The following is a 57,671-nucleotide window of genomic DNA, read 5'->3' as shown; positions in this document are numbered from 1 at the left end:
GCCACCCTCGAACTGCAGGGGCTCTTCAGGAAACACGGCTATGATGACACCATCCTCTTCGGCCATGCTCTGGCGGGCAACCTCCATTTTGTCTTCAAACAAAGCTTCAACCTTTCCGATGAGGTAGCGCGGTACCGGCGCTTCATGGACGAGGTCTGCCACATGGTTGTGGAACGCTATGATGGCGCCCTCAAGGCCGAGCATGGCACCGGACGCAATATGGCGCCTTACGTCGGACTCGAATGGGGCGAGGAGGCGCTGGCCATCATGCATGGGATCAAGGAGGTGTTCGATCCATCGGGTATCTTGAATCCCGGTGTGATCCTCAACAGCGATCCCGAGGCCCATGTCAAAAACCTCAAACCCCTGCCCGCAGCGCACCCGCTCATCGACAAATGCATCGAATGCGGCTTTTGCGAGCCCCATTGCGTTGCTAACCAGCTCACCCTCTCCGCCCGGCAGCGGATTGTCGTCTACCGCGAGATCGCCCGGCTCACCAGTTCGGGAGCCGAGCCGCACCGGCTCGCACAACTGCGCGATGGCTACGGCTATTTTGGCAACCAGACCTGTGCCACCGACGGACTTTGCGCCCTCGCTTGCCCAGTCGAGATCGATACCGGCAAGTTGATCAAGGAACTGCGCCATCAGAAGGCCTCGCGTCTGGCCAACCGGACGGCGGCCGCCCTCGCCGGCCACATGACGATGGTCACCGCCTTGGGGCGAGGGGGGCTCGCTTTGGTCCATGGAGTGCACCGGTTTTTCGGCACGCTCCTGTTGGGCACCACGGCGCGCCTGTTGCGTCGGCTCTCCGGTGGTCGGCTGCCGCTCTGGACCCCGGCCATGCCCACGAACAGCCGGCCCCTTTCCATCACCTCGCCGCTGCCGCGGGAAGCCGCGGACGCGGCCCATCCCCGGGTGGTCTACTTTCCTGCCTGTATCACCCGCACTATGGGATTGGCGGCCGGTGACGGAGAGGAGACCGATTTGCCGCATCTGACGGTGACGTTGCTGCAAAAGGCCGGCTTTGAGGTGATCTTTCCCGAAAACCTCAACGCCCTTTGCTGCGGTATGGCTTTCGCCAGCAAAGGCTACAAGGAAGCGGGCGACGCCAAAGCGGCAGAGCTGGACGAGGCCCTATGGCGCGCCAGCGCCGAGGGCCAATACCCCGTGCTGGCGGACATGAGCCCCTGCCTCTACCGGATGAAGGAAACCCTTAATCCACGGCTGACCTTGTATGAACCCATCGCCTTCACCCTGGAGCACCTGGCGCCGCGCCTCGAGTTTCATCCTCTTCCCGAAACGATCATGGTCCACGCTGTTTGCAGCGCCAAAAAGATGGGACTGGAAGCGCCGCTTTTGGAGCTGGCGCGCCTGTGCGCTGCGGAAGTCGTGGCAACCGACTGCAACTGCTGCGGGTTTGCCGGCGACCGCGGCTTCACCTTCCCGGAGCTGAACGAACATGGTTTGCGCCACTTGCGCAGTCAGGTGCCTGCCGGTTGCGACGAGGGCTTCTCGACCAGTCGCACCTGCGAAATCGGCCTCACGACCCATAGTGGCATCCCCTTCAAATCGATTCTCTATCTGGTAGATCGCGTCACAACGCCGCGGCGGTATCCGGCAGGGAGCGGATCATGAAACCGGCGCCGCTCCTGATCGCTGTTCTCCTCGCCTTCTCCACCGGGGCGGAGGCGAAGCAAGCCCATTATCCCGTCAACCGCCCGCCTCTCCGGGAAAAACCCTACCTGGAACTCCCGCTGGGCGCCATCCATCCCATGGGCTGGCTGCAAGAGCAACTCGAAATTATGCGGGATGGCATGACGGGCCACCTTGATGTGCTCTACAGCAGCGTGGTCGGGCCGCGCAATGGCTGGTTGGGCGGGGATGGCGATGGCTGGGAGCGCGGTCCGTACTGGATCGATGGATTGCTCCCGCTCGCCTGGATCCTCGGAGATTCCAGCCTGATGGCGAAAGCCCGGCTCTGGATCGAATGGTCGCTCCGGAATCAGCAGCCGGACGGCTATTTCGGCCCGCTGCCGCTGCAGGATCCGGCGCCTGAACCGGGGCTGCAGAAGGGAGACCGCGAGGACTGGTGGCCCAAGATGGTGATGCTCAAGGTGCTGATGCAGTATTACGACGCCACTGGCGACGCCCGTGTCCTGACCTTGATGGACCGTTATTTTCGCTTCCAACTGGCTCAACTGCCCAAGACGCCCCTTGATCACTGGACCATCTGGGCCAATCGACGCGGCGGCGACAACCTGCAGGCGGTCTACTGGCTCTACAACCGCACGGGCGCGGCCTATCTGCTGCACTTGGCCGACCTCCTCGCTGCGCAGACCTTCCCATGGACCCAGGTTTTTCTCAACGACCAGCCCGCCGATTTTTATACCGCTTTTCCCGGTGGAAGCCCCTGGATTTACGATCAGATCCGCTATCCCTGGAAAACGGCCGAGATCGCGGCGCTCTCGCTGCGCGGCTTGCGCGGTTTTCACTGCGTCAATCTCGCCCAGGGCATCAAGCAGCCCGTGATCTATTACCAGCAGCATCCGGAGCAAACCTATCTGGAAGCGGTGCATCGCGCCTTTGCGGACATCCGGGCCTTCCATGGTCAGGTGCAAGGGATGTACGGCGCGGATGAGCCGATGCACGGCAATGCCCCCACCCAGGGCATCGAACTGTGTGCGATCGTCGAAATGATGTATTCCCTCGAGTGCATGCTGCCGATAACCGCTGACCCTGCCTTCGCTGATCATCTGGAACGCCTGGCCTACAATGCCCTGCCCGCACAAATCACAGATGATTTCAGCGCCCGGCAGTATTTCCAGTGTGCCAATCAGGTGATGGCCACCCGCGCCCGTCATAACTTTTATGAGGATGCCCATCATGGCGGCACGGACCTCTGCTTCGGCCTTCTGACTGGCTATCCTTGTTGCACCTGTAACCTCCATCAAGGATGGCCGAAACTGGTGCAGAATTTGTGGTATGCCACGATCGACGGCGGCGCGGCTGCACTCGTCTACGGGCCCAGTCGCGTTGAGCTGAGCGTGGGGGCGGGGGAGAAAGCCCGGATCAGCGAAGAGACAACCTATCCCTTCAGCGATTGCATTCGTTTCCGGTTCGTTTTAGACAAACAAGCCAGGTTTCCCTTTGTGCTGCGGGTTCCCGGCTGGTGCGATTCGGCGCGAATCGAGATCAACGGGCGTCAAGAGGCGGCGCCGCAACCCGGTACGATTCTGCGCCTGGTGCGGAAATGGCATTCCGGGGATGTCGTGGAGTTGCACCTGCCGATGGTGGTGAAGATCAGCCGGTGGGCCGACGGTGCTGTAGGGATTGAGCGCGGGCCGTTGGTCTATGGACTGCGGATCGGCGAGGTCTGGAAACGGGTTGAAAATCGGGATAAATGGGGCGACTACTGGGAGGTTTATCCGCGCGATCCCTGGAATTGGGGACTGCTGGAGGCCGCGGTGCTCAACCCGGCGGTGGGATTTGCTGTTGTGGAGCGGGAAAGCACCGGTTTGCAGCCTTGGTCGCTGGAGACCGCGCCTGTCGAACTGCACACCCGAGGTAAGCGAATTCCTGAGTGGCAGCTCTATGGGGAGATGGCTGGTCCGATGCCCTGGAGCCCGCAACTTCATCTCCAGCATGCACCGGCCGAGCCGCTGGTATTAATTCCTTATGGCTGCACGACGCTGCGGGTCAGCGAGTTCCCGGTGGTGCGTTGAAAGGGGGCGGGCTCCCGCCCCGCCTGGCTTCCACCCGCCCCGTCTCGCCCCCGCGCACTCTTCCATCGCCTCTCGCACCCTCCCGCATCTTTCGCGCCCATCCGCCGCGGGCGCGATGCCTGCGGCAGCCGCTCTTCGCCGAAATCGATTTCGGTCTCGTTATTTGCGACGCAACACCTAAAATAAATAATTACAATATTGACTCTCTACGGCTGCCCGCTTATCCACACCCTTTTCCGAAATTATCGATACTTTTCGAAAAAAAACTTGACACAAGTTGGAAAAATTGCTATTTTGAAAGGAGAAATCGAAATCGATTTCGACTTAATCAACCGTTCCCCACCGCTGTACCCTCGCCGCTCAGAAGGTAATGATCACGCTCAAAGACATTGCAGAAGCCGCTCACTGTTCGGCTGCAACCGTCTCCAAGGCCCTCAACGGCCGCCCCGATGTCGCAGAGGCCACCCGTCAGCGCGTTCTCGCCATCGCCAAAGAACACAATTTCCACCCCAACGCCCTCGGCAAAGCCCTCAAGAAAAAAATTACTGAAAACGTCGGCGTGATCTTTTGCCGCGAGCAGCTGCCGCTTTCCCTGAATCCCTTCTATTCGCGCGTGCTTGAAGGCATCGAGGCCGAACTGGCCGTCAGCAATTACAGCCTCGTCCTGCATCTGCTCCCGGAAAGCCAGACCGCCGCCATCCCCAAGATGATCCGCGAACACCAGGTCGACGGTCTCATCCTCATCGGGGTTCTGCAGCAGAATTTTATCGATCAGCTCGCCTCTCTGGCTATCCCCACCGTGCTGGTCGATCCCAAAATCACCAGTAATACCTTTTGCCAGGTGCTGATCGATAACGAACACGGCGCGTTCCAGGCGGTCCAGTTCCTCATCGACCATGGCCACCGCCGCATCGGCTTTATCTCCGGAGATCTCGAACGCCTCAGCTTCCGGCAGCGCTTCGAGGGCTATTGCAAGGCCCTGGAATTCGCCCGTTTTCCCCTCTGCGAAGAGCTGGTTCGCACCGGCGGACTGGAAAAGGGCTATGATCATGTCAGCGCCCTGCTGGATCTCCCCGAGCCGCCGACCGCCATCTTCGCTGCTAATGATATTAATGCGATTTATGGTTACAAAGCCATAACCGATCACGATCTTCGCGTCCCGGACGATCTCTCGATTATCGGCTTTGACGATATTGAACTGGGCAAGATGATCTCGCCGCCGCTCACCACCGTCCGCGTCTATAAGGAACAGATGGGCTCGATCGCTGTGCGGACGCTCCTCAAGGTCTTGAACCATGAAATCAACGAGCCGGTAACCACCCTGGTGCCTACCCGGCTCATCGAACGGGAATCCGTGGCCATCAGCTTGACGGCGTGATGGGTACGCCGGCCTCGCGATGACCGCACAAGTTCCATGGCTGCACATACTGCACAAGCGGAAGGAGGTGAACTGATCGCACGTTGAGCTGTGATGCAATGGAGCCGTACCTTTTTTTCAGAATGCCGCATTTTTCCTAATCGTATCAGGAGGCAAGCATGAAACTTTTTTCGAAAGTGATGGTTGTGGTCTCCACGATTCTGCTGCTGGGCAGCATGGCTTTCTCTCAGGTCCAGTTCGATTTTGAGAGCACCAGCGCCGGCACGCAGAATTGGGGTATCTGGTGGGGCAATGCCGCCAATTCGTTGAGCCGAGCGGCCGATCCCACCGGCCGTTCGACCGGTGTTCTCAAACTCTCCTGCACGGCTGCGACTGGTGATGGCAAGGCCGCGATCGGTATCGATCCCCTGCCTCTCGGCTGGACTTCGGCCCTGCAGCAGGGCGCCAAATTCTTCACCGTGGACGTCTATCTCCCCGCCGATTTCCCAGATTCAGCGCAAGTCAAACTCTGGGCGCAGATCGCCGAAGGCTCCTGGCAATGGACCGATTACAAGTGGTCGATCGCAGGTGAAGGGATGCATTGCAAGGCCGGCCAGTGGGTCACCCTGCACTACCCCGTCCTCGGGATGATGGAAGCCTATCCCAATTTCCAGCCCTGGCTGAAGATCAAGGGCGGCATTGAGGTTTATTTCCCGAGCGACAAGAGTTCCAGCCCGACCTGGAGCGGCGATATCCTCATCGATAATTTTGCCATCGAGGGCGTCGAGCCCATCGTCGTTGCCGATTTCAGGACCAGCCAGGCTAATTTCGGCAAATACTGGGGTGATGCCTTGACGGCTGTTTCAATTGAATTCGATCCCAATGATGCCACCAATGAGGTTTTCGTACTCGACTGCGATGCCTCCAAAGGCGACACCAAGGCCGCCATCGGCACCGATCCGGTCAACCTGCTCTGGACCTCCGCGCAAGCAGAAGGCGCATACTTCGCCAGCTTCAGGGTCTATGTTCCGGCCGATTTCCCGACCAATGCGGTCATCAAGGTCTGGATGCAGATTGCTGAGGGTTCCTGGCAGTGGACCGATTACAAGTTCTCCGTCGCCGGCGAAGGCGTGCATATCAAGGCCGGGCAGTGGAACACCATCTACTACCCCGTCAAGCATGCCATGGAGACCTGGCCCAATTTCCAGCCCTGGCTGAAAGTCAAGGGCGGCCTTGAGATCTACTTCGGCGCCGGCCAGACCTGGAAGGGCAAGGTCCTGATGGATGACTACACCCTTCACACCCTCGAAGTGGGCGATAAATGGGTGGTTGGCAACTGGGACAAGCCTTCGGCCGGTCTCCAGGGTTTCGCCAATAATGGCTGGGGCGCGAGCCTGATCAGTATCGCCCAGGCCGCTGATCCCTCCGGCCGGACCCCCGGCGTGCTGGCGACCAACTGGGACTTTGGCAAAGCCCTTGCCGGCAGCAAGAAGGGCTCCTTCGACAACACCAACATCAACCTCGGCTGGACCAGCAAGAGCGACACCGGCGCCACCGCCATCACCATGGACGTGTGGGTACCTGCCGACGCTCCGCTCGGCGCCCAGATCTCGATCTTCGCCATGGACCATGCCAAGTGGACCTGGACGGAGAAATCCTTCTTCCTGAATGACAGCACCTTCAAGCCGGGCATGTGGAACACCATGACCTATAATGTGCTGGAACACGTCGCCTCCGGCGAAATCGATCCCACCACCGTCCTCACCGTCGGCTGCCAGATTTACTACAATGTCGATAACAACTGGGCGGGAACGGTTTATTTTGACAACTTTACCCTCGTCGGCATCAAAGCCCCCGAAGGCAAGGTGGTTTCGCCGGCCATCACCGGCACCATCGAAACCTTCAGCGGCCCCGGCGTGACCTACAATTACTTCAACGTCGCCTGGGTGGATAATGAGATCGGCACCGAGACTTACAATGTCTACATGAGCAAGTCGCCGATCACCAACGTCGCGGCGCCCGGTGTGGTCCTGATTGGCAATGCGATCCCGCATGCGACCCAGTATTATGCCTATCGCCCGTGGTCCAAGACCAGCGAACCGGTGACCCTCTATTTCGCCGTCACTGCGGTGGCTTCCGACGGCACCGAGATGGATCTCACCGACAAATCCGTTGCCGGCCCGCTGACCTGCAATACCAGCGTCACCGCCAAGGCCTATTACGTCGCCGACTTCGCCAGCAAGTTCTCGCTGGACGGGCTGGACAACGAATTCACGGACTACAAACAGTACGGGCTCAGGGCTGAGCGCCATAATGGTACCGATACCACGGGCTGGACCCCGACCTCCACGGACATGAGCTGGAATGCCACCTTTGTCATCGATGACGACTATCTCTACATCTCCGCCGATGTCACCGACGACGACCTCAACGCTAACGGCAGTGAGCCGGTGGTCTCCGGCAGCCAGGCGTGGATGGGCGATGCCCTGGAGTTCTATCTGGGCTTCTACAATGCCCTGCTGGAGCCGCCTCACAAGTTCAAGGATGTGGATTTGGCCGGCACCGGTGACTGGCGTATCGGCTTTACAGCCTGGGGAACGACCCAGAAGAGCGGATCCTCCGACTTTGAGTTCCCGGGCGTCGAGCGGACGGTCTACCAAAAGTTCACCGGCGACGGCTACATCATAGAGGTCCGCATTGCTCTCGATTCGTTGGCCAAAGGCCATGATCTCAAGGTGGTTGACGGCATGATGATGCCGTTACGCATCGACGGCACGGATCTCGATCCCTCCAAGGGCGATACCGGGCGTACCCTGTGGACCGGCTGGGGCAATCAGGGTAACTCCCAGGACTGGATGCGTCCAGCAACCTTCGGTTTCCTTCAGGTCATCGGCGGCCCGACCGCAGTCGAGACCGAACCGGTGCAGCCGCTGGTGTTCGAGTTGAAGAATAACTATCCCAATCCCTTCAACCCTGTCACCACCATCTCCTATCAGGTAGCGAAGACCTCCCCGGTGCGGATCGCCGTGTATGATCTGCTCGGCAAGGAAGTGGCGACTCTGGTCGACGGCCAGATCACCGCCGGTTCTCACACCATCACCTGGAACGGACAGAACCACGCCGGTCAGGCGGTCAGTAGCGGTGTCTATTTCTGCCGCATGATCACTCCGGAGTATTCGCACATTCTCAAGATGACTCTGCTCAAATAACGGCATCAGGCAATGGGGCGGCCCCCGGGCCGCCCCATTCTGTTTAAGGAGGGGTGGTTTCCACTGGTGCTGTGGCAGATCGCAAGTAAAACAGGGCGCTGCCGGGATACAGCCCGGCCGGAAGCGGCTGCTGTAGCCCGGCAGATCTCTAGATCCGCGATATGCATGCCAACCGTATCACGCTACAACAAGCTGGAGGTATTATGGTGCAACGCTTTGCCATCCCCTTGCTCGTCGTCTTCCTCTGCGCTGCGTTTCTGGCGGCGCCCGTGATGGCGGGGGAGACCGGCAAGATCGCCGGCCGGGTGACCGATGCCGCGTCCGGACAGCCCCTCATCGGCGCCAATGTGATGATCATCGAGCGTCTCGAATCCGGCCGCCCCATTTCACTCAGCGGCTCTGCAATCCAGGGGGCCGTCACCGATCCCAATGGCGAGTACTATATCATCAACATCAAACCGGGGATCTATACGGTCAAATTTGTCTATATCGGTTACCAGTCGGTCAACCGGACGCAGGTCACGGTCAGCGTCGATCTCACCACCAAAGTGGACTGCCGTCTCTCAACCACGGTTCTTGAAAGCGGCGAATCGATTGACATCGTCGCCGACCGGGTCCAGGTGCAGAAGGATCTAACCTCCTCACAGGTCTCCTTTGGTGCGGACAAGATCGATCAGCTCCCGGTGCGCAGCGTCGCCGAGCTGGTCAATCTACAGGCCGGCGTCGTCACCGACGACAGCGGCAACCTCCATATCCGCGGCGGCCGTACCAGTGAAATCACCTACATGGTCGACGGGGTCAAGGTCGTCGACCCCCTCAGCCGTTCGGCGGGCATCAGCATCGATGACCAGGCGATCCAGGAACTAAAGACCATCACAGGCACCTTTAACGCAGAGTACGGCCAGGCCCTTTCCGGTGTGGTCAATATCGTCACCAAGCAGGGAAGCGACCAGTTTCACGTCAACGCCACCGGCTACTTCGGCGATCACCTCAGCTTTGATGACGGCACCTATTACGTCATGAGCAACGCCGCCTGGGCCAACGCTGCAGCCCGTGCCTTGACCCGCGGCGGCAATTTCATCATCTACGATTTCGGCAAAATCAATCCCTTCACCTCCAGCGCCCAGGCGACCAAACCCTGGCTGACCCGGAAGGCCTACCTGAACCGCTATGACCCGACCACGAACACCGATTTTCAGGTCAATATCTCCGGTCCCATCCCCCTGACCCAGAAACGGCTGACCTATTTCGTCTCGGGACGCTATCAGAACAGCCCGAGTTTTATCCAGGGCGTGCGTTATTTCATGCCGTGGGGATTCCGCTCGCCGGCCGGCGACACGGTGCACACCTTCGCCAAAGCGGATAACGCAATGGTGCCTTTGGGCTGGTACAAGGGCTACTCTTCGCAGGCCAAATTCTTTCTGGATGCCTCCACCAAACTCAAACTCTCCTACGGTCTTTATTATAACTATGACCGCAGCTATGGCGTGGGCTGGGACTACAAGTATGTGCCGGATGCCGGCAAACACTACAATACCCGCAGTCAGACCCATATTTTTTCGGCCAAATACATCGCTTCCAAGAGCACCTTCCTCGATTTCAAGGCCAACTATTACAACAAGCGCCACAAGAACTTTCTCTATGAAGATCCCTACGACTACCGTTATATGCCTACCGAGTCGGCGATGATCGAGCAGTATGTTTACGGTCGCAGTGTGGAGGATGACATCTCGGTCATCACTCGCACCAACGATTTCACCTACTATGGCAATTCGACCGATATCGGCAAGAACGATGTCTCCTATTACAACTTCAGCCTCGATCTGACCAGCCAGCTCAACAAGCGCCATCTCGTTAAGATGGGGGCGGCGACCACCCTCAACGATCTGCGCAACGACTGGTACCAGCTGCAATTCTCGGATGTCACCTTCCGGCCGATTGTGCCGGCCGAGAGCTCGCCTTACCATGTCAGATACGGCGCAAAACCCCGGGAGATGTCGGCCTATATTCAGGACAAGATCGAATTCAACGAGCTGATTATTAATATCGGCTTGCGGTATGACTATTTTGATCCGGATGGCCGGGTGCTCGCCGATCCCATGGATCCACAGATCTATGCCCCGTTCAAGATGGACCACATCTACAGCAACTATGCGCCGGGCACGCCCGACAGCGCTCTGGTCAAGTATACAGTCGCGGAACGGGAGAAATTTTGGTGGAAGAAGGCCAGTGCCAAGTCACAGCTCTCACCCCGCTTCGGGCTCTCGTTCCCGATCACGGACAAGGGGGTGATTCATTTCAGTTACGGCTGGTTCTTCCAGAATCCGCAGATGAGCTATCTGTATGACAATCCCAATTTTTGGATCACCGGGGCCGGCGCCAGCAATCTCGTCGGCAATGCCGACCTCAATGCGGAGCGCACGGTCATGTACGAGCTCGGCCTGCAGCAGCAGCTTTCGGATAACCTCTACCTCCATCTCACCGGTTTTTACCGGGATATCCGCGACTGGCTGGGCACCGGCGAGCCGATCGATACCTACCAGGGGATGACCTACTATAACTATGTCAACAAGGACCATGCCGCTGCCAAGGGCGTGACCCTCTCCGGCAGCTACCGCCTCAGCAAGCTTGCCCTCAACGTCGATTATACCTACATGACGGCTAAGGGCACCTCCTCCAATCCCCAGGACGCCTATTATGATGCCCTGGCCAAGGTGGCGCCGCGCATTCAGATGATCAACCTCAACTGGGACCAACGCCAGGCCCTCAACACCGTCTTCAGCTGGGCGGACCGCGGCTGGTCGGCAAGTCTGGTGAGCACCATCAACTCCGGCCTGCCTTATACGCCTTCCTTCGCTCGCGGTGAGGTTTCGGGTTCAGGGACCTTCACCGGCCTGCGCGAGAACAGCGAGCGCAAGCCGATGACTTATAATCTCGATCTGCGCGTCGGCCGCACCATCAGCTTTGGCACCGTGCGCGCCCAGGTGTTCTGCAACGTCACCAATCTGCTGGATACACGCAACGCCAATGGCATCTATTCCGATACCGGCCGGCCCGACTATACCCTGCAGGGCATCAATCAGGTGGACCGGGTAGGCATGCCGGATGTGGAGATCTCCAATGTGGCCGAATACTTCACCCGTCCGGGCAACTATTCTTCGCCGCGGTTTATTCAATTGGGATTGCGACTCAGCAAGTAAGTTAAATGAGGAGTGATATGATCGACAAGATTAAAGACCTGATGCGGCGCCGGGAATATGCTGGACGGGCGGTGGTCATGGCCGCTCTCTTGGCGCTCCTGATGGCGCCGATTACGCCGCTCCAGGCGCAAAAGATCAGTGGGGTCGGCACGAGTTCAGCGGCCTTTTTAAAGATCGGCGTCGGCGCGCGCGCCTTGGGCATGGGCGAAGCCTACTCCACCCAGGCGGAGGATATCACCGCCATGTTCTGGAATCCCGCGGGGCTGGCCAAGGTCGACCGCATGCAAATCCTGCTCAACCATTATGACTACCTCGCCGATATGAAATTCGAATATGCCGGCTTCACCGTACCGATGCGCAACCTCGGCACCTTCGGCGTCTTCTTCTCCTATCTCGGCATGCCCGATATCGAACGCACCACCATCACCTACCCCGACGGCAACGGCGAGATGGTCTCGGCCAGTTCCTTCGCGGCAGGGATCAGTTATGCCCGCAGCCTGACGGATCGATTCTCCATCGGCGGCACCGGCAAGCTCGTCCACGAATCGATCTGGCACGATGATGCCAGCGGCTTAGCCCTGGATATCGGCGTGCAATACCGCACCTTTTTCAAGAATCTCAAGATCGGCATGTCGATCTCCAATTTCGGCGGGGATTTGCGCATGCAAGGCCGCGACATGCTCGTGCAGCACGACATCGATGAAACCAGCAACGGCAACAACGGCAACATCAATGCGCAGCTCTCCACCGACGAGTTCCCGCTGCCGATCCTCTTCCGCGTCGGCCTCTCCGCCAACCTGGCCGCCGATTTCTTCGGTCTCAAGGAACACGATCTAATCGTCGCCGTGGATGCCATCCATCCCAGCGATAACAAGGAATACCTCAATGTGGGGGCGGAGTACACCTTCAAAAAATTCCTTTCTCTTCGCAGCGGTTACCGCCAGCTCTTCCTGCAAGACAGCGAGGGCGGCCTGACCTTCGGCATGGGGCTTCATGCCCGGGTGCTCAGTACGGATGTGCTGCTGGATTATGCCCTGATCGATTACGGCATCCTCGACCGGCAGAACAAGTTCTCGCTAATTTTATCGCTGTAAGAAGAGCGGAAGGAGAAGCGTTATGAAATTGCGTTCTGCTGTCATCATGGTACTGCTCACTCTCCTGGCGCAAGCGGGGGCGCAGACGATCCATGGCAGTTATCAGAATCGCGCCCGCAACGTGCATGCGGGCAACCTGATCCGAGTCACCTTTTACAATCACGGCATGGTCGGCGGTCTCAAAGGCGACAACAGCCTCATTTATGCCGGAGAATGGCCGATCAACTCCGGCCATATCCAGATGGGCAACGCCTCGATGTATGTCAGCTCCGAGCTGCGGACCTACGCCGGCCTGGATTCCCTTGGGGACTCCACTTTTACCAAAATCACCCCCTGCGTCTTTTGCCAGGGCTGGGACCCCAACATCTTTTCACATGACTCCCTCGGTGTCTTCCTCGGCTTCGAGCCGCTGCCGGGCTACTATGATCTCGCCCAAAAGGAGGCCGATCCCTATCATGCCGTGGCTATGAGCCATGAGGCCTACACCTGGCCTTCGACTTGGCCGGACAAGCTCGACGACGCCCTCGATCCCGGCTGGGGTGGCCACTGGAATGGCTATTTCGGCAAGGATCAGAAGAACGCCGATGAGGAAAGCTTTTATTCGATGGATGACTGGAGCTTCAAAAAGAAGATTGACGGCCTGCCCCTGCCGCGGCCCATCGCTTCAGAGCCCCAGCGCGGCGGAATCGGCCTGCGCCAGAACGTCCGCGGGCTGCAGTGGTCCAATCCCGATGCGCAGGATTGCATCTTCTGGATTTACCAGATCAAGAACATCGGGGAACTCCGTCACGCCAAGACCATCTTCGGTCTGAACGTCGGCGCCTCCATCGGCGCGACCATCAGCGCCAACACCGATTATGACGACGACTGCGCCACCTTTTACCGCGAGCTCGATCTGACCGTCAATTATGACTGGGACAACATCGGCACCGCCGGCTACAGCCCCGTGCCTTGGGTCGGCTTCGCTTTCCTCGAAAGCCCCGGCAACTTCCGGGACGGCATCGATAACGATGGCGATGGCATCAAAGGCGGCGGCCATTTGATCACCACCGACGATTTCCTCAAAAGCTATGCCGTCGGTGATAAGATCGTCCTCATCGATTACGGCAGTGAGGAATACACCCGCACCGTCACGACCATGCCCGCGGAGGGCGTCCGCTTCCGTTTCAACGGGACCACCTTCTGGAAAAAACCCAATGCGCCGCTGGTCGAGATCGAGCGCAACGGCGTCGATGACAACCTCAACGGCATCATCGACGAAGCGGACGGCGCAGTGGCCCCCGATTCCATGGCCTACTACCTCTATATCCGCGATCCCAAGTATAACAACCGCGACTATCTGGCGAAGGATTATATCACCGGCGAGGGCTTGACCAACCTGCTCATCGACGAAAAGCGTACCGACGGCATCGATAACGACGGGGATTGGGATCCCAAGACCGACGACCTGGGTATGGACGGCAAGAGCGGCTCGGGTGACACCGGCGAGGGCGATGGATTACCCACCGGCGGCATCGGCGACCTGCCGGGAGAACCCAACGTCGATCACACCGATGTCGACGAGTCCGATCAGATCGGCCTCACCAGTTTCGTCTTTTACGAGTACGGTAACATCACCTACAGCAACGACGCCCAGATGTGGGACGAGTCGGCCCCTGGCTATTTCGACGGCCACCTCGAAAATGTCGATGCCGACTATATCTTTTCTTGCGGCTATTTCCCGCTCGCTCCCGGCCAGGAAGAGTCTTTCTCCGTCGCCATGGTCTACGGCGATGACCAGCAGGATATCCTCCGCAACAAGGATATCGTCCAGAAGATCTACAATTCCAACTATAACTTCGCCGTAGCGCCGGAGAAGCCCAAACTTCGCGCTGTGGCGGGAAATCAGAAGGTCACGCTTTACTGGGATGCGCGCGCCGAGGAGAGTGTCGACCGGTATCTCCATGAGTACGATTTCGAGGGCTACAAGATCTACCGGGCGACCGATCCCGGTTTCACGGACGCCGGAGCCATCACCGATGGGTATGGCTACACCCGCTATGTCAAACCGCTGGCCATTTATGACAAGGTCGACAGCGTCTTCGGCTTTTTCCAGAACACCTTCGGAACAGGCGTGCAGTTCAATCTCGGTAATGAGACCGGTCTGGTGCACGTTTTCGTCGACTCTCCGGTGGTCAACGGCCGGCGTTACTATTACGCTGTCAATGCGTTTGACCGCGGCAGCCCCGAAAAGAATATCGCCCCCTCCGAGACCAATATGTACGTCTCGGTCAACGCATCCGGCGACATCACCACCGGCGACAATGTGGTCGTGGTGGTGCCGCAGGCTCCCGCGCTCGGCTACGTCGGCCCCGGCTTGAGCGAACAACCGCGTCAGATGGGTACCGGCAAGACTTCGGGCGCTGTCGGGATCCGCTATATCAAACCGGATGAGATCCGCGACGGTGACCGCTATGAATTGCAGTTTCTCGACAAATCGATGGACCGTCACGATAACGACCATGACGGTCTCATCGACAGGGCGGATCCCGATGAGTTGATGCCCACAGTGACCACCGGATTCGTACTGCGCAATCTGACCAATACCGCGCAACCCGAAGACACGGTCATGATCGTCAACGAACAGTACAGCGCTGGCAAGTGGGTTGAGATCGAAAACCTCTATCAGGATGCCGACGGCGATCCGCGCACCATGACCAAGGTTCTGCATGGGATGGAGTTCTCCATCTTTAATCCACCCGAGGGGATGATCAACCGGCCCGAAGAACGTATCTATAACGGGGTACAGTGGAGCAGCAATATCAATTTCACCACCGCCTATAACATCCGCTTCACTCTTTTCAATCTCAGCGGTTTCAAGAGCGGCACCTACTATCCCCGCCAGTATATGGTGGTCTTTTATGACGACATCGTGAAGAAATCGGATCTGCTGCAGGTCGAACTGGCCACCAGCACCAAAAAGATCCCGCTGCCGCCCTCGGATGCCAATTTCCGGGTATTCGACAAGCAGACCGGAGAGGAGCTGCCTTTCGCCCTTGTCGATCAGACCCTGACTCCGAAAAAGATCAAGAAAGGGATGTTCTCGGCCAAGGACCGGATCGTTCTCTTTGAAAAGCTGCCCAACGATTCGACGATGATCACCTTCAATATCCTTAACAATGCTTCCGAGGATACCGTCTGGTGGAACACCTATGGCCGGCCCCTGGGCGCCGGAGATACGCTGAATGTCTATCCCGACTTTCCCTTCACCGGCAATGTCCGCTATCAGTTCGTGGTCAAGGGTCAGAAGATTGACAAGGCGTTTGCTGCCAAAAATCTGGACAAGATCCGGGTGGTTCCGAATCCCTACGTGGTCACCGCCGCCTGGGAGCCCACTAATCCCTACACCAGCGGCCGAGGTCCGCGTTCGATTCAGTTCATCCATCTGCCGCAGAAATGCACCATCCGCATCTTTGCGGTGGATGGCACCCTGGTGCAGACGCTCGAGCACAACAGCGACATGACTGACGGCTCTGAGGCGTGGGACATGCTCACTCGGGACCGCATGGATATCAGCTATGGCGTCTACATTTATCACATCGAAGCACCCGGCGTCGGGAATACCACGGGCCGGTTGCTGATCATCAAATAGCAAGCCCCATCATACGGGACGCAGAGGCCAGCTTTCACAGGTGCCTCTGCGTCCCTCTGCGATTCATCGACTATCCGGAGTTGGGTGTTTGAAACACATTTGGTTTGGCACGTCGTGGTTTCTTCTAATCCTTGTGGCGTGCAGCAGCAAAGAGCCCAGCGTTGCGCGCCTCGGTAAGGAGCGCATTACCCTCGAGGAGTTTAAGACGGCCTATCTGGAGGTGGTCAAGCAGCCGAATGTTTTCGATTCGCACGAGCTGCGCGAGCAATTTCTGGATGAACTCATCGACCGCCGGCTCCTGGCCGATGAGGCCAGGAGGCTGGGTTTGGCCAAGGATGAACGGCTTCAGTACCGCTTCGCGGCCTTCCGCGACAAGGCGCTGCGCGATCTCCACTTTCAGCAGGTGATCAAGCCCAAAATCCATTTCTCCGAAACCGACCTGGAACGCAGCTACGCCTGGATGAACGAAGAGCGGCGCATCAGCCATCTCTTCTGTGCCAGCAAGCCGGCTGCCGATTCGCTCTACACGTTGCTGCAGCAGGGGGTGGACTGGAACAGCTTGGCGCAGCGCACCTTCGATGACCTCCGGCTGGCGCAAAGCGGCGGTGATCTCGGCTGGGTAGCCTGGGAGCAGCTGGAATATGATCTGGCCAACACCACCTTCAACCTTCCCCTGAAGACCCCTTCTCGGCCAGTGGCCTCGAGTTATGGCTGGCATATCCTTAAAGTAACCGACTGGCGCAAGACCCCGCTTCTTTCGGAGGCGCAATACCAGTTGCAGCGCCGCAACGCCCGCACGCTCCTCGAACAGAAGCTGGGCGACAAAGCTGCTTTGGCTTATATCGGCGGACTGATGCGGGACAAAAAGATCCGCATCTATCCTGCAAGCCTGCGCGCTGTCGGCGAGCGGCTGGGGGTGATCCTCCAGCGTCAGCCGTCGACGGCCGATCAACTCCATCTCGAGCAACTCAACGAGGCGGAGATGGGGCGGATCGAATCGTCGCTCTGGGAGCAGCGCCGGGAACCTCTGGCCAGCATCGACGGCGACATACTGACCATCGGCGAGTTCATCGCTGCCCTCAACTACATTCCCTACTATGCGGCGCATCGCAGCATGAAGACCGCGCTCGATTATGTGCTGCGCGACCGCGCCCTGAGCCGGGAGGCGCGCGAGATGGGTCTCGAGCGTGCGCCGCAGGTGCGCATCCGGACTGCGCTCTTCGAGCAGAACCACCTGCAGATGGCCCGCAGGCGCAGCCTGCTGGCGGAGGTCCGAGTGGACAGCTGCGATCTGAAGCGGTACTATCGTGAACACTACGCAGGCCGCTATCCAAACCTGGCTTCCGGTGAAGCCACCGAACTTTTGCGGCGTGAGGTCATGACCGCCAAACGTGCGGCGACTCTTCAGGAGCATCTGCAGCAGTTGCGTGGTCAGGTGCGGATCGAAAAAAACAGTGCACCGATCCATGCCTGGTATGATGCGGTGCTGAAGCAGCAATAAGTGAGAATGAAACAGGAGTCCGCAATGAAGCTATTGCGTAATGGTGCGCTTGTGGTATGGACATGGCTGGCTGGAGCGGCGGCCTGGGCCTCCCCTACAGGGTTTGCCCATTTCGTTACGGTCTCCGGCGACCGCCTCATGGATGGCCCTTTGCCGATGCGCTTTGTCTCGTGCAATATTCCCAATCTGCACTGCATTGAAGACTATATGGCTTTCGAGGAGACCAATGTCTGGCGGATGCCGGATGCCTATGAGATCCGTGACGCCCTCGAGTCAATCCGGGCCATGGGAGGGACGGCGACCCGGATGTACGTCATCACCGTGCGCCGAGCGGATGATACGCCGGATATTCCGCGCTATGTTCTGGGTCCGGGCCAGTTCAATGAAGAGGCTTTTCGCGCACTCGACCAGGTGCTCGCCACCGCCAACGAAGTTGGAGTGCGGGTTATTATCCCCTTCGTCGACAACTGGCCCTGGATGGGTGGACGGGCCGAATATGCTGCATTCCGCGGCAAGAAGGCGGATGATTTTTGGAGTGACCCCCAGATCAAGTCCGATTTCAAACAGACCATCGCCTACATCATCAACCGCAAGAACACCCTGACTGGGGTGCTCTACCGTGAGGACAAGGCGATCCTCGCTTGGGAGACCGGCAATGAACTGGCCAGCCCCAATGAGTGGGCGCTCGAGATGGGGGCCTACATCAAATCCCTGGATAAGAACCATCTTCTGCTCGATGGATTCACCGGCTATGGTTTGCGCGATGAGACCATCGCCAATCCCTATACCGATATCATCACTACCCACCATTACGAGCGCGATCCGCGCGATATGGTTCGCATCATCCGTGAGAGTGCAGCCAAAGCCAAAGGCAAGAAACCCTATCTTATCGGTGAATTCGGCTTTCTCGGCCGCACCGGGGTGGAGGCAGTGCTGGACGAGGTCGCAGCCCATCCTGGCATATGCGGTGCGCTCATCTGGAGCCTGCGGTTTCACAGCCGCGAGGGCGGATTTTACTGGCACTCCGAGCCCGGCCTGGGCGGCTATTTCTACAAGGCCTATCACTGGCCTGGCTTTACCTCGGGTGAAAATTATGCCGAGCGCGAGGTGATGCAGCTGTTGCGCGAGCGCGCCTATGCCATCCGCGGCAAGACCCCGCCGGTGCTGACCCCACCCAAGCCGCCCCGGTTGCTGACCTGCGACGATCCCGCCTGTCTCTCCTGGCAGGGCGCCGTCGGCGCCTCCGGCTATGATGTGGAGCGCGCCTTCTCGCGCCAGGGCCCCTGGAAACAGATCGGCTACAATATCTCCGATGCCGAGGTGGCGCACAAGCCGCTTTTCAATGATGCCGGCGCGCCCATCGGCTCATCCTGCTATTACCGCGTGCGCGCGCGTAATGCCGCCGGCCTCTCCTCACCTTCCAATGTGATCGGGCCGGTCGCAGTGCAGCACACGACCTTGGTGGATGAATGCTGGAATTTCGCGGTCGCCTTCAGCCGCAAAGGCGATCTAACCATGCAGACCGACAATTCGCGCGCCTTCAAGGAAGACGCCCACCGTCTTGCCGGCAAAGAGGGGGCGCAGATCGTCTATTATACGCCAGGCCCCTTGCAGGCGATCAAACTCTTTCTTTTCGCCAAATCAGCGGAAAAGAGCATTGCGGTCAGCCTCTCAGCCGACGGTGGCGATTATACACCGATCGAGATGACTATCCGGGATTTCTTCTTCGGCGCCGCCGACTATAATTATCTCCGGCCGCTGCTCTTTGCAAAGGCCGCGATCCCGGCGGGAATGCATTTTATCAAGGTTGACTTTATGGGAGAGGCCCAGTTGGGGCGGGCCGAATTGACCTATGGCAAGTGAAACCTGCAAGCAACTGGCGCTTCGCGCCGAAAGGGAGCTGCTGAGCGATATCCTCCCCTTCTGGCTGGAGGAGGCTCCCGATCGAGAACGCGGCGGATTCTGGGCACGGGTCTCGCCCGATCTCCAGGTCCGCGAGCGTGCTCCCAAAGGATTGATCCTCAATGCCCGTATTCTCTGGACCTTTTCCGCCGCATACCGGCAGTACCTGAGCCCGGTATACCTCGGGATGGCGCGCAGAGCCTGGCATGAGTTAGCCACCTTTTTCACCGATCCAATCTACGGCGGGATGTTCTGGATGCTCGATGAGCGCAATCTTCCGCTCGATGACAGCAAAAAGATCTACGGCCAGGCCTTTGCGCTCTACAGCCTCACCGAGTACCACCTCGCCAGCGGCGAGCAGGAACCTCTGGAACGCGCGCTCGCCATTTATCGGCTGATCGAGGAGCATAACTACGATTCGGTCAACACCGGCTATCTCGAAAGTGCCAGTCGCGACTGGTCGCCTACCCAGGATCTACGCCTCAGCGCCGTGGACATGAATGAAAAAAAATCGATGAACACCCACCTCCATCTGCTTGAGGCCTACACCCAGCTCTTTCGCGCCTGGCCTGATGATGGACTGCGGGAACGGCTGGTGCAACTCATCAACAATTTTCTCGACCACATCATTGATGCCGGCACCTACCATCTTGTGCTTTTTTTTGATGAACACTGGCAGCCCAAATCGCACAAGATCTCCTATGGGCATGACATCGAGACCAGTTGGTTGCTCGATGAGGCGGCCCAGGCTTTAGGCGATCCGGTGTTGGGCCGCAAATGCCAAAAGATCAGCGTGGCCATGGCGAATGCGGTGCTGGAGGAAGGCGTGGCTGCTGATGGCGGCCTCTGCTATGAATGCGAGGAGGGCCATACTGATGCCGAGGTGCACTGGTGGGTGCAGTCCGAGGCGGTGGTCGGATTCGCCAATGCCTACCAGAACAGCGGCCGGCCGGAATTTCTCACAGCGGCCGTTCGCGCCTGGGATTTCATCGAGGCCCACTTTTTTGACCGCACCTTTGGCGAATGGTATTACAAGGTGAATGCCGGAAGGGAGACGGATCATCATTTGCACAAGATTTCCGAGTGGAAGTGCCCCTATCACAACAGCCGCGCTTGCCTTGAATTGGTGCGGCGCGTCAAACAATGCTGAACTCTGTACAACGGGATTATTATCAAGGAGTCGATCATGCAAGCGGAATCCTTCGCCGACCGCCTGGAACATCTGAACCGGGAGCACGAGGCCTATATCACCCGCCCCAACAAGCCACTGCCCTGGCATAATGGCATTTACCAACGTTATGCCCACCCGGTTCTCACTGCGGGCCACACCCCGCTTTTCTGGCGTTATGACCTCGATCCCGAGCGCAATCCCTTCCTGATGGAGCGGCTTGGAATCAATGCCGTCTTCAATGCCGGCGCGATCGAACTTGATGGCAAGATCCTTGTTATGGCACGGGTCGAGGGCTGGGACCGGAAATCTTTCTTCGCGGTCGCCGAGAGCCCCACTGGTATCGATAATTTCCGCTTCTGGGACTACCCGGTGGTGATGCCCGAAACCGATGACCCGGACATCAACGTCTACGATATGCGCCTCGTCAAGCATGAGGATGGCTGGATCTATGGTATTTTTTGCAGCGAACGCAAGGATCCTGCGGCACCTCCCGGTGATCTCTCCTCCGCCGTAGCTCAGGCGGGCCTCGCCCGCACTCGGGATCTTAAAAGCTGGGAGCGCCTGCCTGACCTCAAAAGCCGATCGCCGCAGCAGCGCAACGTCGTGCTTCATCCGGAATTTGTCGAGGGCCAGTATGCTTTTTATACCCGCCCCCAGGATGATTTTATATCCGCCGGCAGCGGCGGCGGCATCGGCTGGGCGCTGTGCAAGGATATTACCCATCCTGTCATCGAGCAGGAGTACATCATTGACGAGCGCCTTTATCATACCATCAAGGAATCTAAAAACGGTCTGGGCCCTGCACCGATCAAAACACCTCAGGGCTGGCTGCAGCTGGCTCATGGCGTCCGCGGTTGCGCAGCCGGGCTCCGCTATGTCCTCTATCTCTTCATGACCGATTTGCAGCGGCCGGAGAAGGTGATCTATTCACCGGGCGGCTACTTCATCGCCCCCCAGGCCGAAGAGCGTATCGGGGACGTCTCGAATGTGGTCTTTTCCAACGGCTGGGTGGCGCGCGAGAACGGCGAGGTCTTGATTTATTACGCCTCCTCCGATACCCGCCTCCACGTGGCGGTCAGTTCAGTGGAACGGCTGGTCGATTATGTGCGCCACACCCCGCCCGATCCCCTGCGCTCGGCAGCCTGTGTCGCCCAACGCAACGAGCTGATCACTCGCAACCTCGCCGTGCTGCGCAAGGGACGGTCACTATGAAGCACAGAGTGGTTGGCGTCATACTCTGCGGCATTCTGTCGCTGACAGTGGCGGCCCCGGGACAGGTGATCCGGCAGACGCTCCATTCCGGCTGGTTTTTCAGCTCAGACGGGGACCAGATCTCCTGGCTCCCTGCCGAAGTTCCGGGATGCGTTCACACCGATCTCCTGCGTCAGGGGCTTATCCCTGATCCCCATTACCGTGTCAACGAGAAATATGAGCAATGGGTGGGCGAAAAGGATTGGCGCTACCGCATGCGTTTTATGGCCGATGCGGCATTGCTCTCCCGGAAGCGGATCGAGCTGGTTTGCGAAGGACTCGATACCTATGCCGCCCTCTTCCTCAATGGCAAGCAGATCCTGCAGACCGACAATATGTTCCGCACCTGGCGGACGGATGTCAAACCCTTTCTGCTCCCCGGCGAGAATACGCTCGAGGTCTATTTTAGATCGGTCTTTGCGGAGAATCTTCCCAAATGGGAAGCGGCTCCCTTCCGCCTGACGGCGTATGCCAACAACGATCAGGCTGATGTCAAGATCAACATGTACTCTCGCAAGGCCGGTTTCCATTTTGGCTGGGACTGGGGTCCGCGGCTGATCACTTGCGGCATCTGGCGGCCGATCCGTCTCGAGGCGTGGGACACCTTTCGCTTTGAGGATCTGCAGATCCGTCAAAAGCTTCTCAACGATCGCGAGGCCAAGCTGACCGCCGAGTACGCCCTGGAGGCTGATCGGCCGCAGCAGGTGAAGCTGGCCCTCCTGCTTGGGGAGAGAACCCTGGCCAGCCGGCAGGTTGCCCTGACGGCCGGACACCAGACAGTCAAAGTCGACTTTGTCATCAAGCATCCCCGACGGTGGTGGACTAACGGCCTCGGCGAGCCCTATCTCTATACCCTCACCGCCCGCGTTGCACCCGCCTCTGCTTCGCTGAAGGCCTCCACAGCTCAGGAGAAACAGCAGCGCATCGGACTGCGGAGTCTGCGGATTGTGCGCGAAAAGGACCAATGGGGCCGTTCGTTCTATGTAGAACTCAATGGGGTACCCGTCTTCATGAAGGGCGCGAACTATATCCCTCAGGACAATTTTCAGAACCGGGTGACGCGGTCGCGGTACCAGCAGCTCCTCGGCTCCGCCCGCGACGCGCACATGAACATGCTGCGGATCTGGGGCGGCGGCATCTACGAGGAGGATGCTTTCTATGATCTCTGTGATGAATACGGCATTCTCATCTGGCACGATCTGATGTTCGCCTGCGCCATGTACCCCGCCGATGCAGCTTTTCTCGAAAATGTCCGCGCCGAGGTGCGGGACAATCTCCGGCGTCTGCGCAACCATCCCTGCATCGCCCTTTGGTGCGGCAACAACGAGAATCAGATCTCCTGGTATGGCTGGGGCTGGCGCGGGACCTATCCGCCCGAAGTCCAGACGCTCTACGAAGCACAAATGCACCATCTCTTCGATGAGGTGATCCCCGCCGAGGTCGATGCCATTGACCCCGGCCGTTATTACCATCCGGGCAGCCCCAACACCGGCTACAACGACATTCCCTATAACGAGGGCGATGTCCATTACTGGGGCGTCTGGCACAACCAACACCCGTTCGCCGCTTACAGGGAAAACCTCGGCCGTTTTATGAGCGAGTACGGGTTCCAGTCCTATCCGGAACGCGCCACCGTGGAAGGCTTTACGCTGCCGGAGGACCGTCAACTCCATTCACCGGTAATGCTGGCGCATCAGCGCTGCATGTCGGATGAACGGCGCGACAAGGAGTACGGCAATCGGCTGATCCAGCACTATATGGAAAATGATTATCGGTTGCCGCAGGACTTTAACAGTTATCTCTATCTCAGTCAGGTGCTTCAGGCCGAGGGGGTCAAGCAGGCCATCCAGGCGCATCGTTCGGCGATGCCGCGGTGTATGGGGACCCTTTACTGGCAAATCGACGACTGCTGGCCGGTGGCTTCATGGTCAAGCATTGACTATCACGGCCGTTGGAAAGCACTGCATTACTTCGCGCGCGAGGCGTTCAGCACCTATCTGCTCGCTGCCACCGAGGCGGAAGGAGCGGTGGCCATCCGCGTGGTTTCCGATTCGCTCAAACCGGTTGACGCAACCCTAGAGCTGCAGGTGATGGATTTCAACGGTCGCTCCGGTTTTGCACGGACTGATCCGGTACAGATCGCGGCCAATAGCAGCAGGATTTATTTGACCGTGTCCGCAGCCGATCTGCTCGCCGGACAGGACCGCAGTACCACCCTGCTGCGGCTGACTCTGCGTCTGGGCAGCCGGGTGCTGGCGCGCGAGATCTCTTATTTCGCGCCGGTCAAAGCGTTGCAACTGCCGGTGACTGAGGTGCGCTCCGCGGTGACACCCGCACCCGGAGGCTGCCGGATCACCCTCTCCAGTCCGGTGCTGGCCAAGAATCTCTGCCTGCAAGGTGCCGATCCGGAGGGATTTTTCTCGGATAACTATTTTGATCTGCTGCCCGGCGAGTCCCGGGAGGTATTCTATGCTACAACGCTGACGCCGGAGCGAATCCAGGCGGGTTTGCGGATGCAGAGCGTGCGGGACACCTATACGAACTGAAGCAGAAAGGAGTCCGGAATGCACGGTCGCATCATCATAGTAGCCGCCCTTCTGGCTGCGTCTGGATTGTTAGCCCAAAACGGCGCCCCTGCCATCTCGCGCCGCAGCGAAAACGGCGCGAGAATCGGGCTCTATGAAAAATACGAAATCCTGATCGATCTGGATCACGCCGTCTACACCAACCCCTTCGATCCCGATGAGGTTGATGTGCAGGCGGTGTTCACCGCACCTTCCGGCCGGCAGTGGCGTATAGGCGGCTTTTACGACAATTATAACAACCGCAATCTCTGGAAGCTGCGCTTCGCCCCCAACGAGACCGGCAACTGGCGCTATACACTGACGGTGACAACTTCGGCGGGCACCGGCAGCAGTCCATCCTACCTCTTTGAAGCGGCGGCCTCTGCCCATCACGGCTGGCTGCACACCTCAACGATCAATCCCCACTATCTGGTTCATGACGACGGGACCCCCTTTTTTGGAATTGCCATGTTCTGGCCCTGGGGGATCGCTGAACCGGGCCTGAACACTCTCCAGAGTCTCGGCTGCAACTGGGTGGGCTTTTGGAATATCACCTACGATACCGGCAATACCCTGATCGAATCGATGAGCTCCGGTCTGGGGCGCTATGATCAGAACAAGTGCAAACGGATCGATGACATTCTTGAGTGGCTGGAGGAGCGTGACATGGCTCTCTCGCTCTCGATCTGGCCGCATGATCTCTTCTGCCAGAGCCTCCCCGGCTGGGCGCAACGCTGGAATGACAATCCCTATAAGCAGCTTTGCGATGTGCTCGAGATTTACGAGAACGAGACGGCTTGGGGCTATATGGAGAAGCAGTACCGCTACATCATCGCGCGCTGGGGCTACAGCCGAGCGATGGGCCCCTGGGAGATCATCAACGAGATCTCCGGCACCGATGCCTGGGCCGCCGGACGCACGGCCGCGGCTGATGCCTGGACCCGTAAATCCTATACCTTCCTTCGGGCGCATGATCCTTTTGACCGGCCGGTGACAGCGAGCCAGCATGGCGGTAAATTCTGGACGGTCGGCTATGGTATCTTTGATCTGCCCAATATGCATCTTTACGAGACCGATGGCGGGACGGCCCGTTACGCCAACAATCCCGTGCGCAGCAGTGTCTGGGCCTATCATGACGCGGCCCGGCGGATGTGGGAGGGCTTCTCCAAGCCTTCGATCCTCGGTGAAGCCGGAGGCGGATCGAGCAAGAATTTCGGCGGCTATGCCCCCGGTTCGGCGGAGTATACGCGCATGTTTCACAATGCCCTTTGGACAAGCTGGTCGAGTGGCCAGGCCGCTTCGCCGATGTGGTGGGCTTTCAACAGTCATCAGTCGGACATCCGCTTTCAGGAACAGCTCAAGGCCTTCAGCCGTGTGGTGCCAGGCATCGAGTACGCACGCCGCGCCTTCCTGCCCGCCGAGGTGACCGTCAGCGGCGCCGATGTCTTCGCCATGACGGACGGGACCATGGCTTTCGGATGGACGCGGGAGGAATGGGGCCGCGATCTGGCGCGGCGTACGCTTACCCTGCACGGCCTGCAGGATTCGGTCTATACACTCACCTGGTACGATACCTGGAAGGGGGAGGGGATCGCTCTCCATACCCAGCCGTGCAGTGCAGGCGTGCTCATCGATGAAGTGCCGCAGCAGACTGCAGCCGCTGCGGACCTGGCATTCATCATTCGGCCGGCGGAACGCGGCTCGGTTCCGCAACATCTGGGTTTGACCGCCTCGCCGTACCAGCTCTACTGCGACGGGGAGAGTCGGGCGACAGTCCGCTGCCTGATCTATGACAGCGAGGGGCGCTATTGCAGCGAAGCCGGCAACCGCCTGGATTTCAGCCATCGCGGCATGGGTCGCTTGGTTGGCGAGAACACTGTCCTGGCCACGCGAGGGATGGCAGCGATCGAACTTCAGGCGGATTCAGCAGGAACCGGCACGGCCTGGATCACGGTCTCTTCCCCTGGCCTCATCGGCGATACCCTCTCCATTGCCATGAGCGATTTGCAGCTGGTTGATGATTTCGAAGCCTATGATGCCGCCAATCCTGTGGGCACGTTCTGGAAGGTTCGTACCGGAACTTTCGGTGCGTTGATCCTGGAACCACAGCCGGGCGAAGGCGCCGGTCAGCAGCTTCGATTCGACTATGGTATCGGCGCGGGCAAACCGCCCTACGCAGGCTTTTCTTGCACCTTTCCTACCGCGAAAAAAAGCGCAAAATATCTGCGCTTTTTTTTGAAAGGAGATGGCTCGGGGCGCACCCTGGCCGTGCAAATCAACCGGACCAGCAGCAGCTACTGGCTCTATCAACTGCCCCTGACCTCGGCTGTCGGGTTGGTGGTCGAACTTCCCCTCAGCGTATTCACGGCCAGTGATGGCTCCAGTGCGGTCGACTTGACACAGGCCTCCAGTCTGGCGTTCAGTATCCTGAAGGGCGATGGAGAAGAAGGGTCGGGTGCAATCTGGCTGGATGACATCCTCTTTGCCAACAGTCCCGCCACGGATGTCAGAGTGCGTGAACGTCTGGTCCAGCCGGAATCCCTGCAGCTTTTGTCGAATTGGCCCAATCCCTTTAACGCGGTAACAGAGATCGGCTTTGTCTTGCCCCGGCGCTGTCACGTGGACTTGACGGTTTATAATCTACAGGGCGAGCGGATTGCAACCCTGGCCTCGCAAGTCTGTGCACAAGGCGCACACCACATCCCCTGGCGGGCGGAGGGATACCCCTCCGGCACTTATTTTGTGGTGCTGCAGGCGGAAGGCGAGCGGCGGGTCAGAAAATGCCTGCTGCTGCGGTGAGTCTCATGGACTCCAGCCGCGCAGGATTTGCGCTCGGGAATACCAGGCAGCGGCCTCGGCGCTGAGTTGCGGGCGCTGCCGGGTGATCAAGGCGCCGGGACCGCGGCTGCCGTATTCAAAAAAGCGCGAATTCGGTTCTACTGTGAAGAGGATCTTTTCTCCGGTGGAATCGACTGCTGAGATCTCTGCATAGCCCTCGGGACCGAGGTGGTCCTCAATGAAGCAATTGATGAAGATCGCGCTGCCCGAGACCGCAGGATCCGCATGGGGATGCCAAGGGCGGCCGAGACGGACAGAGCCGCGGGCGAGATCGGGGTGCTCCTTGATCAGCCGGCAATCGAGGAAGAGGAAACCATAAGGAAAACTTGCGGGGGTGCTTGGCGCGGTGATGTAGCCGGTCGGATTTTTATCGGGCCGGTCCCGCGAAACAATCTCGCAGCCCTCGAAAAGAGCCTGTCCGGCCCCGAAAATAAAGTCGACATGGCCGAGAATCCGGCACCGGTCAAAGCAGCTGCGGCCGGCGTTGGGAAACAGAGTATCCTGGTAGCCGCTTATGGTGCAGCGGCCGAAGAAAGCGCGGTCGCTTCCCTCCGCGAGCATGACCGCCACGGCCTGAGTATTCCGGACTTTAGTCGAATCTCCCGGCGGCTTGCGCGCATTGCCGGGATAATCAAAACCGTTCTCGATGGTGAGGTCGACGGCGGTGAATCCGGGCGCCCGGATCATCAGGGTCGCGCAGCCCCAGGTGCCCAGGGTGCCTCCTGAAGGCCCCGGCGTGTCACTGTGCGCATCGAAGGTCAACAGGGTCGCCTCGCGGTTCTCCCCGATCAGATGAACCTCCGGGCGGTTAATGGTCACTTTCTCATAATAGCGCCCCTTGCGGATGAATATTCGCCAGGGCGCTGAGGTAGCCGGTGCAACTGCCAGGGCTTGACTGAGCGACGCGAAATGGGGGACGCCTTTCACGACACGCCCGGGTGCTTCGCTGTATCGGGCATCGACGACGGCCTCATATTTCGCCCCGGCCCGGATGCCGCCGGTTGCACAGAGTAACAGGACAAGGAACAGTTTTTTCATCATTTTCCCTTTGACAAGAGCTGTTTCGGGTAGCTTACGAAAAAAATGGCTCACAAACAAACGCTTTTATTGCAGGGAGAAGAAGATGAACATGAGATTGAGCAGCGGTATTGTTATGCTGACGCTGCTGGTCGCGGCGGTCTTGGGTCAGGACCGGACCATCCGCGTCGCCTGCATCGGCAACAGCATCACCATCGGCAGCGGCGGCTCCACCGCCTGGCCGCAGCAGCTCGGCCAGCGTCTTGGTGCCCACTATTCGGTCCGCAATTTCGGCGTCAGCGGCACCACCATGCTGAAACACGGGGATTTCCCCTATTGGAATGAATCCGCCTTTCTACAAGCCCAGGATTTTGATCCCCACATCGTCATCATCACCCTCGGCACCAACGACAGCAAGCCGCAAAACCGCGTTTTTCTCGGTGAGATGTTCGCTGACTATATGGATTTTATCAAAATCCTGCGCAAGAACGGTCGCGACCCGCAGATCTACGTCGCCCGGCCGTGCCCGGTCTTTGGAGATGGCGGCGGCAGCGGCATTAATGGTTCGGTCCTGCACGGTCAGATCGAACCCATCATCGACTCGGTACGAACGGCTGCCGGTGGATTTATGATCGACTGGTACCGCGCCATGCTCAGCCATGCGGATCTCTTTCCTGACGGCATCCATCCGAATACGATCGGCTATGCCATGATGGCTGATACGGCAGCCTGGTATCTTAAAAACAGTCCCTCCGGCTTTATCCGTCTCTTCGCCGCCACCGACACCGAGGTGGAGGTGGGCGAGATGGCTATGCTCTACTGGGAAGCGACGCCTGGTTCGCAAGTCACTCTGAATGGCACACCCGTGCAGGAAATCGATTCTTTGAAGGTCGAGCAGGAGACCCGTACCGTCTATACACTGGCTGCTGCAGGCGCAGTCGCCGACACAAAACGGGTGGTAATTGACAATATCCCTCCTGGCCGCATCAAGTCGTTGAATGCCTTCCCGCTTCAGCTTGATGAGGGAGCTGGCGATACCAGCATCATCTCCTGGCTGACGACCAACGGCTCCACCGTCACCCTCGATGGCGCGCCGGTGACGCAGAATGGCTCCCTGGCGGTGGTGCCTGCCCAGACGACTACCTACACCCTCGCCGCCGGCGGGGGAGAAAACCATAGCGCGCAGATCACCATCGAGGTCCTGCCCTCGGTCGTCATCAACCGCGCCCTGCGTCATCCACTTACGGCCTCGTCGACCCTGCGCGGCGGCAATGCCAGCTGGGCAGTGGACGGCGACACGACAACCGCCTGGCAGAGTGCGGGCAAGATTACAGAATGGATTATGGTCGATTTCGGCCGCACGATCACGCTCAATACTCTGCGGATCCATTGGGGGAACGGCTATGCGGTCAGTTATGCCCTTCAGTTTTACAGCAGCGAAGGCACCGCAATCAAGGCTATTACTCAGAGAAATGGTGACGGCGGTTTGGACGAGGTTACCAATATCAACACACAGGCGCGCTATCTACGCCTTCTCTGTCAGAAAGTCAACGGGGTCAACTATTCTGTGAAAGAGCTTGAGGCGTATGGAACGACAATGCCGGCCGGTGTGTCCCGCCACCAGGCGTTGCCCATTCAGTTTGAGCTTGAGCAGAACTATCCCAATCCCTTCAATCCGGTGACATCCATTGCTTACACCCTGGCGCACCGTACGCAGGTCAGTTTGATGTTGTTTGATGTGAACGGCCGTCAAGTGCGCGTGCTGGATTCGGGTCTGCGCGCCGAGGGGCGCCATGAGATCCTCCTGAACGGCGCCGGCCTCAGCAGCGGCGTCTATTTCTATACGCTGAGTGGTGCCGGCGCTAGCCAGACGCGGCAGATGCTCCTGATCAAATGAACTCTGAGGACTGGACATGAAACGCTTTTGGCTCTTTATGTTGCTGACGGTTGCGCTTTGCGCGTACGCCCGGCCCGACGGTTTTGTCACGGTCAAGGGGACGCGATTTTATCGCCAAGGCCGGCCGTACTATTTCCTCGGCACCAACCTCTGGTACGGCGCCATGCTCGGACAGGAGGGGGAGGCCGGTGATCGCGGCCGCCTGATGCGCGAACTCGATCATCTGAAAAAGCTCGGGATCGACAATCTGCGCGTCATGGGGGCTTCCGAAGGGCTTGGATATGCCGGTCAGATCCAGCCGGCGATCCAGCCGGAACCAGGCCGGTATGACGAAAAGCTGCTTGTAGGACTCGATTTCCTCCTCGCCGAGATGGCCAAACGCGATCAGTGCGCGGTGATTTTTCTCAATAACTACTGGGAATGGACCGGCGGAATGTCGCAGTACATATCCTGGGTCACCGGAGAACAATACCCCTCTCCTCAGGATCCCAAATTCGGGTACTGGGGGCTGATGCGGACCAGCGGGCGTTTTTATACCAACGAGCCGGCCAACGCGATCTACCGCGATTTTATCCGGATGCTGGTCAATCGGGTGAACACAGTCAACGGCCGAGTCTATCGGGATGATCCGGCCATCATGACTTGGCAATTAGCCAATGAGCCGCGACCTTCACCGGAAAATGAGGAGCGCGAACAGCATTTTCGCGAGTTTGCCATCTGGGTCGATCAGACGGCAGGATATATCAAATCCCTGGACTCCAACCACCTGGTCACTACCGGTAATGAAGGATTGAAAGGGAGCCTCGAGTCAGAGAACTGTTACCTCGCATCGCACGCGAGCCCGTATATCGATTATCTGACCTTCCACCTCTGGCTGCTCAACTGGTCTTGGTTCGATCCAAATAAGCCTGCAGAGACCTGGCCGGAGGCCGCAAACAAGGCCGTTGAGTATGTCCGCCAGCACATCGCCTATGCCGAAAAACTGGGCAAGCCGATAACCCTCGAGGAGTTCGGCATTCCGCGCGACGGGCATGCCTATGCGCGCACGGCTCCGGTGAGCTGGAGGAACCGCTACTACACCCTGCTTTTCAACGAGATATACCAGAGCGCCAGATCCGGTTCGGCCATGGCCGGGAGCAATTTTTGGGGCTGGGGAGGTGAGGGCGCAGCCTCTGATCCTGAAACCTTCACCTGGCGTAAGGGCGACGCGTATACCGGCGATCCCCCCCAGGAGCCGCAAGGACGCAATTCGGTCTTCAGCAGCGACAAGAGTACACTTAAAATTCTGCGCACCTATGCGAAAAAAATGACGACCCTGGGCCGCTAGGTCAGCAAGACCTGTACGCATCACAAGTCAAGGGGCGCGCTTGCCGCTCAGGCGCGCCTCCATCTTCCACCAGCACTCCTATCGAACTGCCCGCGGTTTTGCCAAGGTTTGTCCAGACGCTGCACGTCTGTCGCCCATCCTGTCTATCAAGAAGTGAGGTTACGATGCAAAAAATTGGTGCGATCCTTGTGTTTTGTTATCTTGTTACTTCCACCGCGCTTTCATCCGCTCAGGTGATGGGCGTCCGGGAGGATTTCGACGACCCGCTGCTCACCGGCTGGGAGGCTCCGAATAGCGCCACCTTCGCCCTGGCGGCGGTCAACGGCACACTGCAAATCAGCTATAACCGCACAGCCGCTTCCTACGAATGGGACAATTTTAACTATACGCCGCCTCTCATCGATGTTGCTGCGGCACCCTATATCACCCTGAAAGCAAAATCGACGATCGCCTGTGAACTGGTATTGAAACCGGTGTATGTGCAGGGAGAGAACTGGCTGCCTGCGCCCTTGCCAGGCGATAATCAGTGGCATAGCTACAGTTTTAGCCTTGCGCCGGGCGTCTCGAGCCTGCTCACCCGGATCTATTTGTACCTCGATGGCGGTACGACAGCAGTGAAATCAGGGGCGGTCTGGTTTGACGATCTTTGCATCGGCGATGCGGCGGCGACGGCTCTCGCTCCCGACGGAACCGCCCTTGCTACCGCGCTGACGGCGGCTGCGGCGCTGCATGATAACGCAAGCGAGGGAATGGGGGAAGGGGCCTATCCGGCCGGCGCCAAATATGCGCTCCAAACCGCGATCGCTGCCGCCCAGACGGTCCTCTACCGCAGTGGCGCAACTCAGGTTGAATTCGATCAGGCAGAATGGAATCTGCTCGACGCCTGTGTCACCTTCGAAAGCCAGGCCAACATTCCCAACCCAGGCTTGATCGATCCACTTGCCACTCCAAAGACCAAATACCTTTATGCCAATCTCGAGCAGGGAAGCGGCCGGCGGCTCATCTTCGGTATGCACGATGCCACCGGCTACGGCGTCGGCTGGAAGGGCGACGACGACCGCTCCGACGTGAAAAGCGTCTGCGGCGACTATCCCGGCCTCTACGGTTGGGATCTGAATGTAGTCGATCGTGGTTCGGCACCAGAGATGGCACGCTATATCTACCGCATTCAGTCGGCCTATGCCCGCGGGGGGATCAATACCCTCTGCTGGCACCAGTACGATCCCCAGGGCCGTAGTTTCTACGGATCGGTTATCAGTGACAACGTCGTCGCTACGCTGCTTCCAGGGGGGACCTATCACGATTTCTACAAGCGGCGGCTGCAACGCATCGCACGCTTCCTCAAGGGCCTGCGCGGCAGCGACGGCTATTCCATTCCGATCATTTTCCGTCCCTATCATGAACACGACGGCGGAGCCTTCTGGTGGGGCACCAGCAATTGCAGCGCCGAAGAGTACAACCGCCTTTGGCGATTCACCGTAACCTTTCTACGCGATTCACTCAATGTACACAACCTGATCTATGCCATTTCACCGATCAATTTCACCACCCGCAACAGCTATCTCAAGATCTATCCCGGCGACAGCTATGTGGACATCTTCGGCATGGATTTCTATTACTGGGCACCCCTCGACCAGCGTCAGTCCGCCTTCATCAGCGCTCTGAAAGTGCCGGCCCTGCTCGCGAAGGAGCGCGCCAAAATCACCGCGTTGACCGAGGTGGGCTATTCCTGCATCCCAGAACCCGCCTGGTTCAGCCGGTATCTGCTGCCGCCTTTTAAGGAGGACAGCCTCTGCGCCTCGATCTGCTACGCCATGGTCTGGCGCAATGAGTCCACCAGCCATTTTTTTGCCCCGTATCCGGGCCACGCCTCGGTTCCCGGATTCCTCGATTTTTATAGGGATCCGTACACGGCTTTTGAGGCCGATCTGCCGCCGATGTACAGCCGCCCGGGCTCTGACCAGACCCCGCCGGTCTTCATCGTCCGGCCGGAGAGTACGTTGGTTTCGACCGACACCCTGATCACTCTCTACCTCGAAACCGATGAGCGCGCCCATCTCGCCTGGGGTCCAGCCGATCTTCCCTTTGCGCAATTGCCCGGCCGCTTTGAGATCGGCCAGGGAGGATATAAGCATTTTACTGCCATCCATGGCCGGCAGGGGGAGGAGATGACGCTCTACCTCCGCGCCATCGACATCAGCGGCAATGAAACCCCGCAATCCTGGCGGATTACGATCAGGGTTGATACCTTGCAGCGGTCGATCCCCTGGTACGACGAACGCTATCCCGCCTCCGGCTGGTCGAGTGGCAAGGCGCCGCTTGGTTATGGGACCGCTGCGGGCAATACGACCAACACAAGCGAGGTTAAAACCCTCTACTGTGCAGCCAGTTTCACCTTGCCCTACCCAGTGAACAAACTGGGCCTTCTGCTCAAATGCCACGACGGCGCCTTGGTCCGGCTCAACGGCCGCGAGTTGCTGCGCTATAATTTGCCTGCCGGCGAGATCAGCGAGGACACAGCGGCCTTGAGCGGCGGCAAAACCAGCCAGATCTATACCTTTACCGCAGAGGCGCTGGCCCTGCTGCGTCCCGGCGTAAACCTCTTGACGATCGAACTGCATGCGGCTGCCCTCAACGCAGCGGATCTCTCCATCGATGCTCAGGTTTTCGACGCCAGTCAGATCTACTTCAAGCTCGGCAGCACCTGGCGCTATTATGACGGGGGCAAGCCGCCGCTCTTCACGTGCGGCGACTATTTGAGCGGGATCGACGCGCCCCGAGCCTGCACACCGCAACGGCCGGCTTTAGCACAGAATTATCCCAATCCCTTCAATCCCGAGACGACGATCGCTTTTTATTTGCGGCAGGATGGCCCCGTGCGGTTGGCGGTATATGATATCACCGGGCGAATGGTTGCGATGCTGATCGATGGCCGCTGTGCGGCAGGGGAACATCGGGTGATTTTCAGGGGGCAGGGTTTGGCCAGTGGTGTCTATCTCTGCCGGCTCGAGACAGCGGCCGGCCGGGAGGTGCGGCGCATGCTGCTGCTGAGGTGACTAGAGGAAGGCCGGCCGCGGTGTGGCCTCTGCATGGATCGGATGGACCCGGTCCATGCAGAGGCTTTTTTATCTTTATTTGACGAGAAGCAGTTTGCGGGTGAGACGCTGTGCGCCCGTTTGCAGATCGTAGAGGTAGAGCCCCGAGGGCAGCGGATTGCCGGCAGCATCGCAACCATCCCAGTGCAGTGTGTGGTGACCCGCCGCCCAGACGCCTTCGGCGAGCGTGGCCACACATTGGCCGTTCTGGTTGAAGATGCACAGCCGGATCGGCTCGGTCCGGGGCAGGGAGAATCCGATTGCGGCGCCCGGATTGGCGGGATTGGGATAACTCTGCAGCAGCGCGAAATCGGCCGGCCGGGGATCGGTTTCGACACCGCTGATGAGGATCTTGATATACCAGCGCCGCTGGATCGTGAAAGTCCCGTCGCTCACGGTCACCTCGACTACCCCAGGCTTGCTGGTGATGAGGGTGAGGCCGGTTCTGTCGCCGACGGCCAGGCCGTTGAGCCGCCAGGTGATGGCCAATGTGTCACCATCCGGATCGAGCAAACCTAACTGAAAAGCGATCGTGGCACCGGGTTCTATATTTAAGATTGAATCGGCTGGTGTGATGTCCAGTAAGACCGGCGCCCGGTTGGAGGGCTGAACATGGATGAGGGTTGCACTTTGCCTGATGCCGCCGGTGCTGTCCCGGGCGACGAAGGTGACGGAATAGTCGCCGGTTTGATCCATCCCGGGTGTCCAGGAGAAGAGACCGGTCGAAGCCGTGAACTGGGCGCCTGCCGGAAGTCCGGTGGCGGATAGCGTCACCGGATCGCCATCGGGATCAGAAGCTTTGACGTAGTAGAGAAGAGAAGCGCCAGCTTTCAGGGAGGTATCCTTTGGGCAGCTGATCGATGGTACCTGGTTGGGGATGACGGTGGCCGTAAAAAGCGCTCGAACCGACGGATCGTCAGCGGCACTGAGCTGCAGTTGCTGCTGGGCCAAAGTGCCGAGGTGCCAGGAAAGACTGACCCGTCCGAGAGAATTGCACCAGACCGACCCTGCGGGATTACTCTGGCTGCCGGGATCATTCATGGTGATCACCAGTTGCTGCCCGGGCACCGGATTTTCGTACTGGTCCTCCAACTGGGCAATCAGGAACAGGGGCAGAAGGTTGTTGGCGCGGGCCTGCTGCTGATCGCCGCTTATCTTGACCAGCATCGCGGGAGCACTGGGCCGGGCCACGGCAGTGAAGGTCACCGCCGGCAGCGGGGCATGCGTGAGGGAGAGGGTGCAGGCCCCGGCCTTTTTACCCAATGTCCAGATCCATGAGGCCTTTCCGGCGCTGTCGGTGTGCACCGCCGGCAGCGCACTCATTGTGCCGTCGGGATTGTGAAGCGTTACCTCAATCTCCTCTCCGCCAAGCGGATGGGAGAACGAATCGGTCAGCATTACCACCAGGGGTACGGGCAGAGCGGCTCCTACTTCGCCGGTTTGACCTTCGCCGGAGAGGCGCTCAAGCCGGGCTGCGCTTCCTGCGGTGAAACGAACCGAAAGGGTGTCGGGCGAAGCTGGGGCGCCATGTGCGCTTGCCCGCACCGTTACCACCTGGACCCGCGTCGATCGCAGGAGTGCGGTGAGCTGGCCTTCCGCGTCGGTGATGCTGCCGAAGTGTTTCAGCTCAAGCTCTTCGCCGCTCGCGGTGATGACCACTGGCACGCCGGCAAGCGCCAGGCCGTTTTCATCACGGCCGGTGAAGACGACGGTCACACCATCCCGTCCGTTGGCGACAGCGCTCGTCTTTGAGAGGCTGAGCGTTGACCGCGCTGGATCGAGGTGGCGATTGACCGAGGCCAGATGAAAGAGGACGGGTACATTCTGCAGGACTGTGCCATTATAGACCGCAGCGCTGCTGACGGTGACAGCGCCCTCCCCCGGCCCCAGCGTGATGGCGACCTGCGCCATACCAGCTGCATCCGTCATCCGGGTTGTGGAGGAGGCGCCGGAAAGCAGCGCATCGCCACTGATCACGCTGAACTGGACCGCATGGCCTGAGATTGGATTGCCGAGACTGTCCTGCACTGTGACCGTCAAAGGCTGTGGGAGAAGTGTGCCGGGCAAGGCGGACTGACCATCCCCGGCGCCCTGTGTCAGACGGTAGGGACGGCCGGGAGCAGCCGATGCGACCAGCTCCAGGGGTGAGCCGCTCAAGCCGGCGCCGGCTACTGTGATCCGGTTGTTGCCGTTGCCGCTGACGGGACCGAGAGACCAGATCACCTGAATCCTCCCTTCGGCATCGCTCTGCAGCTGCAAGGCAGCGGCGCCGTTGAGCCGGCCGCCGCCGGCACTGATGACAAAGGAGAGGGGGACCTGGGCGACCGGGTTCTCGAAGGCATCCAGAACCCGGAAGGTCAGGGGGGGCAACGCCTGGCCCACCGTGCCGGAATAGCTGAGTGATGCGGGCCCGCGAAGAGCCGTGGCCGGGCCGGCCTGAACGGTCGCTGTGAACTCCATGCTCAGCGCGGGAAAGCCGGCCACAGTGGCGCGCACTCTTTGCGCCGAACCCGCCAGAGTACCGAGCCGCCAGGTTACGCTGGCCATTCCATCCGGGTTGACCGCCAGGCTGCAGTTGTCCAGTTCATTCACCTTGCCGCCGCCTTCCAGCACCTCGAACCGGATCTGAGCGGTGGTTACCGGTGCCGCCAGATAGTCGAGCACCTGCAGGCTAAGATTTTGGGCCAGGATCTGGCCCGCCTGGCCGGTCTGGCGATCACCGCTGCTGCTCCCGAAGTGGTCGGGAATTCCGGCACGCTGACCGCTGGTGGCCGTGAAAATGGCGGTGACGCCGGGAGTCAAGCTGCTTGCCGCCTTGATGTGCGCGGGACCGGTAAGTGAAGCAGCAATATACTGGATAGCTGCGATTCCGTTTTTGTCGGTATAGACCGGATTACTGCCGGTGATCTGGCCGCTCCCTTCCTGGAGGGTGAAAGTGACCGGCACCCCCATGGCCGGATTGCCAAAAGCATCGCGAACGATGACACGAAGGGGGGCAGCCAGCGCCGCACCGGGCAAGGCGGTTTGGCCGTCGCCGTCAAGGATCGTCAGATCCCTGGGCTTGGTGAAGAAGAGCCGCTGCCGGGCGGCGGCGCGGGGGACGCGCAGCACGGTGCTGTCCAGAAGAATGATTTTCAGGTCCACGGTATCGCGGCCGGCGAGGCCGAAGTGCTGCACGGGATCGTCCTGGCAGAGGTAGGCATAGCCATTCTGGATCTGGCGGTAACCCACCAGGTGGTCCATCTCGTCCATGTGTCCCTGATCGAAGACCCAGATTTTGGTACCGAAGGCACCCATATCGCCCTTGGGACCGCGGCCATAGACCTTGAGCCAGCGGTTGTTGTTCTGGGAGTCATTGCGCATCAGATAGTTGTGGTAAAAAGCAGAGAGCTGTTTATTGGCGTCGACAAAGTAGAGATCCAGGTCGCCGTCGTTGTCGATGTCGCCGACGGCTGCACCGCGGGGGTCACCGCTGCGGAAATTGAACCCTGCCGTGGTATTCTCGGTAAAGTTACCTTTACCGTCATTGACGTAGAAGGCATTGCCGCGGAGGTTGGCGTCGAGGGTCCGGCCGATGAAAAAGTCGAGATCGCCGTCGTTGTCGGCATCGAAGAGAATACCGGAGAAACCCCAACCGATCAGATTGCTGACGGTTTTGGGAAGTTTGGTAAAGTGGCCGGTCCCGTCATTTTGATAGATCCGGGTGTGCTTGCCCCCAATGGTGTCATCGTCATCCTTGGGAACCACGAAGGCATCGAGGTCCCCATCGTTATCATAGTCGGCGAAGGTGGTGCCGTTGCAATCGTTGCTCGCTTCGGCAAGACCGCGCGCTAGGGTTTCATCCTTGAAATAGCCCTTGCCGTCGTTGATGAAGAGCTGGTTGTAGATGCGATTGGAGGGTTCATACCGGGTTGATCCGGTGACCGGGTCATAGATGATATTGCGGTGGCAGACAAAGATGTCAATGTCGCCGTCGTTATCGACATCGACGCAGGAAACGCCCTGGGTTCCCTCTTTTTCCGGATTGTCATTGGTCAAACCGCGCGGTCCGTTCCGTGGTTCTACCGTGAAGGTACCATCTCCGTTGTTGATATAGAGCTCATTGGGCTGGGGTGGGGTGGCCTGGATGGTCCCGGACGGTGTTTCCATCGGACCCCAATTGACGCCATACAGATCGAGCCAACCGTCCCGGTTAATGTCGATCGCGATGAGGCCGCGGGTACCGAGGCCGGTGGCTGGAATTCCGGCCGCTGCGCTGACATCCTTGAATCGGGCATTGCCCATATTCTGATAAAGGCGGCTGGCATCGTCGGTTGTCGCATTAAAAATGTCGTAGAGCCCGTCGTTGTTGTAATCGAAGAAGATGATGCCATGGCTGCCGGTCCAGCCGTAGCGGTCGTCTACGCCGTTCGCCGTAGCGACGTCGATATAGGGGCCATCCTTCTGGCTGAGATATAGAAACTCGGGAAGCCCGCCGTTGGGTTCCAGCTCGGCGTGGCGCACAGCATTGCTGACGTAGATATCAGGGAGCGAATCGCCGTTCACATCCGCCATGGCACAGCCGTGGCCATAGGCCGTGATGCCGTTTTTGAGATAGCCCCGGACCCCTTTTTCGGTGGTGATGTCTGTGAATTGGATGGTGGATTGCGGGAACGCGCGGGCCGTGAGAACCAAGAGTGCAGCCAGAAGCAACCGCCGTTCCCGGCTAGAAGAAAGACGGTGTGGTGAGGCGGTCCGGATTTCTTTCATACCATACTCCACTACGAAGGTTAACCCCGTATTCGTCCAACGGAGTTACAATACGTTATATTTGACGTATTTGCGTAGAGTTATTTGATATTTAATCAGGGCAGCTAGATTTTGCTTGCACAATCTGATCTTTGAGGCTATATTTCTGAAAGATCCATGCGGCATGCTGAAGTGATAGGGAAGTGGCAGCCTATGAAGCACTCCTCTGAGGTAAAACATCCCACACGCCGGCGGTTTATACAGCAGTCGGCCTTGCTGGGGTTCGGCCTGTGCAGTTCAGGCCGTTCGCTGTTGACCGGCTGTCAACAGCAGCCCTTCGATCTGGTGGTCTGCAATGGCTTGATCTATGACGGCAGCGGCAGCGAGCCCTGCCCGGGTGATGTCGGGATTCGCGGCGAGCGTATCGTTGCAATCGGCAAGCTGGACGCCTCCCGTGCGCTGCAAATCGTCGATGCCGGGGGGCACGCAGTCACTCCGGGCTTTATCGATGTCCATACCCATTCCGACCTCTCCCTGCTGGTCGATCCACGCGGGGAGAGCAAGATCAGACAGGGAGTGACCCTTGAGATCGGCGGCAACTGCGGAGAATCGGTCTTCCCAATCGCCGGGAAGGAGGGGGAGCTGGCGAAAGAAGAGTGGTGCCGGGAGTATGCAGTAGAGGCAAGTTGGCGGGACTTGGCCGGTTTTTTTGCGGCCCTGGAGAAAAGGGGGATCGGCCTTAATTATGCCACCCTGGCCGGCCATGGCGCGATTCGCACAGCTGCAATGGGAAGCGCCAATCGGGTGCCTGATGCGGCCGAAATGCGCTCGATGAAAACCCTGCTCGAGTCTGCTCTTGAACAGGGTGCCCTGGGCCTATCCACCGGACTCGAATATACACCTGGCAGTTTCGCCCGGACCGACGAGATCATCGCCTTGTGCAAGATGGTCACTCGGCGCGGCGGCCTCTATGCGACCCATATGCGCAATGAGGATCTCACGATCGAAGCGGCCCTGGCTGAGGCGTTGACCATCGGGCGCGAATCGGGCGTCCGCGTTCAGATCTCCCACCTCAAAGCCTGTCAGCAGCGAAACTGGCACAAAACCGCCGGGCTGCTCGAGGCCATTGCTGAAGCACGCCGGCAAGGGCTTCATGTCCATGCCGACCGCTACCCCTACACCGCTTATGCCACCTCCCTGAACATGCTCTTCCCGCTCTGGGCGCGCGAGGGCGGCCATGCCGCATTCGTCGCCCGCCTCAAGGAGCCGGCGACATTTGCGAAAATGGCCCCCTTCGTCCGCGACAAGATCACCGCGACCGGTTCTTGGGCCAGTATTATGATCACCCGGGCTTATTTTTCAGGCCGCCGCGAATTACAGGGGCGGACGGTGGAGGAACTGGCCGCCGCTGCAAAACTGGATCCCCTGGAGTTCACGCGCCGCCTCCTCATCGAGGAAGAGGGGCAGGTGGGCATGTGCGGTTTCAGTATGAGCGAGGAAGATACCCGGAAGACCTTCGCCGCCCCCTTCACCATGGTTGGTTCGGATGGCAATGCAATCTCGCCCACCGGCCTGCTCGGCCAGGGGACGCCCCATCCGCGCTATTATGGTACTTTCCCGCGCTACCTCGGGCGCTATATCCGCGAAGCCCGGGTTTTGCCGCTGGCCGAGGCTGTTCATCGAATCACCGGCATGCCGGCAGACAAGTTCGGCATCCGCGAGCGTGGCATGCTTAAAAAGGGCTATTTTGCTGATCTGGTCGTTTTCGATCCCGCCACCATCATCGATCAGGCGACCTTCGCCGGTCCGCATCAGTTCCCCATAGGCATCGATCTGGTCCTCGTCAACGGCCAGATCGTGGTTTCCAGCGGGCAGCACACCGGCAAGTTGCCCGGTCGGATAATCCGCCGTGTCTGATCCTTCTCCCGGTCAGGAGTACCGGATCCATTTCATCAACTCCGGCAAATTCGGCTTTTTGCCATACATGAGAATGCCGACACGGAAGATGCGGCCGGTCAGCCGGATCAGCCCGGCGATGGTGACGATCATGATCACGATGCTCAACAAGACCTGCCACAAGGGCGCGGCGCCCACCGAGAGCCGCAAGAACATCAGCAAGGGAGTGAAGAAGGGGATAAGGGAGAGGATCACTGCGGCTGTACTGTTGGGATTGTTGAGAACATAGAACATAAAAATAAATCCGAGGATAATCAGAAAGGTCACCGGCCACTGCAAACTCTGGGCGTCCGCCTCATCATTGACCATACTCCCCAGGGTGGCATATAAGGTGGCGTAGATGAAATAGCCGAGAATGAAGAAAAGGAAAAAGAAGAGATAGACCGATGCCGAGATGGTCGGAATCGCCAGTTTTTCTGTTCCCGGGGATATGAGGGTCATCATTATCGCGCCGTAAGTGGAAACCAGGGCGATGACGATCGCCCAGATCAGGAACTGCAGCAGACCGGCGCCGCCGATACCGATGATCTTACCCGCCATAATCTGGTCCGCCCGCGTTGAGGAGAGCACCACCTCCATCACGCGCGAATTTTTATCCTCGTAGACCCCGCGCATGACGAACTGTCCATAAAAGAGCAAAGCCATATAGAGAATGAACATCATCACATAACTGACGCCGAAGGCCATCTCGCTGCTCTCCTGTCTGGATCCGGCCTCACTCACCTTGAAGGTCGAGAGTTCCACACCGCGCGTCAGCTTGCGCACCAGCTCCTGGTCGATGCCGCTCTGCTGCAGGCGCAGGTCCGAGATCACCCGCGAAAGCGAACGTTCCAGGGCGTTGTTGAACTCCATATTACTGATGTTCTTGGCGTGCAATTCGAAACGGTTGGAATTGAAGAGGTCTTCAGGGAGGATAATAAGCCCGTGGATCTTTTCCTCGCGGATGCGGCGGCCGTAGCGGGCCTGTACCGCCTGTAGACTCTCCGGGGACGCTTGGATGCGCTCAAAGGAATAGAGCGGCGTTTTATGGGCATCCTGATAGGTGGTGTCCATGTAGGCGATGAAGGCCGGGGCGATACGACCGGTGAGGTCCATAAGGGCGAGCGTCTTCTTCTCCTTGGCTCCCATCGACTGGACGGCGATCTGAACACCCATGATCACGAAGACCAGCACAGGCAGGGCCAGGGTGCCGATGATGAATCCTTTGGTTTTCACCCGACTGAGGAATTCGCGTTTGATCAGAACCCAGGTTTTATTCATTTTCGTCTCCTGACGTAGTGCTGCCTTTGACCACATTGATAAAGATTTCATGGAGCGAGGGTTCGGTTATATCAAAACTGCGTACCGTGACCTCTTGTACCGCCCGCGACAATATTGCCTGAGGGTTGACATTATCCGCCGGAAGGATTTCAACATATTGGCTGTAATCGTCAAACCGGCTTACCAGAGAGTCGTCCTGCAGAAAATGCGGTTCACCATCATAGCTCATCCGGCAGCGGTTTTTGCCGAAACGAGCCTTGACCTCCACGAGCCGGCCCTGTAAAACACTCTGGCCGTGATGGATAAGACACAGGGCATCGCAAAGCTTTTCGGCGTGCTCCATCATGTGTGTGGACAGTACAATCGAACTGCCGTTTTTCACCAGTTCGAGCATGACGTCCTTGATCAGCGCGGTGTTCACCGGATCAAGCCCGCTGAAGGGTTCGTCGAGAAAGAGCAGTCGGGGCTGGTGGAGAACAGTGGTGATGAATTGCACCTTCTGCTGCATGCCTTTGGAAAGTTCTTCGATCTTTTTGTTGCGCCACTCCGCCAGCTCAAGCCGCTCCAGCCAGTGATTGGCAAGAGGGAGGGCCGCGCTGTAGGACATCCCTTTGAGCTCAGCGAAAAAGGTCAGTATATCGATAACCACCATCCTCTTGAAGAGTCCGCGTTCTTCGGGTAAAAAGCCCACTTGATCCGGTATCTCCCGGGCGCTGGATTTACCCAGTAGCTCGATCCGGCCCGAATCGGGCATCAGAATTCCGAGCAGCATGCGGATCGTCGTAGTCTTGCCGGCTCCATTCGGCCCGATCAGCCCATAGATCTCCCCCGGCTGGATCTGCAGCGAAAGATGGCGGACCGCCTGAACCGATTCGAAGCTCTTGGAAACATCGGACACCGTAACGGTAAAATCCACATGCGCCTCCTTCTTTCGCATACCGTCATTTGATGTTTAAAATGCATTCGGGACTGGATTAGATTATTGCTCTGTATACGATGCAGATTCGATCTTGTTTCCGACCGCTTCCCTGGATCAATCAGGTCTCCCGCTAAATCCATTGTTTTTTTCAATTGTATTTCCTAACTTTTTACGTCATTCGCCCTAAACTGTTAAATGCGGGAGGATTTTAATGCGCTGGATTGGAAGATCTGAAAGCGGTAACGTCGAGGACCGCCGCGGCACGACCACGCGGCGTGTCATGGGCGGCGGTATCGGCACCTTGATCATCGTCTTGTTGGTTTGGCTGCTGGGTGGTGACCCCATGCAGTTTCTGCGCGAAAACGAGGGCGGGGTTACCACTTCCTCTGTGCAGTCGGAGCCGCGTTCGGTGGAAGAGGAGCAGCTGGCCAGTTACACCAAGGTGGTTCTCAAGGATACCGAGGATGTCTGGTCCACCCTGTTCAAGCAGGCTGGAAGCCAGTACCGCATGCCGACCCTAGTGCTCTATTCGGGTCAGGTTCAGTCCGCTTGCGGATATGGCAGCGGCGCCAGTGGCCCGTTTTACTGCCCCGGAGATGAAAAACTCTACCTCGACCTCTCGTTTTGCAATGAACTGAAAAATCAGCTCGATGCCCCCGGCGACTTTGCCATTGCCTACGTCATCGCCCACGAGGTCGGCCATCATGTGCAAAACCTGTTGGGCATCACCGACAAGATCTCCGCTCTTCAGGGACGAGTCAGCGAGGAGGAATATAACCGCTACTCCGTCCGCCTAGAGCTTCAGGCCGATTTTTTCGCCGGAGTCTGGGCCCACTATGAACAGAAACTCAACAACGTCCTCGAACCGGGCGATCTGGATGAGGCGATCAACGCCGCAGCAGCGGTTGGCGACGACCGCCTCCAGCGTATGACCCAGGGCTATGTAGTCCCCGATGCTTTCACCCATGGCACTTCCGCACAGCGGCAGCGCTGGTTTAAAAAAGGGTGGGACACCGGTGACATCAGGCAGGGTGATACCTTTTCAGCTTCATCTCTTTGATCGGGAGCCGCGTATCGGCCTCTCGCCGTATAATAACTCGGGAGTTGTCTCATGAAAGACCTCGTAAATGGATTGATCATGATTGCCTTTCTTAGCACGGCCGCTGTAACAGGAGCACTCGAATGGCCTGCCCTGCTGGGCGATCATATGGTGCTTCAGCAGAAACAACCGGTTGCTCTCTGGGGCAAGGCTGCGCCGGGAGAACAGATCACCCTAAATGCGAGCTGGGGAGCCAAAGCCGCGGCAGTGGCCGGCACGGACGGCGTGTGGCGGGCCAGGCTGCAGACACCATCAGCTGGCGGCCCCTATTCCCTGACGGCCTCCACCGCTTCCGGCAGCAAGACCTTCAAGGACATTCTGATCGGCGAGGTTTGGCTTTGCTCGGGCCAGTCCAATATGGAGATGCCGCTGGCCGGCTGGCCGCCCGGCGACCCCATCGCCAATTCTGAGGCTGAAATCGCAGCGGCCGATAATCCCCAGATCCGCCTCTTTACAGTTGATAAAGCCACCTCCGCAACACCGCTCAGTGACTGCCGCGGCGAGTGGCAGGTCTGCTCCCCCGCTACCGCCGCATCTTTCAGCGCCACCGCCTACTTTTTCGGACGGACCCTGCAGAAAGAATTGAATACCCCGATCGGCCTGATTCACTCCAGTTGGGGCGGCACACCCGCCGAAGCTTGGACCAGCGCTGAATGCCTCAAGACCATGCCCGAGTACGCCCGCGTTCTGGACCAGATCACGGAGAGCCAGGCTGCGATGAAGGCGCGGCAGCAATGGCTTGAAGGCCACCCGGCTTTTTCAGTGACCGACAAACCGGCAAGTGACCGTTTCATCGGCCTCGATTTCGGAGATGATATCTGCTGCGCCGTCGGTCTTGACGATGCCAAATGGGGCCGAATGACGCTGCCTGTCGCCTGGGAGAACACCGAGATGGGCCAGTTCGATGGTGTGGTCTGGTTCCGCAAAACCGTCGAGGTGCCGGCAGACTGGGTGGGCCGGAACCTGGTCGTCGAACTGGGCCCGATCGATGATATGGATGTGGCCTGGTTCAACGGCGAACGCATCGGTGGTATGGAACAACCCGGCCTGTGGCAGGCTAAGCGTATCTACAAGGTCGCATCAGAACTCGTGAGACCTGGACGCAACCTGATCGCGGTCCGCGTCATCGACACCCAGGGCGGTGGCGGCCTATATGGTGGGGCCGATCAGCTCAAGCTCTATCCCGAAGATAATCCGGAAGGTTCGCTCTCCCTAGCGGGCGAGTGGCGCTTCCTCCCGGTGGCCGAATACCAGAACAGCCGGTTTTACCAGCTGAAGGTGGCTGAAGCCGACTTTTTCTCGCGACCTAAAGTGACGGTTGAAATCTCAGCCAACACCCCCACCTTTCTCTATAATGCGATGATCGCTCCACTGGTGCCCTATACCATTCGCGGCGCCATCTGGTATCAGGGTGAATCCAATGCCGGCCGGCCCCGCGAATATCGCACCCTCTTCCCGCTGATGATTGACTGCTGGCGGCAGCAGTGGGGCGGCAAGCCGTTTCCCTTCTATTTCGTCCAGATTGCCCCTTATGATTATGGCGTGGCTACACGGTCCCAGGAACTGCGCGAAGCGCAGATGCTGACCCTGCGTCATCCCAGGACCGGCATGGCGGTCACCCTTGACATTGCGGCTCCGAGCATCCATCCCCCCAACAAGCAGGAGGTAGGCAAACGCCTCGCCCTCTGGGCGCTGGCGAAGGATTATGGCCGCAAGCTGGTTTGCTCCGGACCGATCTACAAAAAGATGGCGGTGAAAGGAAACAAAATCATCCTCTCCTTTGATTATACCGGAAGCGGTCTGAAAGCGGGCAGCGCGGGGCTCACCGGTTTTGAAATCGCTGGTGCGGATCAGCATTTCGTCCCTGCGCAGGCGACCCTTTCCGGAAAGCGGGTTGTCGTCTCTTCACCGCAAGTGTCCCGGCCGGTTGCTGTCCGTTATGCCTGGAGCAATTTGGCCACTGCCTCACTTTTTAACCTCGAGAATCTGCCGGCTTCCTCGTTCAGGACGGACGACTGGAAGTAATCTTGCACGCAGCTACGCCCGCCTGCCATTCCGGCAGGCGGGGCTATCTTGCTACCGATCATCCAGCGTTGCTCCTGAAGGGCATGCTGCTACGACCATCTTTTTACCTTTTACGGGAAATTCGTTTTCGTATGAAGAGCCAGCCCGCCTTTTTTCTGACCATAATGTTCCTGGTAGTGCTGTCCCGGCCTGGTCTTGCCCAGGAGGCTATGAAGCGCAGCTACTCAACCCAGGCCCTTGCTACGGCGCCTCCGGTCATCGATGGCCGCCTGGACGATCCGTGCTGGCGGGAAGGCAGCTGGTTTGATGACTACGTACAGTATATGCCGGTCGAGGGCGGTAAACCCAGCCAGCGCACGGCCTTGAAAATCCTCTACGATGCCAGTAATCTTTATGTAGCCATTCGGGCCTTCGACAGCGAGCCGGACAGGATCGATCGCCGCGCCGGGCGACGCGATGATCAGAGCGCCGGTGACGTAGTCGGGCTTTGCTTCGACAGCTATCTCAGCCACCTCAGCGGGTTCGAATTCGATCTCACCGCCGCTGGTACTCAGGTCGATCTTATTCTGATGAATCACAACCAGTGGGATTTCAGCTGGAATGCGGTCTGGGAGGGCAAAACCGCACTGGAAGATTCCGCCTGGACCGCCGAAATGCGCATCCCCTTCAGCCAATTGCGATATACTCACAAGGACGAGCAAGTCTGGGGGCTGCATGCCTGGCGCTGGATCAACCGCCTCGAAGAGGAGGACCAGTTCACGCTCATCCGCCGCAATGGGCCGGGGCATCTCTATGATATGGGCTATTTGCGCGGCCTCAAGGGCCTGCCGAAGAGCCGGCAAATTGAATTCCTACCTTACAGCTATATGCGGTTGCAGACCTTCGCTGCGGATGATCTTCCGGCTTCCGGGAAAAATCGCGATTGGAACCGCAGCGCCGGCCTTGACGGCAAGATCGGGATCAAGAGCAATTTTACCGTCGACTACACCCTTAATCCCGATTTCGGCCAGGTTGAGGCGGACCCTTCCGAACTCAATCTCTCCGCTTTTGAACTTTTTTACAGCGAAAAGCGCCCCTTTTTCCTCGAAAACCGAATCCTGTTCGATTTTCAATTGGGCGAGGAATCCCTCTTCTATTCGCGGCGCATCGGGCACGCCCCCACCTTCGAGCCGCCGGTCGCGGAGGGTGCCCATTTGGACAAGCCGGGAATGACCACCATTCTTGCCGCAGCCAAGTTGACCGGAAAAGACCGTAACGGGCTGTCGGTCGGCCTCATCGAAGGCCTCACTCAAAAGGAGCATGCGACCTTAACCCGTGCTGACGGTGAACATTCGCGCATCACCGTGGAACCCCTGAGCAATTACCTGGTGGGGCGGCTACTCAAGGAGATGAACGAAGGCAACACGGTGGCCGGTGCGATGCTGACCGCTGTTCATCGTCAGATCGGCGAGCGCAACCTGCTTTTCATGAATCGCAGCGCCTTCACGGGCGGCATGGATTTCAGCCACTATCTGGCTCGAAAGAAGTACCAGATTGAGTTTAAAGTGATCGGCAGTCAGGTGAGCGGCGATGTCGTCGCCTTGCAGCGGCTGCAAAACGCCTCGGCGCGCTATTTCCAACGTCCCGATGCCGCGCATCTCAATTTTGATTCCACTCGGACGACGCTTGCTGGGTACGGCGGCGAACTCCAGTTCAAGAAGAGTAGTTATGGCCACTGGCGCTACGGTACTGGTCTCGCTTGGAAATCGCCGGCCCTCGAACTCAACGACCTGGGTTACTTGCGATCAGCCGACGAGATCGGTGGAGAGATCGAAGTCGCGTGGGTGGAGAGCGCTCCGGGACGCTTCTTCAGCCGTTATGAGGTGGAAATGGGGATGGGACAGAGGTGGGATTTTGGCTGGACACCGCTCGCACTCGACGGAGATCTCGACGTCTCGTTCACTTTGAATAACCGCTACAGCCTCTGGGGTGGAGTTGAACGCTCAGGCCGTTCCCTGGACACTCGCCTGCTGCGCGGCGGGCCGGCGTTGCACGTGCAGGGGTATTGGGGTGCCAATGGTGGCATCTCGACCGATCCGGGCCGCAGGTTACGGGGATCCCTCCACTACTATACACACCGTTTTGATGATGGTCGTTCCGCCAACACCGGCATCACCCCTGGCCTCAGCTGCAAGATCACCGAGGCGATCCAGTTCACCGCGGAAATGGGCGTCTCGCACGAGAAGGAGATGCTCCATTTCATGGGCGCGCCGCTTTGGCAGGGACGGCCGCGGTATTTACTGGCCGCGCTTGACCGCAGGACCGCGGAAATGACCCTGCGACTGGATTACGCCCTTTCACCGGCCCTGACCATCCAGTATTATGGCAGCCCCTATATCTCCTTTGGCGGTTATCAGTCCTACCGCAGGGTGGCCGATCCGGCGGCGGCCGCGGTCGACCGGATGGCGCCGCGGCTTGCGCCCGGAGAATGGCACAGCAACCGTGCGGCAGGGACAATCGAGATCGATGAAAACCGCGACGGGATTGTGGACTATAATCTCGAACAACCCGATTTTAATTTCCGCGAGTTCCGCTCCAATCTGGTGCTTCGCTGGGAGATACGCCCCGGATCGGCTCTGTACCTGGTCTGGAGCCACGATCGCAGTTCGTACCAGAGTATCGGGCGTCGGGATTGGACCTATAACTGGAACCGTTTGCTGGCGACGTCCGGCGGCAATCTTTTTCTGGCCAAACTGAGCTACTGGTTCGCGATCTGAGGGCGCGCCGACCCGATCGTGCCCGCGCTCACCCAATAAACTCGCGCCCACCCGGCCGCGTTCTGGCAACGGCTGCTCTTTTTCTCTTGACATTCATCGTAAAATTCTGTATTCTTAAATCGGTTCAAAAAAAATTGAACTGATGGCTTCCAGGCAGTGTGAATACTCTTGGTCCATTATTAAGGAATCAACCCCATGGCAAAAACGTATTTCCCCGAAATCACCCAGCCTATCCCCTTCGAGGGCAAGCATTCAAAAAATCCCCTGGCATTCAAATACTATAACAAGGAGCAGATGGTCGCGGGCAAGAGCATGGCCGAACATCTGCGTTTCTCCGTGGCCTATTGGCACACCATGATGGCAGATGGCACAGACATGTTTGGCGGATCGAGTTATGATCGGCTCTGGCGCACCGCAGCTGATCCCATGGATCGCGCCAGGGAGACCATGGATGCGGCCTTTGAGTTTTTCACCAAACTCGGTGTTGACTATTACTGCTTTCATGACCGTGACATCGCGCCGGCCGGCGAGACCTTCGCGGCGTCGTGCCGCAACCTGAAGAGCATAGTCGAGCACGCCAAAGCCCTGCAGAAGCAGACCGGCGTGAAACTGCTCTGGGGAACCGCCAATCTCTTTGGCCATCGCATTTTCACCGCCGGGGCCTCGACCAATCCTGACGCCCACGTCTTCGCCCTGGCCGCCGCCCAGGTCAAGAATGCCCTGGATGCCACACTTGCACTCGGAGGCGAAAATTATGTCTTTTGGGGCGGCCGCGAAGGCTATGAATCTCTGCTCAATACAGACCTGAAGCATGAGCAGGAGCAGCTGGCGCGTTTCTTGCATATGGCGGTCGACTATGCCAAAGAGATCGGCTTCAAGGGGCAGTTTCTCATTGAGCCCAAACCCTGCGAACCCACTAAACATCAGTACGATACCGATACCGCAACCACCCTCGCCTTCCTTCGCCAGTATGGGCTCATCGACCATTTCAAGATCAATGTCGAAGCCAACCATGCCACGCTGGCCGGGCATACCTTTGAGCATGAACTCGCCACCGCCTCCATCGCGGGGAAACTGGGCAGTGTGGATGCCAACCGCGGTGACCTTCTCCTCGGCTGGGACACCGACCAATTCCCAACCGACCTCTATAGCACCACGCTGGCGATGCTGGTCATCCTCAAACAGAACGGTCTCGGCAGCGGCGGCCTTAATTTCGATGCCCATGTGCGCCGCAGCTCGATCGACCCCGTCGACCTCTTTCACGCCCACATCGGCGGCATGGATGCCTTCGCACGCGGCCTGCTGATCGCGGATAAGATTATTCAGGACAAAGTGCTGAGTGACTTTGTCGAAGCACGCTACGCCAGCTGGCATTCAGGGATTGGCGCCCGGATCATGTTGGGCCAGGTGGGATTTGCAGAATTGGAAAAATACATTCTTGAACAGGGCATGCCGGTGATGAAGAGCGGCCGCCTCGAGATGCTGGAAAATATCCTCAACGATTATATCTGATCAGCCACCTGAATCCAAAACGCAATGGGTGAGCTATGGTCCAGTCTCTTCTAGACGGCTGTGAATCCGTTTATTAGTTTGCAATGCTTTATTTATTTTTTTTCTTGATCTTTGCAGGGGGAATGGTTATTTTGCCGGGAATATTCAAGGCATGTCGGGCCGTGTCGTTCAAGTGGACCACTGTGAAGAGTGCGATGGCATGTGAAAGAGCATGAGTAACTCACTGCAATGGGCTTTGAGTGCGCGATTGGAGGAACCCTTATGAGAACATTGCTTGCGGCAGTACTTTTGGTTTGCATGATGGCCACCCTCCTTCTGGCCCAAAATCAAAACACCGTCACATTTAATTTCGATTATGCCTTTAGGACCAAGGGCGAGCCGGTCATCCCAAGCAAACTGGGTGTGGGTGTCGACGTCACCGCCAAGATTGCCACGACCTTTCCGGCCGTGATGATCGCGGTAGGGGGGCGGTACCTCTATTTCCCGGAAAGCAACAAGCCCGGCGCGTCGGGAAATTTCACCCTGAAATCCTATGACCTGGTTACGCCTTTCCTGGGCTTGCATCTCGGTAAGTCGCGCGGGCCCTACTTGATGGTTGTAGAGACCGGTGACTTTACAAACTCGAAAACCCGTTTCGGCATGGACGCCGGGGTAGGCTATCTGGTCCCGAATGACCAGGGCAGGATGAAAGTGGATTTTTCTTTGAAGTATTGCCTCGTCAACCTGATGGGGAAGGAGGAGGGAGAATCCGTCCGCAGCTATCTCCTCTTCGGCATGGGTTTCGCTTTCTGAGTTTTCCTCGTTAAAAATGTTTGCACCTGTCCCTATTCCAGCAAGGGCGGATCGATTGATCCGCCCTTCTCTTTTTCAGGTCCGCAGCAAGTCCCGGAGGGCAAACCGGCCTGGACCCAGCTCGGCGCGGGGTGCGCCTATTTGAGTAGGGTCTTCCTACGGGTCGCGCTATACTTTCCCGTCTTCAGCGTATCGTAATAGCTCGTGGTTTTAAGCGAGGCGGCATCGAATGCAACCTCATGATGCCCCGCCGTCAGTCTGGCATGGACCAGGGTGGTCACCACCTGGCCGAGGAGATCGTAGACCTTGAGACCGGCATTCGCAGTGCCGCGATGCGATCGAGGCTGCCCTTCAGGGTTGTAACGTTGTAAGCATACTGGTAGGCGGCGCGGGTTTCGCTGCGGAATACGAAGAGGCTGGGTGATGAAGGGGGAGGAGGCCTGCGCCCACCAGCCAGAGAACGACCAGGAGCAAAATACTCAGATGCGGCGAAGGGTGCTGCAGAGAAATCGTATGATGCGGCATGGGAGAGACCCTTCTATCAAACTGGTCGGTTGTTCTATCGTGCCGCCGGCCAGGCGCCGGTATACTGGATTTTCAGTTGCGGCGACCGCATCGCCCTGAGAATCGCCGCGGGCGGCTGAATTCCGGATGCCGAACCCGGGAATGCGGGGTCCGGTTCAAAGCGGCGCAGTTCCCGGCTTCTGAAGAGCGGACCGTCCCACTGCTCGAACTCGAGGCTGCCGGTAGCAAATCCGGGCCAGGCCGCTTTCATCTCATCCAGAGAAAAAAAGCGGTCCTGGCACTGGGCATTGCCGGCCGGACTCCACAGGACCAGCGGGGTAGCGCCTTCGGGATTCTCCTGGACGAAGACATTGTGGCTCATCTGCCTCAGCATCGGCTTGCCCAGACGTGCGCACAGATCAGCCGGCTGCCAGACAAAGAGCAGGGGGCGAGGCCAGCCGGCGGTCGAGGTGAAAAGATTATTGACGAGGATATGGCCATCTCTCTGGTCGACATCTGGCCCCGTGCTGGGGTGCCAGCCGAAATGGTCACCCTGGGCGCTGCGTCCGTTGCGGCCGATGCAGGCCGTGCTGTTGACGAAGGTGTTGTTGTATATCTGGACATCGCGACTATTGAGCACCATCAGGCCGTGGTCGCAATTGATAAAAAGGTTGCCGGCGCAGATCGCGCCTTTGGAAATCTCGAAAAAGAAGCCGTTGTCGCTTGGCCAGAGCTGGTCGGTGCGTATTGAACCGCCGGAATGGCCGACACCTTCAACCCAGTTGTTGACAAACACGCCATCCACATTACCAACATCATACCAGATGCCATTCGACCAGGGGAGTTCGGTGACCAGATTGTCGCGGCAGACAACGCGATAACACTGGTTGAAGATCTTAACAGCGGCGGGGTAATAGCCGGTAATCATTTCGATGTTATTACGGGTGAAGATATTCTTTTCAAGGAGAACATCATTCGAAGCGATGATGTAGACTCCTTCCGTGCTGGTGTCACTCACCCGGCAGCGCCGCAGGGTCAAATGGTCGCCGCGTAAATAGCCGGCCACCCGCGAGCAGAAGGAAATCGTGCAATCCTCCAGGGTGGTGCCGGTGACCATCTTGCCATGGTTGGTCTCAGGTGACAAGCCCTCCGGTTCTGTGCCTTCGATTTCGAGGGCGCGATAGGCATACTGGGTGAAGGTGATCCCCCGCAGGGTGTAGCCCTTGCCATCCGACGGGACGCCGTTGATCCCGGCGGTGGTCCGTAACAGGGCGCAGTCCCAGGCGGTGATTTCGATGAGATGTTTCGCGGGATTGGCGCAGATATAGACTGTCTGGTTGTCATAATCGATATAATAGTGGTTATCGTCGACCTCTCCCTCCCAGCTTGCCGCCTGGAGAAACCGGCCGTCCACAAAGACCATATCATTGTTGAACCGCCAGAGTGGCGTGGATTTACCTTCACGGTTACGGCGCCACCAGTCTGCAGGCCTGGCAGGAAAGAGCTGGGTCCATTTCGTGGTCCAGAGGCCATTACCAAGATCTTGCCAATCGGTCGCGATCCTTGTGCCCTTGAGGATCGGCACTTCGTCCGCGTAGGGTTGGAGGAGTATCCCCTGATTAGTCTTGAGGCCGCCCGTGCGGTAGGTACCGCCACGGAGGATGATCGCATCCCCGGTGCGGGCGGCAGCGATCGCCTCCTCCAGGCGCATGGGCACGGTCAAGGATGTCCCCTTCTGCCCGGCCGGGGCCTCCGGCGCGACAAAAAAGATCCGGCCAGATGTGGCCGGCAGGGCATAGTTTTGTCGGATCGGCCCATAAGGCCCGCCGGTGGGCTGGGAAGCGGCGGCCGAAAAACAGCCCCAGATGGTCAGAATCAACGCTGAATGCCATAGCCTTTTCATTTCCGTTCTCCTCTTCGAGCACTTTTTTTTACGGCGTCAAGGCGTTACTAGCGGAGCACAGTCATCCGTCTGGTAAGAACCAGCGATCCAGCCACAAGCTGATAAAAATAGGTTCCAGAATCCAGTCTGTCAGCGCTGATCTGAACGCTGTGCGGTCCGGCGGCGAGCTGAGCATCTACCGGTCGCTGGACTTCGCGGCCTAGCAAATCAAATATCCGCAGTTGGACGTGCGCGACCGCGGGAAGGATGAAATCGACGCGCGTCGAAGGATTGAAGGGATTGGGATAGTTCTGATGGAGCGCGAACTGCTCCGCAGATCCGCTTTCGCTCCATTCGATCGCACTTATGTTCCAAATCAATCCCTTTTCAGCCTTCTGCAGTGAAGTGAAGGCGGCCTTGAGGCTGTCCGCCGCGGCAAGAGAGGCCGAGTAGTTCATGGACTGGGCTGTCTGCGCCGTATTGCGCGCTGCCGTGAAAGCCGCCCAGGTTGGCTCGGTATAGTCGCTGGCCAGTAGCAGCCCGGTCACAGCGAGCAGAGAATCGAGTGCATTATACCAAGTACCCACCTCTGCGACCGCGTAAAAGGCTGGCTTGCACTGGTTTTTCACGTCCCAGAGCGAGCTGGACTGGTTGGTTTTGAAGGTGTACTGGTCGTTGAGGCCGTCCTTGGAGACGCTGATGATCTTGCCGCGGCCGGAGAAATAACTACGCTCGACAAAACATTTAAAAAGCTGTCCGTACTGGCAGGCCTGGGTCTGAAGCATCCTCGCTGTGGGTGTAGCGCTGCCGGTGGTGACGTCCAGTTCGGTGATGGCCATTTCGGTGCAGATCGGATAGAATTTGTCATAACTGGCGATCCACTGCTCGGCGGTCGGGGAGGTATTGCTGTCATGCTCTTGCATGCCGATGCCATCCAGCCACCCGGACTGGAAAATGGGCGTGCATATCCGGACAATCCCATCGGCCTTGGCAGGGAGATGGGTATTATAATCGTTGTAATAGAGTTTGATCTGGCTTTCGCCCAGTGTGAGTGTGTGCTTGCGTGTCAGCTCAAAGGCTTTCAGAATGTAGCGGTTATCGCCAAAGGTCAGATACCATTCACTGTCGGTTCGGTCCAAACCGGCGTCGGTTACCGCCTCATTGACGACATCCAGTGCGCTGAGCAGACCCGGCCAGCTGTTATGAATCAGACGAAGAACGCCGCCGATATAATGGTCCATCCGCTCGGTCATCTTCTCCTTGGAGAGACGTGCTCCGCTGCTGGTGTAGCCGGAGCGGAACAATTCGGCCGGCGTCTGTGAATGCCATATCAGGGTATGGCCGCGAAAGGTGAATCCCTGCCGTTGCGCCCAATCCAACTGGGCAAGGAGGTCGGCGTTGAAACGGATGACTGGATGGGTATCGATGGAATCTTTTTGAGCCGCCGTTGCGGCCTGGTACGCCGCCGCACTGGCTGCAATATCCACGGTATACATAGGTTTCATGTTGTTGCCAGGCGACATGCTGTTCATGTGATAACGGATGAGGTTGCCGCCATTGGGGGCGATGACCGCCGATTGCCCCGGGAGCTGAGGATCACTGGTAAAACCGACATGGCGGTAGGAGAGCAAACAGCCGATATAAAAATCATGGGCATAGACCGTTTTGAGCGCTGGGACATCGGTCTGGATGGCATCCGATTGGGCAAGCAGAAAATTCGCTGTTCCGGAAAGCAAACCGATAACCGCCAGGCTGAAGCAGTGGGTGCGGACGCAAGAGTTCATTTTAAGATCCCTGTTGAGTCGATGCTCCTGAAAAAACAGCCTGCCCGGGATTCCCGGACAGGCCGTTTTCGATCAGTGTGTTATTGGAAGCGATATGCTCTGCAAGACCCCGCGATGAAAAACAGCGTGGTCATTTCAGGAGCATCAGCTTCTTGGTGCTTGTGAACTCGCCTGCCGTCAGCTTGTAGAAGTAGATGCCGGAGGGGAGGTTAACGGCATTGAAGTTGATCTTGTGAACGCCCGCATTGAGCGTGCCATTGACCAATTCTGCAACCGCCTTGCCCAATGCATCGTAAACCACCAGTTTGACCTGGCAGTTCTTTGGCAGAGAGAGTTCCATGGTGGTCGTTGGATTGAAGGGGTTCGGGTAGTTCTGGCCGAGTGCAAACTCGTCCGGAATCACCGCAGTGACCCGCGGCATTTCCACCGCGACCACCCAATCCGGCAGTTCGATAGGAGCACCCAGGTCGATCTGAACCTCTTCGAGCTTCATCGAGGTGGCTGTGGCAGACTTGAGCGCGAAATCGAGTGCGTTGAACTTGGTGGTGACGTTGGGGGCGTGGAAATCGATCGTCTTCGCGGCCCAGGCATAGGTATTGTCGCTCTTGATCAGCTTGACGCGGATCTCTTGCGTGCCATTGCCCAGCGGCTGGACTGAGATTGCAAAATCATAGGTCCCGGCACCGCCCACAGCGGTTGCAGGATTCTGCAGGACGCTGCCGAGGACGTAGTTGTTGGCCCCGCTGGTTTTGTGCCAGAAATCGTTGACGACCGCTCCATAGCTGCCTTTCTGGCTGATCCCACTCCAGTCGGTCACAGCGTTGGTGCCGCTTACGGGGATGAAGAGATAGCCGTTATGCTTGGGATCAGCACCGGACCAGCGTGTGGAATCGGGATTTTTGTTGATAATACTGCCGGAAGCAGTTGCATCCATCAGACCGAACCGCAGACTGCCCGCCGATTCAAAGCCGCCACCCTCAAGCGTGAGCTTACCGGTGATCTTGAGGGCTTTATCGGTCTTGGGCGTTACCGGGGTATCGAAGGCGCCCTCGATGGCGGTCCAGGAAGCCGATGGGGCAGTGCCGGAGATGGTCACATCACCATCAAACTCGCCGGGGGTGTATTTCCAGCCGCCTATATATCCACCGATGAATCCCCAGTTGGAGACGTAATAGGGTTCCCAGGGCGCTTCGGGGACGGTGATGGGCTCGCCCATATCGACCTGGACGGCCATGAGGTTGACCTGCGTGGCTTCGAGATCGTTATTGAAGCCGAAGCAGATGCCGTTGAACTTGGTGGTGACGCCGGAGGTGTCGATGACCGTGCCGCCGAACCAGTACTTGTTGTTCTGCTCGACCAGGTACCAGCGGACTTCATTGTCGCCGTTGGGCAGGGGCTGGACCGAGATGGCCCAGTTATAGAGGCCGGCCTCCATGATGGCGTTGGTCGGAGCCTGCTTGATCGAAGCCAGGGCCGGACCGCCGTTGGAGTTGGTGCTGTTCCAGTTGCCGTTTTTGATGATGCCCATGGTGCCGACGCCCCAGGCGCCGTTGGCGATGGTGCCGGTGCCGGTGCGCGGGCAGAACTCATAGCCATAGTGCTTTTTGGTGCTGACCCAGAGGGCCGAATCGGTATACTGCGAGCTGAGCGTGGCGCTGTCGAGATAGGTCAGGGCATA

29 protein-coding genes (1 of these 29 running past the window's edge) are annotated in these 57,671 nt (G+C 58.5%); 22 read left to right on the top strand and 7 right to left on the bottom strand.

The genetic code is table 11. From position 1 onward, the window contains the following. The 13 genes from PLH32_14120 to PLH32_14060 form a co-directional block, all read left to right on the top strand. On the top strand, window positions 1-1,635 hold the 3' portion of the coding sequence (locus PLH32_14120) for an FAD-binding and (Fe-S)-binding domain-containing protein (GenBank protein HQJ65745.1). Its footprint begins 1,227 nt before the window's first position; the window shows 1,635 of its 2,862 coding nt (coding positions 1,228-2,862); its start codon lies beyond the left edge, outside the window; the stop codon is at window positions 1,633-1,635. Further along, on the top strand, window positions 1,632-3,722 hold the full coding sequence (locus PLH32_14115) for a glycoside hydrolase family 127 protein (GenBank protein ID HQJ65744.1): 2,091 nt from the start codon (window positions 1,632-1,634) through the stop codon (window positions 3,720-3,722). The genes PLH32_14120 and PLH32_14115 overlap by 4 nt, the downstream gene beginning before the upstream one ends. Window positions 3,723-4,092: 370 nt before the next feature. Next, window positions 4,093-5,100 (top strand): LacI family DNA-binding transcriptional regulator, encoded by a 1,008-nt coding sequence (locus PLH32_14110; GenBank protein HQJ65743.1) that lies wholly within the window; start codon window positions 4,093-4,095, stop codon window positions 5,098-5,100. Between the two features lie 158 nt (window positions 5,101-5,258). Beyond that, window positions 5,259-8,288 carry a sugar-binding protein gene (locus PLH32_14105; protein ID HQJ65742.1) on the top strand — a complete coding sequence of 1,010 codons (3,030 nt, stop codon included), beginning with the start codon at window positions 5,259-5,261 and terminating at the stop codon, window positions 8,286-8,288. A 203-nt stretch (window positions 8,289-8,491) separates the two neighbouring features. Continuing rightward, window positions 8,492-11,488 (top strand): TonB-dependent receptor, encoded by a 2,997-nt coding sequence (locus PLH32_14100; GenBank protein ID HQJ65741.1) that lies wholly within the window; start codon window positions 8,492-8,494, stop codon window positions 11,486-11,488. Between the two features lie 17 nt (window positions 11,489-11,505). Continuing rightward, entirely contained in the window at window positions 11,506-12,582 is a 1,077-nt protein-coding gene (locus PLH32_14095; protein ID HQJ65740.1) for a PorV/PorQ family protein, read from the top strand. Between the two features lie 22 nt (window positions 12,583-12,604). Next, complete coding sequence (locus PLH32_14090; GenBank protein HQJ65739.1) at window positions 12,605-16,213, top strand: hypothetical protein; 3,609 nt, start codon at window positions 12,605-12,607, stop codon at window positions 16,211-16,213. A gap of 88 nt (window positions 16,214-16,301) precedes the next feature. Beyond that, window positions 16,302-17,714, top strand: a complete 1,413-nt coding sequence (locus PLH32_14085; GenBank protein HQJ65738.1) for a peptidylprolyl isomerase — start codon at window positions 16,302-16,304, stop codon at window positions 17,712-17,714. Window positions 17,715-17,738: 24 nt separating this feature from the next. Next, on the top strand, window positions 17,739-19,577 hold the full coding sequence (locus PLH32_14080) for a cellulase family glycosylhydrolase (protein HQJ65737.1): 1,839 nt from the start codon (window positions 17,739-17,741) through the stop codon (window positions 19,575-19,577). Next, the gene (locus tag PLH32_14075; GenBank protein HQJ65736.1) at window positions 19,567-20,766 is read left to right on the top strand and encodes an AGE family epimerase/isomerase; all 1,200 of its coding nucleotides are present in this window, start codon (window positions 19,567-19,569) and stop codon (window positions 20,764-20,766) included. Before PLH32_14080 ends, PLH32_14075 begins: the two co-directional genes overlap by 11 nt. A gap of 36 nt (window positions 20,767-20,802) precedes the next feature. Continuing rightward, window positions 20,803-21,999, top strand: coding sequence for a glycosidase (locus tag PLH32_14070; GenBank protein ID HQJ65735.1), 1,197 nt, complete (start codon window positions 20,803-20,805; stop codon window positions 21,997-21,999). After that, window positions 21,996-24,584 (top strand): glycoside hydrolase family 2 protein, encoded by a 2,589-nt coding sequence (locus PLH32_14065; protein HQJ65734.1) that lies wholly within the window; start codon window positions 21,996-21,998, stop codon window positions 24,582-24,584. The genes PLH32_14070 and PLH32_14065 overlap by 4 nt, the downstream gene beginning before the upstream one ends. An 18-nt stretch (window positions 24,585-24,602) precedes the next feature. Further along, the gene (locus tag PLH32_14060; protein HQJ65733.1) at window positions 24,603-27,401 is read left to right on the top strand and encodes a DUF5060 domain-containing protein; all 2,799 of its coding nucleotides are present in this window, start codon (window positions 24,603-24,605) and stop codon (window positions 27,399-27,401) included. A gap of 3 nt (window positions 27,402-27,404) precedes the next feature. Here PLH32_14060 and PLH32_14055 read toward each other — a convergent pair whose 3' ends face one another. Further along, window positions 27,405-28,478 (bottom strand): pectinesterase family protein, encoded by a 1,074-nt coding sequence (locus PLH32_14055; GenBank protein ID HQJ65732.1) that lies wholly within the window; start codon window positions 28,476-28,478, stop codon window positions 27,405-27,407. A gap of 85 nt (window positions 28,479-28,563) precedes the next feature. Between PLH32_14055 and PLH32_14050 the strand changes: the two genes are divergently transcribed. From PLH32_14050 to PLH32_14040, 3 genes are all read left to right on the top strand, one after another. Then, on the top strand, window positions 28,564-30,354 hold the full coding sequence (locus tag PLH32_14050; GenBank protein ID HQJ65731.1) for a GDSL-type esterase/lipase family protein: 1,791 nt from the start codon (window positions 28,564-28,566) through the stop codon (window positions 30,352-30,354). 16 nt (window positions 30,355-30,370) lie between these two features. Further along, entirely contained in the window at window positions 30,371-31,681 is a 1,311-nt protein-coding gene (locus PLH32_14045) for a cellulase family glycosylhydrolase (GenBank protein ID HQJ65730.1), read from the top strand. Window positions 31,682-31,845: 164 nt separating this feature from the next. Beyond that, window positions 31,846-34,737, top strand: a complete 2,892-nt coding sequence (locus tag PLH32_14040) for a glycosyl hydrolase (GenBank protein ID HQJ65729.1) — start codon at window positions 31,846-31,848, stop codon at window positions 34,735-34,737. A 75-nt stretch (window positions 34,738-34,812) separates the two neighbouring features. On the opposite strand, the gene PLH32_14035 is transcribed toward PLH32_14040, so the two are convergent. Continuing rightward, a complete protein-coding gene (locus tag PLH32_14035) occupies window positions 34,813-39,525 on the bottom strand; it encodes an FG-GAP-like repeat-containing protein (GenBank protein HQJ65728.1) in 4,713 nt (1,570 codons plus the stop codon). A 192-nt stretch (window positions 39,526-39,717) separates the two neighbouring features. Between PLH32_14035 and PLH32_14030 the strand changes: the two genes are divergently transcribed. Continuing rightward, window positions 39,718-41,421 carry a D-aminoacylase gene (locus PLH32_14030; protein HQJ65727.1) on the top strand — a complete coding sequence of 568 codons (1,704 nt, stop codon included), beginning with the start codon at window positions 39,718-39,720 and terminating at the stop codon, window positions 41,419-41,421. 12 nt (window positions 41,422-41,433) lie between these two features. Here the strand turns inward: PLH32_14030 and PLH32_14025 are convergent, their stop codons facing one another. Together PLH32_14025 and PLH32_14020 are read right to left on the bottom strand one after the other, a co-directional pair. Then, complete coding sequence (locus PLH32_14025) at window positions 41,434-42,720, bottom strand: ABC transporter permease (GenBank protein HQJ65726.1); 1,287 nt, start codon at window positions 42,718-42,720, stop codon at window positions 41,434-41,436. Beyond that, the gene (locus tag PLH32_14020) at window positions 42,713-43,636 is read right to left on the bottom strand and encodes an ATP-binding cassette domain-containing protein (GenBank protein ID HQJ65725.1); all 924 of its coding nucleotides are present in this window, start codon (window positions 43,634-43,636) and stop codon (window positions 42,713-42,715) included. The genes PLH32_14025 and PLH32_14020 overlap by 8 nt, the downstream gene beginning before the upstream one ends. A gap of 214 nt (window positions 43,637-43,850) precedes the next feature. Here PLH32_14020 and PLH32_14015 point away from each other — a divergent pair, with 214 nt between their 5' ends. The 5 genes from PLH32_14015 (at window position 43,851) to PLH32_13995 (ending at window position 51,823) form a co-directional block, all read left to right on the top strand. After that, window positions 43,851-44,699 carry a neutral zinc metallopeptidase gene (locus PLH32_14015; protein ID HQJ65724.1) on the top strand — a complete coding sequence of 283 codons (849 nt, stop codon included), beginning with the start codon at window positions 43,851-43,853 and terminating at the stop codon, window positions 44,697-44,699. Between the two features lie 51 nt (window positions 44,700-44,750). Further along, the gene (locus PLH32_14010) at window positions 44,751-46,763 is read left to right on the top strand and encodes a sialate O-acetylesterase (protein HQJ65723.1); all 2,013 of its coding nucleotides are present in this window, start codon (window positions 44,751-44,753) and stop codon (window positions 46,761-46,763) included. A 209-nt stretch (window positions 46,764-46,972) separates the two neighbouring features. Next, window positions 46,973-49,519: a DUF5916 domain-containing protein gene (locus PLH32_14005; GenBank protein HQJ65722.1), complete on the top strand. Its 2,547-nt coding sequence runs from the start codon at window positions 46,973-46,975 to the stop codon at window positions 49,517-49,519. A 195-nt stretch (window positions 49,520-49,714) separates the two neighbouring features. Then, window positions 49,715-51,031, top strand: a complete 1,317-nt coding sequence (gene xylA, locus PLH32_14000) for a xylose isomerase (GenBank protein ID HQJ65721.1) — start codon at window positions 49,715-49,717, stop codon at window positions 51,029-51,031. 261 nt (window positions 51,032-51,292) lie between these two features. Next, the gene (locus tag PLH32_13995; protein HQJ65720.1) at window positions 51,293-51,823 is read left to right on the top strand and encodes a hypothetical protein; all 531 of its coding nucleotides are present in this window, start codon (window positions 51,293-51,295) and stop codon (window positions 51,821-51,823) included. A gap of 559 nt (window positions 51,824-52,382) precedes the next feature. Here PLH32_13995 and PLH32_13990 read toward each other — a convergent pair. From PLH32_13990 to PLH32_13980, 3 genes are all read right to left on the bottom strand, one after another. Further along, entirely contained in the window at window positions 52,383-54,230 is a 1,848-nt protein-coding gene (locus tag PLH32_13990; protein HQJ65719.1) for a right-handed parallel beta-helix repeat-containing protein, read from the bottom strand. 47 nt (window positions 54,231-54,277) lie between these two features. Further along, a complete protein-coding gene (locus PLH32_13985; GenBank protein HQJ65718.1) occupies window positions 54,278-55,993 on the bottom strand; it encodes an endo-1,4-beta-xylanase in 1,716 nt (571 codons plus the stop codon). Between the two features lie 130 nt (window positions 55,994-56,123). Then, on the bottom strand, window positions 56,124-57,671 hold a 1,548-nt coding region (locus PLH32_13980), incomplete at its 5' end, for a T9SS type A sorting domain-containing protein (GenBank protein HQJ65717.1).

Source organism: bacterium (assembly GCA_035419245.1).
Classification (GTDB): domain Bacteria; phylum Zhuqueibacterota; class Zhuqueibacteria; order Residuimicrobiales; family Residuimicrobiaceae; genus JAKPUX01.
The sequence above is the reverse complement of the archived record's forward strand: the minus strand, read 5'-3'. Positions and strand labels throughout refer to the sequence as shown.

Bases quoted from the DNA above. Each gene is read 5' to 3' on its own strand.
- PLH32_14115 (HQJ65744.1), top strand. From the start codon at position 1,632: ATGAAACCGGCGCCGCTCCTGATCGCTGTTCTCCTCGCCTTCTCCACC.
- PLH32_14110 (HQJ65743.1), top strand. From the start codon at position 4,093: ATGATCACGCTCAAAGACATTGCAGAAGCCGCTCACTGTTCGGCTGCA.
- PLH32_14105 (HQJ65742.1), top strand. From the start codon at position 5,259: ATGAAACTTTTTTCGAAAGTGATGGTTGTGGTCTCCACGATTCTGCTG.
- PLH32_14100 (HQJ65741.1), top strand. From the start codon at position 8,492: ATGGTGCAACGCTTTGCCATCCCCTTGCTCGTCGTCTTCCTCTGCGCT.
- PLH32_14095 (HQJ65740.1), top strand. From the start codon at position 11,506: ATGATCGACAAGATTAAAGACCTGATGCGGCGCCGGGAATATGCTGGA.
- PLH32_14090 (HQJ65739.1), top strand. From the start codon at position 12,605: ATGAAATTGCGTTCTGCTGTCATCATGGTACTGCTCACTCTCCTGGCG.
- PLH32_14080 (HQJ65737.1), top strand. From the start codon at position 17,739: ATGAAGCTATTGCGTAATGGTGCGCTTGTGGTATGGACATGGCTGGCT.
- PLH32_14075 (HQJ65736.1), top strand. From the start codon at position 19,567: ATGGCAAGTGAAACCTGCAAGCAACTGGCGCTTCGCGCCGAAAGGGAG.
- PLH32_14070 (HQJ65735.1), top strand. From the start codon at position 20,803: ATGCAAGCGGAATCCTTCGCCGACCGCCTGGAACATCTGAACCGGGAG.
- PLH32_14065 (HQJ65734.1), top strand. From the start codon at position 21,996: ATGAAGCACAGAGTGGTTGGCGTCATACTCTGCGGCATTCTGTCGCTG.
- PLH32_14060 (HQJ65733.1), top strand. From the start codon at position 24,603: ATGCACGGTCGCATCATCATAGTAGCCGCCCTTCTGGCTGCGTCTGGA.
- PLH32_14055 (HQJ65732.1), bottom strand. From the start codon at position 28,478: ATGAAAAAACTGTTCCTTGTCCTGTTACTCTGTGCAACCGGCGGCATC.
- PLH32_14050 (HQJ65731.1), top strand. From the start codon at position 28,564: ATGAACATGAGATTGAGCAGCGGTATTGTTATGCTGACGCTGCTGGTC.
- PLH32_14045 (HQJ65730.1), top strand. From the start codon at position 30,371: ATGAAACGCTTTTGGCTCTTTATGTTGCTGACGGTTGCGCTTTGCGCG.
- PLH32_14040 (HQJ65729.1), top strand. From the start codon at position 31,846: ATGCAAAAAATTGGTGCGATCCTTGTGTTTTGTTATCTTGTTACTTCC.
- PLH32_14035 (HQJ65728.1), bottom strand. From the start codon at position 39,525: ATGAAAGAAATCCGGACCGCCTCACCACACCGTCTTTCTTCTAGCCGG.
- PLH32_14030 (HQJ65727.1), top strand. From the start codon at position 39,718: ATGAAGCACTCCTCTGAGGTAAAACATCCCACACGCCGGCGGTTTATA.
- PLH32_14025 (HQJ65726.1), bottom strand. From the start codon at position 42,720: ATGAATAAAACCTGGGTTCTGATCAAACGCGAATTCCTCAGTCGGGTG.
- PLH32_14015 (HQJ65724.1), top strand. From the start codon at position 43,851: ATGCGCTGGATTGGAAGATCTGAAAGCGGTAACGTCGAGGACCGCCGC.
- PLH32_14010 (HQJ65723.1), top strand. From the start codon at position 44,751: ATGAAAGACCTCGTAAATGGATTGATCATGATTGCCTTTCTTAGCACG.
- PLH32_14005 (HQJ65722.1), top strand. From the start codon at position 46,973: ATGAAGCGCAGCTACTCAACCCAGGCCCTTGCTACGGCGCCTCCGGTC.
- xylA (HQJ65721.1), top strand. From the start codon at position 49,715: ATGGCAAAAACGTATTTCCCCGAAATCACCCAGCCTATCCCCTTCGAG.
- PLH32_13995 (HQJ65720.1), top strand. From the start codon at position 51,293: ATGAGAACATTGCTTGCGGCAGTACTTTTGGTTTGCATGATGGCCACC.
- PLH32_13990 (HQJ65719.1), bottom strand. From the start codon at position 54,230: ATGAAAAGGCTATGGCATTCAGCGTTGATTCTGACCATCTGGGGCTGT.
- PLH32_13985 (HQJ65718.1), bottom strand. From the start codon at position 55,993: ATGAACTCTTGCGTCCGCACCCACTGCTTCAGCCTGGCGGTTATCGGT.